Source organism: Arthrobacter sp. UCD-GKA (assembly GCF_001863355.1).
In the GTDB taxonomy this organism is placed as follows: Bacteria; Actinomycetota; Actinomycetes; order Actinomycetales; family Micrococcaceae; genus Paeniglutamicibacter.
On the sequence record NZ_MOLR01000002.1, the window covers coordinates 1 to 56,713 of the forward strand.

General features: G+C 68.6%; 50 protein-coding genes (1 of these 50 cut by a window edge). 11 read left to right on the forward strand and 39 right to left on the reverse strand.

All coding sequences use genetic code 11. The annotated features are described in order from the left end of the window. The 9 genes from BLJ79_RS03205 to BLJ79_RS03245 all read right to left on the reverse strand — a co-directional run. Window positions 1-562, reverse strand: a 562-nt coding sequence (locus BLJ79_RS03205) for a superoxide dismutase (RefSeq protein ID WP_071213583.1), incomplete at its 3' end; no start/stop codon positions are given. Window positions 563-654: 92 nt separating this feature from the next. Further along, a complete protein-coding gene (gene whiA / locus BLJ79_RS03210; protein WP_071213264.1) occupies window positions 655-1,635 on the reverse strand; it encodes a DNA-binding protein WhiA in 981 nt (326 codons plus the stop codon). A 10-nt stretch (window positions 1,636-1,645) separates the two neighbouring features. Next, window positions 1,646-2,686 carry a gluconeogenesis factor YvcK family protein gene (locus tag BLJ79_RS03215; RefSeq protein ID WP_071213265.1) on the reverse strand — a complete coding sequence of 347 codons (1,041 nt, stop codon included), beginning with the start codon at window positions 2,684-2,686 and terminating at the stop codon, window positions 1,646-1,648. 6 nt (window positions 2,687-2,692) lie between these two features. After that, the gene (rapZ, locus tag BLJ79_RS03220) at window positions 2,693-3,586 is read right to left on the reverse strand and encodes an RNase adapter RapZ (protein ID WP_071213266.1); all 894 of its coding nucleotides are present in this window, start codon (window positions 3,584-3,586) and stop codon (window positions 2,693-2,695) included. 35 nt (window positions 3,587-3,621) lie between these two features. Further along, complete coding sequence (gene uvrC, locus BLJ79_RS03225) at window positions 3,622-5,583, reverse strand: excinuclease ABC subunit UvrC (protein ID WP_071213267.1); 1,962 nt, start codon at window positions 5,581-5,583, stop codon at window positions 3,622-3,624. Window positions 5,584-5,597: 14 nt separating this feature from the next. Next, entirely contained in the window at window positions 5,598-6,269 is a 672-nt protein-coding gene (locus tag BLJ79_RS03230) for a lysophospholipid acyltransferase family protein (RefSeq protein WP_071213268.1), read from the reverse strand. Continuing rightward, the gene (locus BLJ79_RS03235) at window positions 6,270-6,989 is read right to left on the reverse strand and encodes an HAD hydrolase-like protein (protein ID WP_071213269.1); all 720 of its coding nucleotides are present in this window, start codon (window positions 6,987-6,989) and stop codon (window positions 6,270-6,272) included. Between the two features lie 80 nt (window positions 6,990-7,069). Continuing rightward, window positions 7,070-9,952: an excinuclease ABC subunit UvrA gene (gene uvrA / locus BLJ79_RS03240; RefSeq protein WP_139194695.1), complete on the reverse strand. Its 2,883-nt coding sequence runs from the start codon at window positions 9,950-9,952 to the stop codon at window positions 7,070-7,072. A gap of 62 nt (window positions 9,953-10,014) precedes the next feature. Next, complete coding sequence (locus tag BLJ79_RS03245; RefSeq protein ID WP_083410976.1) at window positions 10,015-10,398, reverse strand: GntR family transcriptional regulator; 384 nt, start codon at window positions 10,396-10,398, stop codon at window positions 10,015-10,017. Between the two features lie 86 nt (window positions 10,399-10,484). On the opposite strand from BLJ79_RS03245, the gene BLJ79_RS03250 reads away from it, so the two are divergent. After that, window positions 10,485-11,147 carry an MBL fold metallo-hydrolase gene (locus tag BLJ79_RS03250; protein WP_071213271.1) on the forward strand — a complete coding sequence of 221 codons (663 nt, stop codon included), beginning with the start codon at window positions 10,485-10,487 and terminating at the stop codon, window positions 11,145-11,147. Here the strand turns inward: BLJ79_RS03250 and BLJ79_RS03255 are convergent, their stop codons facing one another. The 3 genes from BLJ79_RS03255 to BLJ79_RS03265 all read right to left on the reverse strand — a co-directional run bounded on the left by BLJ79_RS03255 (window position 11,148) and on the right by BLJ79_RS03265 (window position 13,858). Continuing rightward, window positions 11,148-12,536: an HNH endonuclease gene (locus BLJ79_RS03255; RefSeq protein ID WP_175475375.1), complete on the reverse strand. Its 1,389-nt coding sequence runs from the start codon at window positions 12,534-12,536 to the stop codon at window positions 11,148-11,150. Window positions 12,537-12,703: 167 nt separating this feature from the next. Further along, window positions 12,704-13,012, reverse strand: a complete 309-nt coding sequence (locus tag BLJ79_RS03260) for a hypothetical protein (protein WP_071213272.1) — start codon at window positions 13,010-13,012, stop codon at window positions 12,704-12,706. A 57-nt stretch (window positions 13,013-13,069) separates the two neighbouring features. Continuing rightward, window positions 13,070-13,858: a trans-aconitate 2-methyltransferase gene (locus BLJ79_RS03265; protein WP_071213273.1), complete on the reverse strand. Its 789-nt coding sequence runs from the start codon at window positions 13,856-13,858 to the stop codon at window positions 13,070-13,072. Between the two features lie 52 nt (window positions 13,859-13,910). On the opposite strand from BLJ79_RS03265, the gene BLJ79_RS03270 reads away from it, so the two are divergent. Then, window positions 13,911-16,442: a DEAD/DEAH box helicase gene (locus BLJ79_RS03270; protein WP_071213274.1), complete on the forward strand. Its 2,532-nt coding sequence runs from the start codon at window positions 13,911-13,913 to the stop codon at window positions 16,440-16,442. A gap of 77 nt (window positions 16,443-16,519) precedes the next feature. On the opposite strand, the gene BLJ79_RS03275 is transcribed toward BLJ79_RS03270, so the two are convergent. Beyond that, window positions 16,520-17,374, reverse strand: a complete 855-nt coding sequence (locus tag BLJ79_RS03275) for a metal-dependent hydrolase (RefSeq protein WP_071213275.1) — start codon at window positions 17,372-17,374, stop codon at window positions 16,520-16,522. 115 nt (window positions 17,375-17,489) lie between these two features. Here BLJ79_RS03275 and BLJ79_RS03280 point away from each other — a divergent pair, with 115 nt between their 5' ends. The 3 genes from BLJ79_RS03280 (at window position 17,490) to BLJ79_RS03290 (ending at window position 20,659) form a co-directional block, all read left to right on the forward strand. Further along, window positions 17,490-17,969 (forward strand): GNAT family N-acetyltransferase, encoded by a 480-nt coding sequence (locus BLJ79_RS03280; RefSeq protein WP_175475376.1) that lies wholly within the window; start codon window positions 17,490-17,492, stop codon window positions 17,967-17,969. Continuing rightward, window positions 17,966-19,243, forward strand: coding sequence for an alpha/beta fold hydrolase (locus tag BLJ79_RS03285; protein WP_071213276.1), 1,278 nt, complete (start codon window positions 17,966-17,968; stop codon window positions 19,241-19,243). Before BLJ79_RS03280 ends, BLJ79_RS03285 begins: the two co-directional genes overlap by 4 nt. Window positions 19,244-19,429: 186 nt before the next feature. Next, the gene (locus BLJ79_RS03290) at window positions 19,430-20,659 is read left to right on the forward strand and encodes a cobalamin-independent methionine synthase II family protein (protein ID WP_071213277.1); all 1,230 of its coding nucleotides are present in this window, start codon (window positions 19,430-19,432) and stop codon (window positions 20,657-20,659) included. Between the two features lie 131 nt (window positions 20,660-20,790). Here the strand turns inward: BLJ79_RS03290 and BLJ79_RS03295 are convergent, their stop codons facing one another. The 19 genes from BLJ79_RS03295 to BLJ79_RS03385 all read right to left on the reverse strand — a co-directional run bounded on the left by BLJ79_RS03295 (window position 20,791) and on the right by BLJ79_RS03385 (window position 42,954). Continuing rightward, window positions 20,791-21,111 carry a DMT family transporter gene (locus BLJ79_RS03295; protein ID WP_071213278.1) on the reverse strand — a complete coding sequence of 107 codons (321 nt, stop codon included), beginning with the start codon at window positions 21,109-21,111 and terminating at the stop codon, window positions 20,791-20,793. Further along, window positions 21,108-21,470 (reverse strand): DMT family transporter, encoded by a 363-nt coding sequence (locus BLJ79_RS03300; protein WP_071213279.1) that lies wholly within the window; start codon window positions 21,468-21,470, stop codon window positions 21,108-21,110. The genes BLJ79_RS03295 and BLJ79_RS03300 overlap by 4 nt, the downstream gene beginning before the upstream one ends. After that, window positions 21,467-22,777, reverse strand: coding sequence for an MFS transporter (locus tag BLJ79_RS03305; protein WP_071213280.1), 1,311 nt, complete (start codon window positions 22,775-22,777; stop codon window positions 21,467-21,469). The genes BLJ79_RS03300 and BLJ79_RS03305 overlap by 4 nt, the downstream gene beginning before the upstream one ends. 104 nt (window positions 22,778-22,881) lie before the next feature. Continuing rightward, window positions 22,882-23,895, reverse strand: a complete 1,014-nt coding sequence (locus BLJ79_RS03310; RefSeq protein ID WP_071213587.1) for a TerC family protein — start codon at window positions 23,893-23,895, stop codon at window positions 22,882-22,884. Window positions 23,896-24,104: 209 nt separating this feature from the next. Further along, window positions 24,105-24,344 carry a helix-turn-helix domain-containing protein gene (locus tag BLJ79_RS03315; protein WP_071213281.1) on the reverse strand — a complete coding sequence of 80 codons (240 nt, stop codon included), beginning with the start codon at window positions 24,342-24,344 and terminating at the stop codon, window positions 24,105-24,107. Further along, on the reverse strand, window positions 24,341-25,036 hold the full coding sequence (locus tag BLJ79_RS03320; protein WP_071213282.1) for a DUF2975 domain-containing protein: 696 nt from the start codon (window positions 25,034-25,036) through the stop codon (window positions 24,341-24,343). The genes BLJ79_RS03315 and BLJ79_RS03320 overlap by 4 nt, the downstream gene beginning before the upstream one ends. Before the next feature lie 85 nt (window positions 25,037-25,121). After that, complete coding sequence (uvrB, locus tag BLJ79_RS03325) at window positions 25,122-27,224, reverse strand: excinuclease ABC subunit UvrB (RefSeq protein ID WP_071213283.1); 2,103 nt, start codon at window positions 27,222-27,224, stop codon at window positions 25,122-25,124. An 85-nt stretch (window positions 27,225-27,309) separates the two neighbouring features. After that, window positions 27,310-28,326 carry a COX15/CtaA family protein gene (locus BLJ79_RS03330; RefSeq protein ID WP_083411012.1) on the reverse strand — a complete coding sequence of 339 codons (1,017 nt, stop codon included), beginning with the start codon at window positions 28,324-28,326 and terminating at the stop codon, window positions 27,310-27,312. 139 nt (window positions 28,327-28,465) lie between these two features. After that, window positions 28,466-28,939, reverse strand: a complete 474-nt coding sequence (locus BLJ79_RS03335; RefSeq protein WP_071213284.1) for a hypothetical protein — start codon at window positions 28,937-28,939, stop codon at window positions 28,466-28,468. Then, entirely contained in the window at window positions 28,936-29,262 is a 327-nt protein-coding gene (locus tag BLJ79_RS03340; RefSeq protein WP_071213285.1) for a hypothetical protein, read from the reverse strand. The genes BLJ79_RS03335 and BLJ79_RS03340 overlap by 4 nt, the downstream gene beginning before the upstream one ends. Continuing rightward, entirely contained in the window at window positions 29,252-29,860 is a 609-nt protein-coding gene (gene coaE, locus BLJ79_RS03345) for a dephospho-CoA kinase (RefSeq protein WP_071213286.1), read from the reverse strand. Before coaE ends, BLJ79_RS03340 begins: the two co-directional genes overlap by 11 nt. A gap of 103 nt (window positions 29,861-29,963) precedes the next feature. Further along, complete coding sequence (locus BLJ79_RS03350; RefSeq protein ID WP_286135252.1) at window positions 29,964-30,575, reverse strand: TetR/AcrR family transcriptional regulator; 612 nt, start codon at window positions 30,573-30,575, stop codon at window positions 29,964-29,966. Beyond that, the gene (locus BLJ79_RS03355; protein ID WP_071213288.1) at window positions 30,572-32,653 is read right to left on the reverse strand and encodes a CocE/NonD family hydrolase; all 2,082 of its coding nucleotides are present in this window, start codon (window positions 32,651-32,653) and stop codon (window positions 30,572-30,574) included. Before BLJ79_RS03355 ends, BLJ79_RS03350 begins: the two co-directional genes overlap by 4 nt. Next, on the reverse strand, window positions 32,650-34,467 hold the full coding sequence (locus BLJ79_RS03360) for a dipeptide ABC transporter ATP-binding protein (protein WP_071213289.1): 1,818 nt from the start codon (window positions 34,465-34,467) through the stop codon (window positions 32,650-32,652). Before BLJ79_RS03360 ends, BLJ79_RS03355 begins: the two co-directional genes overlap by 4 nt. After that, complete coding sequence (locus BLJ79_RS03365) at window positions 34,464-35,300, reverse strand: ABC transporter permease (RefSeq protein ID WP_071213290.1); 837 nt, start codon at window positions 35,298-35,300, stop codon at window positions 34,464-34,466. Before BLJ79_RS03365 ends, BLJ79_RS03360 begins: the two co-directional genes overlap by 4 nt. Then, entirely contained in the window at window positions 35,297-36,322 is a 1,026-nt protein-coding gene (locus tag BLJ79_RS03370) for an ABC transporter permease (protein ID WP_083410978.1), read from the reverse strand. The genes BLJ79_RS03365 and BLJ79_RS03370 overlap by 4 nt, the downstream gene beginning before the upstream one ends. Continuing rightward, window positions 36,322-37,896 carry an ABC transporter substrate-binding protein gene (locus tag BLJ79_RS03375; protein WP_071213291.1) on the reverse strand — a complete coding sequence of 525 codons (1,575 nt, stop codon included), beginning with the start codon at window positions 37,894-37,896 and terminating at the stop codon, window positions 36,322-36,324. Before BLJ79_RS03375 ends, BLJ79_RS03370 begins: the two co-directional genes overlap by 1 nt. Before the next feature lie 535 nt (window positions 37,897-38,431). Beyond that, window positions 38,432-39,844, reverse strand: coding sequence for an FAD-binding oxidoreductase (locus BLJ79_RS03380; protein ID WP_071213292.1), 1,413 nt, complete (start codon window positions 39,842-39,844; stop codon window positions 38,432-38,434). A 74-nt stretch (window positions 39,845-39,918) separates the two neighbouring features. Continuing rightward, on the reverse strand, window positions 39,919-42,954 hold the full coding sequence (locus BLJ79_RS03385) for an ATP-binding protein (RefSeq protein ID WP_071213293.1): 3,036 nt from the start codon (window positions 42,952-42,954) through the stop codon (window positions 39,919-39,921). A 114-nt stretch (window positions 42,955-43,068) separates the two neighbouring features. Between BLJ79_RS03385 and BLJ79_RS03390 the strand changes: the two genes are divergently transcribed. Then, complete coding sequence (locus BLJ79_RS03390; RefSeq protein WP_071213294.1) at window positions 43,069-43,743, forward strand: YigZ family protein; 675 nt, start codon at window positions 43,069-43,071, stop codon at window positions 43,741-43,743. After that, the gene (locus tag BLJ79_RS03395) at window positions 43,725-44,879 is read left to right on the forward strand and encodes a class I SAM-dependent methyltransferase (protein ID WP_071213295.1); all 1,155 of its coding nucleotides are present in this window, start codon (window positions 43,725-43,727) and stop codon (window positions 44,877-44,879) included. Before BLJ79_RS03390 ends, BLJ79_RS03395 begins: the two co-directional genes overlap by 19 nt. 13 nt (window positions 44,880-44,892) lie before the next feature. Here BLJ79_RS03395 and BLJ79_RS03400 read toward each other — a convergent pair whose 3' ends face one another. After that, the gene (locus BLJ79_RS03400; RefSeq protein WP_071213296.1) at window positions 44,893-45,684 is read right to left on the reverse strand and encodes a PIG-L deacetylase family protein; all 792 of its coding nucleotides are present in this window, start codon (window positions 45,682-45,684) and stop codon (window positions 44,893-44,895) included. Window positions 45,685-45,978: 294 nt separating this feature from the next. On the opposite strand from BLJ79_RS03400, the gene BLJ79_RS03405 reads away from it, so the two are divergent. The 4 genes from BLJ79_RS03405 (at window position 45,979) to BLJ79_RS03420 (ending at window position 49,270) form a co-directional block, all read left to right on the forward strand. Continuing rightward, the gene (locus BLJ79_RS03405) at window positions 45,979-46,935 is read left to right on the forward strand and encodes a patatin-like phospholipase family protein (RefSeq protein WP_071213297.1); all 957 of its coding nucleotides are present in this window, start codon (window positions 45,979-45,981) and stop codon (window positions 46,933-46,935) included. Between the two features lie 81 nt (window positions 46,936-47,016). Further along, complete coding sequence (locus BLJ79_RS03410; protein ID WP_071213298.1) at window positions 47,017-47,586, forward strand: isochorismatase family protein; 570 nt, start codon at window positions 47,017-47,019, stop codon at window positions 47,584-47,586. A 153-nt stretch (window positions 47,587-47,739) separates the two neighbouring features. Next, entirely contained in the window at window positions 47,740-49,011 is a 1,272-nt protein-coding gene (locus BLJ79_RS03415) for a S8 family serine peptidase (protein WP_071213299.1), read from the forward strand. Next, the gene (locus BLJ79_RS03420; protein WP_071213300.1) at window positions 49,004-49,270 is read left to right on the forward strand and encodes a hypothetical protein; all 267 of its coding nucleotides are present in this window, start codon (window positions 49,004-49,006) and stop codon (window positions 49,268-49,270) included. The genes BLJ79_RS03415 and BLJ79_RS03420 overlap by 8 nt, the downstream gene beginning before the upstream one ends. Here BLJ79_RS03420 and BLJ79_RS03425 read toward each other — a convergent pair. The 6 genes from BLJ79_RS03425 to polA form a co-directional block, all read right to left on the reverse strand. Further along, on the reverse strand, window positions 49,256-50,578 hold the full coding sequence (locus BLJ79_RS03425; protein WP_071213301.1) for a hypothetical protein: 1,323 nt from the start codon (window positions 50,576-50,578) through the stop codon (window positions 49,256-49,258). The genes BLJ79_RS03420 and BLJ79_RS03425 overlap by 15 nt on opposite strands. A 128-nt stretch (window positions 50,579-50,706) precedes the next feature. Then, window positions 50,707-52,173, reverse strand: coding sequence for a 30S ribosomal protein S1 (gene rpsA, locus BLJ79_RS03430; RefSeq protein ID WP_071213302.1), 1,467 nt, complete (start codon window positions 52,171-52,173; stop codon window positions 50,707-50,709). A gap of 162 nt (window positions 52,174-52,335) precedes the next feature. After that, a complete protein-coding gene (locus BLJ79_RS03435) occupies window positions 52,336-53,280 on the reverse strand; it encodes a polysaccharide deacetylase family protein (RefSeq protein WP_071213303.1) in 945 nt (314 codons plus the stop codon). A 4-nt stretch (window positions 53,281-53,284) separates the two neighbouring features. After that, entirely contained in the window at window positions 53,285-54,580 is a 1,296-nt protein-coding gene (locus BLJ79_RS03440) for a GNAT family N-acetyltransferase (RefSeq protein ID WP_071213304.1), read from the reverse strand. A 59-nt stretch (window positions 54,581-54,639) separates the two neighbouring features. Then, window positions 54,640-55,938: a GNAT family N-acetyltransferase gene (locus BLJ79_RS03445; RefSeq protein ID WP_071213305.1), complete on the reverse strand. Its 1,299-nt coding sequence runs from the start codon at window positions 55,936-55,938 to the stop codon at window positions 54,640-54,642. Beyond that, window positions 55,938-56,713, reverse strand: the final stretch of a protein-coding gene (gene polA, locus BLJ79_RS03450; RefSeq protein WP_071213306.1) for a DNA polymerase I. It continues 1,855 nt past the right edge of the window; 776 of the gene's 2,631 nt are visible here — the last part of the coding sequence; its start codon lies beyond the right edge, outside the window — the gene reads right to left on this strand; it ends in the stop codon at window positions 55,938-55,940. The genes BLJ79_RS03445 and polA overlap by 1 nt, the downstream gene beginning before the upstream one ends.

Here is a 56,713-nt window from a genome sequence, read left to right on the forward strand (position 1 = left end):
CCCAGTTCACGATGTTCCAGAACGCCTTCACGTAGTCGGCCTTCACATTCACGTAATCCAGGTAGAACGCGTGCTCCCACATGTCCAGCATCAACAACGGGGTCGTCGCCACCGGCACGTTGCCCTGCTGGTCGTACAGCTGCTCGATGACCAGCTGGCCACCGAGCCCCTCAAAGCCCAGCAACGCCCAACCCGAGCCCTGCAGGCTCATCGCCGCCGCCGTGAAATGCGCACGGAACGCGTCGAACGAGCCAAAGGCGTCGTCGATCGCCGCGGCCAGCTCCCCCTCGGGCTTGTCCCCGCCCTCCGGGGACAGGTTGTTCCAGAAGATCGAGTGGTTGGTGTGCCCGCCCAGGTGGAACGCCAGGTCCTTGGACAACTTCGGCACATTCCCGAACTCGCCCTTCTCCCGCGCCTCGGCCAACTGCTCCAGGGCCGTGTTCGCCCCGGCCACATAGGCCGCGTGGTGCTTCGAGTGGTGCAGCTCCATGATCCGCGCCGAGATGTTCGGCTCCAGGGCCGCGTAGTCGTACTGCAGCTCGGGCAAGGTATAAATAGCCAAAATGACTCCTCATTCTCATCGGCACCCATCGAGAAGTGGATGCGTTCTTCTTCGTTACTGCATCTCCGCGCAACCGCGGAAAATCCTTGGGCTCAGTGTTCGAGCATATCCAGTGGAACGCTGGCCTCGGTGCCGGGTATTCCCAGTTCGGAGGCCCTTTTGTCGGCCATGGCCAGCAAGCGGCGGATCCGCCCGGCGATCGCGTCCTTGGTCATGGGCGGCTCGGCCATGCGTCCGAGCTCGTCCAGCGACGCCTGCTTGTGCGCCACGCGCAGCGCGCCGGCGTACTTGAGGTGCTCGGGGACCTCGTCGCCCAGGATCTCCAGGGCGCGTTCCACCCTGGCGCCGGCGGCGACGGCGGCCTGGGCCGAACGGCGCAGGTTCGCGTCGTCGAAGTTGGCCAGCCGGTTGGCGGTGGCACGCACTTCCTTGCGCATGCGTCGCTCTTCCCAGACCATCAAGGCGTCGTGGGCGCCCATGCGGGTGAGCAGCTGGGCGATCGCCTCCCCGTCGCGGATGACCACGCGGTCCACGCCGCGGACCTCGCGGGCCTTGGCGACCAGTCCCAGGCGCCTGGCGGCGCCGACCAGTGCCAGTGCGGATTCGGGGCCAGGGCAGGTGATTTCCAGTGCCGAGGAACGCCCGGGCTCGGTCAGCGAACCGTGCGAGAGGAAGGCGCCGCGCCACACGGCCTCGGCGTCGGCGGTGGAGCCGTTGACGATGACCGAGGGCAGCCCGCGCACCGGACGGCCGCGCCCGTCGAGCAGGCCAGTCTGGCGGGCCAGCGCCTCGCCGTCGCGGACCACGCGGACCACGTAGCGGTTGCCGCGGCGCAGCCCTCCCCCGGAAACCACGATGATTTCGGAGGTGTGGCCGTAGACCTCGGCGATGGCGGCACGAAGCCGCCGGGCGGTGGAGGCGAGGTCGACCTCGGCCTCGATGACGATGCGTCCGGAGATGATGTGCAGGCCGCCGCAGAATCGCAGCATGGTGGATACTTCTGCCTTGCGCTCGGAGGATCTCCGAATCTCAAGCCGGGACAGCTCGTCCTTGACGGAAGCCGTCAGTGCCATGGATTGTTTCCTAACTGCTGGGCTCGTCTGTGCTGAACGTGGTGAACACGTCGTGGTATGCGGCGGCAAGTCTCAAGGGGTCGTGGACTGCGCGTCCGGCACCAACCCCTACTTTACCGAAAAAGGTGCGGGCGCCTAGCCGGGCGGCGGCGTGGGTGAACGCCTCGTGGTCCGAAATCGTCGCCGGGTCGGCCAATACGGCGTCCAGGCGCAGGTCCGGGGCGTACTTGGCGATGACTTCCAGGTGCGCGGCGGCGTCCATCCCGCCGGTCTCGGCGGTGTCGGTGGAAAGGTTCATGGTCAGCAGCCGGCGCGCCGCGGTCTGCTGCAGGCCTTCGCGCATTTCCGGCAGCAGCAGGTGCGGCAGCACCGAGGTGTACCAGGAGCCCGGGCCGAGCACGACCCAGTCGGCCAGCTCGATGGCGTCCAGCGCCTCGGTGCAGGCCGCGGCGTCGGCCGGTTCCAGGCGCACGTTGGAGACCAGGGCGCTCTCGCCGGCCTCGGCGAGCTTCGCCTGGCCGGAGAGCCGGCGCTGCACCAGGCCGCTGCCGGCGTCTTCCTGCAGCACGTCCCCGGTGATGGTCAGCGGGGTGGTGCTCATGGGCAGCACCTGGCCGCGGGCCCCGAGCAGGGCCCCGGCCCAGCGCAGCCCCGCCACGGGGTCCTTGAGCAGTTCCCACAGGGCGACGATCAGCAGGTTGCCCACGGCGTGCTGGTCCAGCGCGGCGCTCGATCCGGGCTTCGAGGTGAAGCGGTGCTGCATGACATCGCGCCAGGTCCGGCCCCAGTCGGTGTCGTCGCACAGGGCGGCCAGCGCCATGCGCAGGTCCCCGGGGGGCAGCACGTCGAGCTCCTCGCGCAGGCGCCCGGAGGAGCCGCCGTCGTCGGCCACCGTGACGATGGCGGTCAGGTCGGTGGTCAGCCGGCGCAGCGCGGACAGCGAGGCCGAAAGTCCGTGGCCGCCGCCGAGCGCGACCACGCGCACGACCTTGTTCTCCCCGGAGGAGCGGGACGGTGGCTGGATGGGGATGGGGCCGGTGAAAAACGCCATGGCGGGCTACTCGCGCCCCAGGTCCCGGTGCGTGACGTTGACCCGCACATTGGGCAGCTGGGCCAGCCGGCGCCCGATTTCCTCGGCCGTGGCCACGGAGCGGTGCTTGCCGCCGGTGCAGCCCACCGCCAGGGTGGCGTAGTGCTTGTTTTCGCGGCGGTAGCCCTCGAAGACCGGCTCCAGGGCACCGATGTAGCGTTCGATGAATTCGGCAGCGCCCGTGGCCGACAGCACGTAGTCGGAGACCGCCTTGTCCTTGCCGGTGTGCGGGCGCAGCTCGGGGACCCAGTGCGGGTTGGGGATGAAGCGGACGTCGGCGACGTAGTTGGCGTCGGTGGGGACCCCGTACTTGAAGCCGAAGCTCATCACGTTCAGCCGCAGCACGATCGGGCCGGACTCGGAGAACAGCTCGGTGATCGAGCGGGCCAAGTCGTGCACCGACATCTCGGTGGTGTCCACGACGATCTCCGCTGCTTCCTTCAGCTCCCGGAGCACCTCGCGCTCGCGGTTGATGCCGTCGACGATGCGGTCGTCCTCCTGCAGCGGATGCGGGCGCCGGCCCTGTTCGAAGCGGCGGACCAGCAGGTCGTCGGCGGCGTCCAGGAAGAGCACGCGGTAGGCGACGCCGGCGCTGGTCAGTGCGTTGAGGTTCTCGCGCAACTGCGGGAACAGCGACTTGGAGCGCACGTCCATGACCACGGCGAGCTTCGGGATGGATCCTCCGGCGTGCGCCACGATCTCGGTGAGCATGCCCAGCAGCGTCGGGGGCAGGTTCTCCACCACATACCAGCCGTGGTCTTCCAGCGCGTGGGCAGCGGTGGTGCGCCCGGCGCCCGACATGCCGGTAATCACTAGAAGTTCGGACTCGGGTGGTTTCACTGGGGCAAGCTCGGTGGTCATGTTCCTAGCCTAGTCGCCCGCGGGTCCCGATTCGGTCAGTCCAGCACTTCACCTGTGGTCATGTTCACTGCCGGCGCATCCGCACCGGATGCGGCCAGCGCGTCGAACACCGTGGCGGCCAGTGCCGGGCCGATGCCCGGGACCTCCAGCAGCTGCTCCACCGTGGCGGCGCGCATCTTCTTCATCGAGCCGAAGTGCTTGCGCAGCGCCTCGCGTTTGGCCGGGCCCAGCCCGGGGATGGTGTCCAGCAGCGAGGTGGTCATCGAGGCCGAGCGCTTCTTGCGGTGGAAGGTGATGGCGAAGCGGTGCGCCTCGTCGCGGACCCGCTGGACCAGATAGAGGGCGTGGGAGGCCCGCGGCAGGATCACCGGGAACTCGTCGTCCGGCAGCCACAGCTCCTCCAGCCGCTTGGCCAGCCCGACCACGTACACGTCGTCGATGCCCAAATCGGCCAGGGCCCGGGAGGCGGCGGCGACCTGCGGGGGTCCGCCGTCGACGATGACCAGCGAGGGCGGGTAGGCGAAGCGGCGGGCGGGCATGCGCTCGGAGGCGTCGGCGATGTCGATTTCCCCGCTGATCATCGGCACGGTGTCTTCCATGTCCGCCAGGTAGTTCTTGAAGCGGCGGGAGATCACGTCGTACATCGAGGCGGTGTCGTCGCGCGCGGCCTCCCCGGTGATCGAGAACTTGCGGTAGTCGGCCTTCTTGGGCAGCCCGTCCTCGAAGACGACCATGGAGGCGACCACGTTGGTGCCCTGGGTGTGCGAGGCGTCGTAGCATTCGATGCGCAGCAGCGGGGCCGGCAGCCCCAGGGCGTCCTGGAGTTCCTGCAGCGAGGCCGAGCGGGTGGTCAGGTCACCGGCGCGGCGGGACTTGTGCAGGCGCAGCGACTGCTCCGCGTTTTCCCGCACGGTTTCGGCCAGCGTCGCCTTGTCCCCGCGCATCGCCACGCGCAGCGAGACGGCCGAACCGCGGCGCGTCTGCAGCCAGGCGGCGACGTCGTCGGCGTTTTCCGGCAGCACCGGGACCAGCACCTCGCGCGGGATCCTGTCGTCCCCGGCGGATTCGCCGTAGACCTGGGTGAGCATGTGCTCGATGAATTGTTCCGGGGTGGAGTCCTCGACCTTTTCCACGACCCAGCCGCGCTGGCCGCGGATGCGCCCGTTGCGCACGTGGAAGACCTGCACGGCGGCTTCGAGCTCGTCCTCGTGCACCGCGAAGATGTCGGCCTCGGTGTTTTCGGCCAGCACCACGGCGTTGCGCTCGAAGACCCGGCGCAGCGCGGCGATGTCGTCGCGGTACCTGGCGGCCTGCTCGTATTCGAGCGCGGCGACGGCGCCGGCCATCTTGGCCTCGAGCTCCTTGATGAAGCGGGTGCCCTCCCCGCCCATGAACTGGCACAAGTCGGCGGCGAGCTGCTTGTGGTCCTCGGGGCTGATGCGGCCCACGCAGGGGGCGGCGCACTTGTCGATGTAGCCCAGCAGGCAGGGCCGCCCGGAGGACTGGGCCCGGTTGAACACCCCGGCGGAGCAGCTGCGCACCGGGAAGACGCGCAGCAGCGTGTCCAGGGTTTCGCGGATGGCCTTGGCCGGGTAGAACGGGCCGAAGTACTTGGTGTCCTTGCGCTTGTCCCCGCGCATCACCAGCGCGCGCGGGTACTTCTCCCCCATGGTCACGGCCAGGTACGGGTAGGACTTGTCGTCGCGGAAGACGATGTTGAAGCGCGGGTTGTATTCCTTGATCCAGGTGTATTCCAGCTGCAGCGCCTCGAGCTCCGAGCCCACGACCGTCCACTCGACCGAGACGGCGGTGTGCACCATGGCGTGCGTCTTGGGGGTCAGCCCCGCGGGGTTGGCGAAGTAGGAGTTCAGCCGTTGGCGCAGCACCTTGGCCTTGCCGACGTAGATGACCCGGCCGACCTCGTCGCGGAAGCGGTAGACCCCGGGACGCGTAGGAATGTCCCCGGTGGCGGGGCGGTAGCTCTGGGGGTCTGCCACTTCTGCTGCTCCGGTTACTGGTCGCTGATGGGGGTCTGGTTGTAGGCGTCCACGCGCTCCTGGCCGGTGAGCTCCGCGATGGCATCGACGATCGCGTCGGTGGCAGCGCGGCGCTGCGGCAGCGGGTGCTTGCGGCCCAGGTGCTCGAATTGCAGCGGCTTGCCGAAGGCGAGGGTGAAGTGGTGCGGCTTGATGGTGTTCTTCCCGGCCGGCTGCAGGTTCTCGGTGCCGACCAGCCCGACCGGGACCACCGGGGCGCCGGTGGACAGCGCGAGCCAGCCCACGCCGGTGCGCCCGCGGTAGAGCTTGCCGTCGCGCGATCGGGTGCCCTCGGGGTAGATACCGATGCCGCCGCCGGTCTCCAGGATGTCGACCAGGGATTCCAGGGCCGCGACGGAGGCAGCCTGTTCCCCGCGCTGGACCGGGATCGAGCCCACGGATTCGAAGAAGGTCTTCATGGCCTTGCCCCTGAGGCCAGGGGTGGTGAAGTACTCGGCCTTGGCGAAGAACGCGACATCCCGCGGGGTCAGCGCCTGGATGATGATGGAATCCAGGAAGGAAAGGTGGTTGGAGGCTATGATGACCGGGCCGGTGCGGGGCACGTTTTCCAGTCCGGTGACGGTGGGGCGGCACAGCCCGGAAAGCAGCCCGCGGATCGAGGAGCGGGTCATGGTGTACAGGCTCATCTAGGCGCCGGCTCCCGTCGGGTTGGCGGCCAACAGGGATTCGCGCAGCGTTTCCTCGGCGGCGTTGCCCAGCAGCAGCCCGGCAAGCTCGGCCAGGTCCGCGGCGTGCGCCCCGGCACCGGCGGCCTCGAGCTCGCCGGCTTCGGCGAAGCCCCAGCCGGCGCCGATGGAGGCCATGTCGTTCTCGTGGGCGGCCTCGATGTCGTAGCGCCGGTCCCCCACCATCACGCACTGGGCGGGGTCCAGGTCGTGCTCGGCGATCGCCGCGGCCAGGATGTGGGTCTTGGAGGAGGAGGTGCCGTCGCCCTCGTCGTCGTTGCCGAAAACCCCGTCCAGCAGGGGCGTGATGCCCTGGACCTCGAGCAGGGCCCGGGCAATGTGGGTGGGCTTGGCGGTGGCGACCAGCACCGTGGTGCCGGAGGCACGCAGCGCGGCCAGGAGTTCGGGGACGCCGGGGTACGGACGTGATGCCGCCATGCCGGATTCGGCATATTGTGCACGGTAGGTGGCGATCAGCGAACCGATGGTCGAGGGGTCGACACCGTCGATGGTGGCCAGACCGATGGTCAGCGGGGGCCCGATGAGGGACAGGAGTTTTTCTTCACCCGGATCGGGGATCTGCGCCTGCGTCAACGCAAAGCGGATGCCCGAGGTGATAGCCCCGGCCGGATCCACAAGGGTTCCATCGAGGTCAAGCAGCACGGCGGAGGGAGCAATCATCACTGTCGTATTCTCGCATGAACTGGGCGCTTGTGCCGTACGCGCATGCCCGAAACGGCATACACGCACGGCGTTCGCAGCTAGCCCAGCAGCGGCGCGAGGAACCTTCCGGTGTAGCTGGCCTCGACCTTGGCGACCTGTTCGGGCGTGCCGACGGCAATGATCTCGCCGCCGCCGGAACCGCCCTCGGGGCCCAGGTCGATGACCCAGTCCGCGGACTTGATCACGTCGAGGTTGTGTTCGATGGTGATCACGGTGTTGCCCTTGTCCACCAGCCCCTGCAGGACCAGCAGGAGCTTGCGGATGTCCTCGAAATGCAGGCCGGTCGTGGGCTCGTCGAGCACATAGATGGAGCGTCCGTTGGAGCGTTTCTGCAGTTCCGCGGCGAGCTTCACGCGCTGTGCCTCGCCGCCCGAGAGCGTGGTGGAGGCCTGCCCGAGCCGGACGTAGCCCAACCCGACCTCCACCAGGGTGCGCAGGTGGCGGGCGATCGGGGTGAACGCGGCAAAGAACTCCGCACCCTCCTCGATGGGCATGTTCAGCACGTCTGCGATGGATTTGCCCTTGTAGTGGACCTCCAGGGTCTCGCGGTTGTAGCGCGCACCATGGCAAACCTCACACGGGACGTAGACGTCCGGAAGGAAGTTCATCTCGATCTTCAGCGTGCCGTCCCCCGAGCAGGATTCGCAGCGTCCGCCCTTGACGTTGAACGAGAAGCGGCCCGGCAGGTAGCCGCGGACCTTGGCCTCGTTGGTCTCGGCGAAGAGCTTGCGGATGTGGTCGAAGACCCCGGTGTAGGTTGCCGGATTGGAGCGCGGGGTGCGGCCGATGGGCGACTGGTCGACGTGGATGACCTTGTCCAGGTGTTCGAGGCCCTCGACGCGGGTGTGGCGTCCGGGGACCTGCTTGGCTCCGTTGAGCCGGTTGGCGAGCACCTTGTAGAGCACGTCGTTGACCAGCGTGGACTTTCCGGAGCCCGAGACGCCGGTGATGGCCGTGAGCACGCCGAGCGGGAAGCGGGCGGTGACGTCCACGAGGTTGTTTTCGCGGGCACCGATGACCTTGACTTCGCGCTTCTTGTCGATCTTGCGGCGCTTGGCCGGAATCTCGATCTTCCTGCGCCCGGAGAGGTAGTCGCCGGTGATGGAGCGGGTGTTGGCCTTCAGGCCCTCCAGGGACCCGGAGTGCACGACCTCGCCGCCGTGCTCCCCGGCGCCGGGTCCGATGTCGACGATCCAGTCGGCCTCGGCGATGGTGTCCTCGTCGTGTTCGACGACGATGAGCGTGTTACCCAGGGACCGCAGCCGGGTCAGGGTTTCGATGAGCCGGCGGTTGTCGCGCTGGTGCAGCCCGATGGAGGGCTCGTCGAGCACGTAGAGCACCCCGACCAGTCCGGAGCCGATCTGCGTGGCCAGACGGATGCGCTGGGCCTCGCCGCCCGAAAGCGTGCCGGCGGCACGTTCCAGGTTCAGGTACTCCAGTCCGACGTCCAGCAGGAAGCGCAGGCGGGCCTGGATTTCCTTCAGGACCTGGTTCGCGATCTGGGCCTCGCGTCCGGTGAGGACGAGGTTTTCGAGGAACTCCGAGCATTCGCGCATCGGCATGGCCGAGACCTCGGCAATGGATTTGTCGTTGATCAGCACGGACAGCGAGGCGGAGTTCAGGCGTGCGCCGTTGCATTCCGGGCACGGGATCTGCCGCATGTATTCCTCGTACCGGTCTCGGGCGTTGTCCGATTCGGTTTCCAGGTGCTTGCGGTGGATGTACTGGACGACGCCCTCGAAGCCGGTGGAGTACTTGCGCTCTCGGCCGAAGCGGTTCTTGTACTGCACCACGACCTTGTGGTCCTTGCCGTGCAGGATGGCCTGGCGGGCGACGGCGGGCAGCTTGTTCCAGGGGGTTTCCAGCGTGAAGTCCAGCTCCGCGCCCAGTCCCCCGAGCAGGCGGTTCCAGTATTCGGTGGTGGCCGTGCCCAGCGACCACGGCGCGATGGCACCCTGGCCCAGGGGCATTTCCACGTCGGGAATGATCAGGTCCTCGTCGACCTCCAGGCGTGTGCCGATGCCGCTGCAGGCGGGGCAGGCGCCGAAGGGGTTGTTGAAGGAGAACGAGCGCGGTTCGATTTCATCGATGGCCAGCGGGTGCTCGTTGGGGCAGGCAAGGTTCTCGGAGAAGGCACGCACCCGGCCCTCGTCTTCCGGGTCGAGGTCGACGAAGTCGATCAGGACCCGGCCCTCGGCGAGGTTCAGTGCGGTTTCGATGGAGTCGGTCAGGCGCTGGCTCACGGTGTCGTTGATGGCCAGGCGGTCGACCACGACCTCGATGGTGTGCTTGAACTGCTTGCCGAGCTTTGGCGGGTCGGAAAGCTGGATCGTTTCCCCGTCGACCCGGGCGCGGGAATAGCCCTTGGAGCCGAGCTCCTTGAAGAGGTCCACGAATTCGCCCTTGCGGCCGCGCACGACGGGTGCAAGGACCTGGAAGCGGGTCTTGGGTTCGAGCTCGAGCAGCTGGTCCACGATCTGCTGCGGGGTTTGCTTGGTGACGGCTTCGCCGCACACCGGGCAGTAGGGGCGGCCCACGCGTGCCCAGAGCAGTCGCATGTAGTCGTAGATCTCGGTGATGGTCCCCACGGTGGACCGGGGGTTCTTCGAGGTCGACTTCTGGTCGATCGACACCGCGGGAGAGAGCCCCTCGATGAAGTCGACGTCCGGCTTGTCCACCTGCCCCAGGAACTGGCGGGCATAGGCCGAGAGGGATTCGACGTAGCGTCGCTGCCCTTCGGCGAAGATGGTGTCGAAAGCCAGGGACGACTTTCCGGAGCCGGAAAGGCCGGTGAACACGATCATGGCGTCACGGGGCAAATCCAGGTCGACGTTGCGTAGGTTGTGTTCGCGCGCGCCCTTCACCACCAGGCGGGTCAGGTCGTGCGGACGGAGGGTTTCAGGGGAGCGGGAAGTAGCCACCAGATCATGCTAATCGAAAACTGGTTCGAATGGAGCGAACTTGTGAGCAACAAGACGCAGGTCTATCCAACTTGCGAAGTGAACGCCGCCCGGACGTAGCCGATGGCTGCTTTCTCCGAGATCCCCCAGCGTGTCGCAACGGCCGCAAGCTCGGAGGCGGCGTCGGCAACGGCGACCGCGCCTTCATCTTCCGCCGCTTGGACGATGGTGCCGTGGCGGCCCCGGGTCACGACGACACCGGTGGCCTCCAATTCCTTGTAGACCTTCGCCGCCGTGTTGACCGCGAGACCGAGTTGTTCGGCGAGCGCCCGGACCGAGGGCAGTTTCGTTCCGGCCTTGAGTCGTCCCTTCGAGATCGCGACGAGTATCTGCTGCCTGACTTGCTGGTAGGGAGCGGTTTTGTCCGTGCTGTCGAGAGCGATGAATGCCAGCGGATTGCTGTCCACGTGTGCCGTCCTTTGTTGGTGCCGGGGGGCGGTGCTTGCGCTTCAGCCTATCGCGCCGGATTCGGCGTTCCACATAGGATGTTGCAATGAGTGAAACCTTCCTTGACCTCACTGACGTGACCATCCGATCCGTGAGCGTTTCCGAAATGTCCAACAACATCTACCTCGTGACGTCCAAGGGCGATGGCTCCCAGTTGCTGATCGATGCGGCCGACGATGTGGCGGCCATCGAGGGATTGGTTGACTCCGCTGCTTCGGATGCCAACGTCCCTACGCAGCTTGCGGGCATTGCCACGACCCACCAGCATTGGGACCACATCCGGGCGCTGGCAGAGTATGCCGGCAAGACCGGGGTGAAGACCTACGCGGGTGCCGAGGACGTGGACGGCATTGCTGCCGGCGCCAACGTCGTCATTGATGTTCCGCTGAAGCATGGCGACACGATATCGGTTGGCCAAGTGGTCCTGGAGTGCGTGCACCTTCGTGGGCACACCCCGGGCTCGATTGCCTATGTGTTGCGGGACAGCGGTGGAACCACGGTGATCTTCAGCGGGGATTCCTTGTTCCCCGGTGGAGTGGGAAACACGGGGAACGATCCGCAGCGTTTTACCTCGTTGCTTGACGACGTGGAGACGCGGCTCTTTGGAGCGTACCCGGATGAGGCTTTGGTTCTCACGGGTCACGGGTCATCAACGACATTGGGCGCGGAGCGGCCGAGCCTGGACGAATGGCGCAACAGGGGCTGGTAGTCAGGGTTCCTTTGGGGACCCCGGAGGTGATTCCGGGGTCCCCGGCAGGGGCGGCGCCATGGCTCGATACATCTGTCCACCGGGGGTGGTGATCAGGATGCTATGCCGCTGTCCCCGGATGAGGTGTTCTTCCCAGCCTTCGGTCTCTTTCACCTGGTTGCAGCAGACGCAGCGTCCGTCCAGGTTAATTTCGGTGGTTGTCCCGCCCCTGCGCACCTGGTAGACGTGGTCGATGTGGCGAATCGGGGCATCGCAATACGGTGTTCGGCAGAATTGGTCGCGTATCTCGATGAGATCCCTGAGTTTGGGCGGCACACTGCGGGATTCGGAGTCCATGGCCAAGAGTTCGCCCGTCGTGGGCGCCGTATACACGCGGCGCATCCAGACGTCGACCTCGCTTTCTTCTTCCGAAGAAGTTCGGTCACCGGCAATGAGCCACCGGGCATGGGCTGCAGAGATGGTTCCGTAGCCATACAAGTGCGCAGGTTCACTGTCTCCCGCCAGCAGCGTGCGGTCGGTCATGTTCAGGTGAACCAGCAGCGAGGGCCGCAGCCCGTTTGCGTGCCCGGTGATTCCCGAGACCAGCGCGTCGGCCATGGTCTGGTCGTCGGTGCGGCGATCCTCGCTGGAGCGGAGTTTGGAAGCCGCGGCCCGCAGCGCCTGCTTCACCGCAACTCCCTGCGCCGCGGTGAGAAGTGCGTTCAGTCGCATCATCCCATCGGGTGTCGGGGTCAGCGTCACGCGGCGCTTGACCATGGCATCTGCCTGTTTGTTCGCTTCGACCCGGCCGTCGTAGGCAAGGGCTTCCTTGTCGATGCGCGATGCCAGTTGCTTGGTGCCCACGCCTTCGAGGGCGCCTCGCTCGCCCGCCATGTTCCGGTCGATTTGTCGGCGAACGTCGGCATGCATGTCACTGGTCTTGCTCACCATAAGCATGGCGCGCTCTTCGGTGAGCTCACCGCGCTCCAGTGCGTTGAAGGTGTAGGGCATTTGCTCGATCATGGCCCGCGAGTAGTTCACGAAGCGGGGCCCCAGGTGTTGGGCCTCCTTGCGCGCCAGGGCGACTTCAGCGCCGGTGCCACGCGCCGGGTTCTGCTGGTATAGGCCTTCTTCACGGTGCCTGGCAATGATGTCCTGCTCCAGGGCGTATGCTTCCTTGGCCTGGGCCGCACAGAGGGCGGCTTTCGCGCGCTCCATCGCTGAGATTCGAGCGCCCCGCACCTGCTCACCCACGGTCTGCGGCAAGTGGGTCACGGCCTCGGCCATGCCGTTGATGAAATCGACGTAGCCGTCGCCGGGCCCTTCCGCTGCAGAGCGCTGCTTGGGAGGCCTGCGCAGATCCGAGGGGATGTGGCGATGGCCAAGGAGGATTTCCCCGGCTTCCTCCACGGTGAGGGATCTCGGGTTCGAATCGTATTCCTGGGAATCTTCGAACATACTTACTATTTTACGCCCGGATCGCAGGTTTGTGAAGGTTCCGGCGAGCGCAATCCATCATAAAAAGCCTAGTCAAAGTGCGGTAAGAAAATACTTTCGAAAAATCGTGCTCGTAGTGGCTAATGGAACTTGATGCCCTGGGATTCGCAGGCCTTCTTGAACGCGTCCTTGTCTGTGATTTCGGGGGCCCCGGCGGCATCGGTGTCGACCGCGGTGCGGATTTGTTCGGTGGAAGCCTTGGAACCGTGCTCGGCCGCCTTCTTCATGTTGGTTGCGCCGAGGTTTCCCGTATCCGCGTATCCGCTGCCGAAGTGGATGCAGGCGGTGTTCCCCTGCTGGTCGTTCAGGCGAAAGTCTTCGGCTGACGGCCCGGAGCAGGCGGCGAGCATCAAGGTGGCAGCGGCAAGAACCGGCAAAAGCTTCTTCATGTTCCCAAGCCTAGGAGAGCGGCATCCCACCTGGGAATCTGGTTGCCTTGGGGAAGGTTAGCGCTTGCGACCCACCATGAAGATACGCCGGAACGGGAACAAGGTCAGGGAGCCCCCGCGGGCGTCCGCGAAGGAGGGGTACGCCTGGGATACCAAACGGGCATACTCGGCCTCGAACGCGGCCGCATCTGTTTCCGAAAGCCTGGCAAGCACCGGACGCAGCGCCGTCCCGCGCACCCATTCCAGGACCGGGTCCGGCCCGCTGAGGATCTGCCCGTACGTCGTTTCCCAGACATCGGATTCGAATCCGGCCGCCAGCAGGATCTTCAGGTAGTCGGCGGGCTCCCCCACCGCGTCGTCCTGCCGCAGGACCCCGGCCAGCTGCGGGGCCCAACGCTCCGAGTTGGCCAGCTCCCGCATCAAAGTATGGGAAGGGGAGCCGAAGTTGCCCGGCACCTGGGCCGCAAACCAGGCCCCGGGGGCCAATGCCCCCAGCCACTTGGCGATGAGCTGCCGATGTTCGGGGATCCATTGCAGCATCGCGTTGGAGACCAGCACGTCGGTGTCGGGGGCCGGCATCCAGGTGCTCGCATCCGTCATGGCGAAGGACAGGTTGGCCGCGTGTTGCTTGGCCCGCGCCTGCTCGATCATTTCCTCCGAGGAGTCCAACCCGGTCACCCGGGCATCGGGCCAGCGCTCGGCCAGCGAATGGGTCAGGGGTCCCGGACCGCACCCCATATCCACCACGAGCTGCGGCGTCGCGGCGGTGATACGGGCCGTCAGATCGTAAAACGGACGGTCGCGATGGTCTGCAAACTGCACGTACTTGTTCGGGTCCCATTTCATAACCACAGCGTAAGCGGAAAGCCCCTCGTAAACCGATAGTCTTGGACACATCATGAAACTTACCGAGTTGCTGCCCAACACTCCCCCACGCGGTGCCACCGCCGAATCCACCTACGAAGCCTTCGTGAAGTGGGTGGAGGACCGCGGCATCGGGCTTTACCCGGCACAGGACGAGGCCGTCATGGAATTCGTGGCCGGCAACAACGTCATTCTCGCCACCCCCACGGGGTCGGGCAAGTCGCTGGTGGCGGTCGCCGCGCACTTCCACGCGCTGGCCCGCGGGGAGCGCAGCTACTACACCGCCCCGATCAAGGCACTCGTCTCGGAAAAGTTCTTCGACCTGTGCAAGATCTTTGGCGCGGAGAACGTCGGAATGGTCACCGGCGATTCCTCGGTCAACCAGGATGCCCCCATCATCTGCTGCACCGCCGAGATCCTTGCCAACATCGCCCTGCGCGAAGGCAAGAAAGCGGACCTCGGCCCGGTGGTCATGGACGAGTTCCACTTCTACTCCGACCCGCAGCGCGGCTGGGCCTGGCAGGTCCCGCTGCTCGAGCTCCCGCAGGCGCAATTCCTGATCATGAGCGCCACCCTGGGCGATGTCAGCCGCTTCGAGGACGAACTGACGCTGCGCACCGGACGCGACACCACCACCGTGGCGCACGCCGAACGGCCCATCCCGCTGCACTACTACTACTCGCAGGACCCGGTGCAGGAAGCCATCGAGGAACTGCTCTCCACCAAGCAGGTGCCGATCTACGTGGTGCACTTCAGCCAGCTCGAAGCCATCGACCGGGCCAGCGGGCTGATGAGCATCAACGTGTGCACCCGCGAGGAAAAGGACCGGATCTCCGAGTTGATCGCCGGATTCAGGTTCGCCCCGGGCTTCGGCAAGACGCTGAACCGCCTGGTCCGCCACGGCATCGGCGTCCACCATGCAGGCATGCTGCCCAAGTACCGCCGGCTGGTGGAGCAGCTGGCCCAGGCCGGACTGCTCAAGGTCATCTGCGGCACCGACACCCTGGGCGTGGGCATCAACGTCCCCATCCGCACCGTGCTGATCACCGCGCTGTCCAAGTACGACGGGGTGCGCACCCGCATCCTGAACTCCCGCGAATTCCACCAGATCGCCGGACGCGCGGGCCGCGCGGGCTTCGACACCGCCGGAACCGTCGTGGTCCAGGCGCCCGAGCACTCCATCGAGAACAAGAAGGCCATGGAGAAGGCGGTCGCGAAGTTCGGCGACGATTCCAAGAAGATCCGCCAGGTCGTCAAGAAGAAGCCGCCGCAGGGCTTCGTGACCTGGGGAGAAAAGACCTATGAGCGGATCATCGCCTCCACCCCCGAGACGCTGAACTCCTCGTTCGCGGTGACCCACTCGATCCTGCTGAACCTGCTGGCGCGCGAGGGCGATTCCTTCGCCGCGGCACGCCGGCTGCTCACCGAGAACCACGAGCCGCCGGTGCGGCAGCGTGCCCTGCAGCGCAAGGCGCTGGGCATCCTTCGCGAGCTGCTGGCCACCGGGGTCGTCGAACGCCTCGAGCACCCCGACAGGCACGGGAACATGCTGGCCCTGACGGTGCACCTGCAGGAGAACTTCGCGCTGAACCAGCCGCTGTCCCCGTTCGCGCTGGCGGCCCTGGAACTCTTCGACGCCGAGTCCCCCGGCTACGCGCTGGACGTGGTCTCGGTCATCGAGGCCACGCTGGAAAAGCCGCGCCAGGTGCTTTCGGCCCAGGAGAAGAAGGCCCGCGGCGAGGCGATTGCCGCGATGAAGGCCGAGGGCATGGAGTACAACGACCGCATGGCCGCGCTCGAGGAGGTCACCTACCCGCAGCCGCTGGCCCAGATCCTCACCAATGCCTTCGAGCAGTACCGCGCCGGCGCCCCGTGGCTCGGCGACTTCGAGGTCGCCCCGAAGTCGGTGGTCCGCGACATGTACGAGCGCGCCATGAGCTTCAGCGAATACGTGCAGTTCTACTCGCTGTCCCGCTCCGAGGGCGTGTTGCTGCGCTACCTCACCGACGCCTTCAAGGCGCTGCGCCAGACCGTGCCGCAGGACGCGCTGCGCGAGGACCTTGAGGACCTCATCGAGTGGCTAGGGGAACTGATCCGCCAGATCGACTCCTCGCTGCTGGACGAATGGGAGGAATTGGCCAACGGGGTGCTGCACGAGCCCGACGCCGAGATCATCCCGCCGGCCCCCGAGCGCCTGACCTCCAACGAACGGGCCTTCCGCGTGATGGTGCGCAACGAGATGTTCCGCCGTGTGAAGCTCTTCGCCGACGAGCAGGACTCCGCCCTGGGCGAGCTGGACGGGCATTCGGGCTTCGGCGCCGATGCGTGGGCCGATGCCATGGACGCGTACTTCGAGGAACACGAGGACATCGACGACGGCCCCGGCGGCCGCGGGCCCAACCTGTTGCTGATCACCACCTCGAAGGACAGCTGGACGGTGCGCCAGGTCTTCGCCGACCCGGCCAGCCACCACGACTGGGGCATCGATGCCACCGTCAACCTGGCGGACTCCGACGAGGCCGGGTACCCGGTCATCACGGTGACCAATGTGGGCCGCAAGGACTAGCTGCACCAAACACAGGCGCCCGCCGGGAAGGATTTCCCGGCGGGCGCCTGTGTTGTGGCCGGACCTCCCGGAGTTGCCTAGAACCCCAAGAGCTTGGTCAGCGGCTGGACCTGGTTGTGGGCCAGCAGCACGATCGGCACCACGAGCCCGGCCAACGCGTAGAGGGACACCGGGATGCACAGCAGCCATTCGCGCACCGAGCCTGCCCGGCCCAGCACGGGGATGGCAATCCGGCCTCCGGGCTTCCACACGTCCCTGAGCAGCGGCATGCGGCGGATGAAGCGCGGGGACTTGATCTTGATCGGCCAGATCAGGTTGCAGCCGCCGACCGTGAGCATGTCCCCGGCAATGTGCACCGCGCAGCCCACGGCCACCGCCAGGACCAGCCAGTTCTGCTCGTCGGGCGAGAACACCGCCACGAAGATGCCGGCCGGAACCGAGACCAACCACGGCAGCTTCGCCATGGTGTCGGGAATGAACTTCAGCGCCTTCAGCGCAAAGGACACCAGCAGCACCGCCAACAGCCCGGCGCCCGGGTAGATGATCCCGAAGCGGGAATTCTCCATGGTCCACAGCCCCAGCACCCAGGCCAGGACGGTGAACGCCGCGATGCCCAGCAGCGAGTGCGTGCCGTTGCGGTGCCCTCCGGAAACCTCTCCGATGCCGGCGCAGATCGCGTTGGACACCGGCGGCAGCGAGTGCGCGATGGTGGCCCGGCGGTGGTCCGCATCGGGCAGCAGCGCCGCCCCCGCGCAGACCATGGCGCCCGCAACCCCGGCGATCGGGGATTGCTCCAGCATCCCGAATCCCAGCGGGATCGCATCGGGCAGCCAGGTCAGCTTCTCGGAGAGACTCCCGGTGGGGAGCTTGAAATTCGTGGTCAACGCGATCCAGGCTGCTGCGCCGGTGGCCGCGTGGTGGCCGCCCATCATATTGCTTGGTGCCGTCCTTGCTTTGGTTCTTGCTTCTCGATCGCCCCCAACCTTAAGTGCTGCCACCCACGCGTTGGATTCACGGCACGCATGGCCCGCCGGTAGGCTTGGTCACATGCCCCTGATTCGCCCCGTGGCGCCCGCCGACGCCCCCGCCATCCTTGAACTCATCCATGAATTGGCTCTCTTCGAGCGCGAGCCCGACGCCGTGAAAAACACCGAAGCGGACCTCGCCGCCCACCTCTTCGGGCCGGACCCGCAGGTGTACGCGCACGTGGTGGACCAGGACGGCACGGTGCTGGGCTTCGCCCTGTGGTTCCTGACGTATTCCACCTGGGAGGGAACCCACGGGATCCACCTCGAGGACCTCTACGTGCGCGAGTCGGCGCGGGGCGCCGGACACGGCAAGGCACTTCTGGCCGAATTGGCACGCATTGCCGTGGCCCGCGGCTACCGGCGCGTGGAATGGAGCGTGCTGGACTGGAACGCCCCGGCCATCGGCTTCTACGACTCGCTCGGCGCCGGTTCCATGGACGGCTGGACCGTGCGGCGCCTCGAAGGCGCAGCCCTGGCGGAACTGGGGGCAGGGGCATGAGCAACACCCACACCTTCCGCGGGATGAACACCACCGAGCACTACTTCCAGGTCCCGCTGGACCACGCCCGCCCGGCGGGCGAAAAGATCACCGTCTTTGCCCGCGAGATCTCCTCCACCGGGCACGCCGATCCCGCCTCGCTGCCCTGGCTGCTGTTCCTGCAGGGCGGACCGGGCGGGAAGTCCCCGCGTCCGGCCTCCCTGTCCGGCTGGCTCGCGGAGGCGGCCAAGACCTTCCGCATCCTGCTGCTTGACCAGCGCGGCACCGGCCTGAGCACCCCGGCCAACCGCCAGTCCCTGCCGATGCGCGGGGACGCGGCGGCCCAGGCCGCATACCTCACGCACTTCCGCGCCGATTCGATCGTGCGCGACGCCGAAGCCATCCGCAAGGACCTCGGGATCGAGAAGTGGAGCACCTTCGGGCAAAGCTACGGCGGCTTCTGCACGCTGACCTACCTGTCCCTGGCCCCGGCGGCACTGGAACGCTGCATCGTCACCGGCGGCCTGGCCTCGCTCACCGCGGACGCGGACACCGTGTACCGGGCGACCTACCGGCGGATGGCCGAGCGCAACGCGGAATACTTCGACTGGTACCCGCAAGACCGCAAGGTCCTGCGGGAGATCGTCGCGCACCTGGCCCACACCGAGGAGCACCTGCCCAACGGCCGGGCGCTCACCGTGCCGCTGGTGCAGATGCTCGGCCAGTTCCTGGGCGGCAACGCCCGGGTGCACTCGCTGCACCACGTCTTCGAGGCCGCCTTCATCGACACCCCTGGCGGCAGGCGGCTATCGGACACCTTCCTGGCCGCGGTCGCCGAGCAGGCCGACCGCACCACCAACCCGCTTTACGCGCTGCTGCACGAGTCGATCTACGCGCAGGGAGCGGCCACCAACTGGTCCGCGCAGCGCGTGCTGGCCGAGTTCCCGGCATTCTCCCCCGATGCCGAATTCCCGCTGCTGACCGGGGAAATGGTGTTCCGCTGGTACTTCGAGGACGACGCGGTGCTGCGCCCGCTGGAGGAAACCGCCCGGATCCTGGCCGAGCACGAGGACTGGGAACCGCTCTACGACCCCGCGGCGCTGGGCGTCAACACCGTGCCGGTCGCCGCGGCCGTCTACGCCCACGACGTGTACGTGGATCGGGACCTGTCGCTTCAAACCGCCGCGGCGGTCGGCAACGTGCGGGTGTGGGAAACCGAGGAGTTCCACCATGACGGGATCGGCGACGAGGGCGCGATGATCTTCGCGAAGCTGTTGGAGCTGGGCAAGGACTAGGCCGCGTCACACTGCCGGTCGCAATCACGACGGGAAACACTTCCGTGATAGGTGTTGAAGTGCAACCATCCGGAGCGGCCGAGAGACCTGGATCGATGACGCCGCAGCAACCCGCCCCGCCGACGGGACCCCGTCGGGCCGGCAACGGTGCTACTGCCAGGACCGATGGAAAGTAGGCACTTGCCCATGTCCTTTAACACCAGCCACATCCGCACCACCCACGCCGGCTCGTTGCCGCGCACCGACGCGCTGTTGGCCGCCAACGAGGCGAGGGAACGCGATGGAATCACCCCCGAGTTCCTCGAATTGCTCGAAACCTCTGTCACGGGCATCGTGGCCAGGCAGCGCGAGCTGGGCATCGACATCCCCAACGACGGCGAATTCGGGCACACCATGTCCTCCGCCGTCGACTTCGGCGCCTGGTGGAACTACTCCTTCGCCCGCCTCGGCGGGCTGCAGGAAACCACCGTCGACCGCTGGGCCGAGACCACGGTCAACCGTTCGTCCCCCGGCAACGTGGTGCTCACCTCCTTCCCGGACCGCCGCGACCGCCGGGCCTTCGCCGAGGCGTACGCCGATCCGGCCTCCGGCATCCTGGCGCACCGCAAGGCCACCACGCAGCCGAAGGTCGTCGCGCCACTGACCTACACCGGGCACGACCTGGTGGCATCGGACATCAAGAACCTGAAGACCGCCATGGCGGCCACGGACACCGAGGAGGGCTTCCTCGCGGCGCTCTCCCCCGCCTCCTGCGCGCGGCTGGCCAACGACTTCTACACCAGCGACGAGGAATACATCTTCGCTGCCGCGGATGCCATGCGCGAGGAGTACAAGGCGATCCTCGATGCCGGGCTCATCTTGCAGATCGACGACCCGTCGCTGGCCGAATCCTGGGACCAAATCAACCCGGAGCCGAGCCTCGAGGACTACCTGAAGTTCCTGGAGCTGCGCGTGGAGGCCACCAACCACGCGCTGCGCGGTCTGCCGGCCGAGCGGATCCGGCTGCACGTGTGCTGGGGTTCCTGGCACGGCCCGCACACCACCGACATCCCGTTCGCCGACATCCTGGACCCGGTGCTGCGCATCAATGCCAACATGATCTCCTTCGAGGCCGGGAACGTGCGCCACGAGCACGAATGGCGCATCTGGGAGGACCGTGCACTGCCCGAGGGAAAGATCCTGGTCCCCGGCGTCGTCTCGCATGCCACCAACGTGGTCGAGCACCCGGAGCTGGTCGCCGACCGCATCGAGCGCTTTGCGAACCTGGTCGGACGCGAGAACGTGATCGCGTCCACCGACTGCGGGCTGGGCGGGCGCGTGCACCCGCAGATCGCCATGGCCAAGCTCGAAGCCCTGGGCGCCGGCGCGGCGCTGGCCACCAAGCGCCTGTGGAAGGGCGCCGAGATCATCGCCTGATCCCCGACAACCGATGGGAGCCGCCGCACGCACCGGGGTGCGGCGGCTTTTTGTCCGTGGGCGTGTCTGCCGCGGCCGGTGGCCGACTCGCTGCTGTACACCCCCAACAGCCTGCTGGATCCGGGGCTGGTCTAGGCCGGGGAGCCGAGCTCCACCAGCAGCACCCCGCCGACGATCAGTACGATCCCGGCCGTCATCAGCAGCGTCAGCGGTTCCTTGAAGATCCATTTGCTCAGCACCGCGGTGATCGCCACCCCCGCTGCAGCCCAGATCCCGTACGCCACCCCGATGCCCATCCCGGAGCGCAGTGCGAGGGAGAGCATGGTGAAGGCCAGCAGGTAGCCGGCGGCCACCGGGACGTACCAGGCCCTGGAGCCGGTGAGCGTTGCCCGCAGCGACATCGTCGCGCCGACCTCGGCGATGATCGCGGTTCCCAGGAAAAGCCACATCATGATGTACGTTCCCGCGTCTTCAGGGCCCGTTGGCGAAGGGCGTGCTGGGACCCGAATTCCACCAGGACGACCCCGGCAATGATGATTCCCAGGCCAAGGACCATCAGCGGGGTGAGCGCCTCGGCAAAAAGCAGCATCGCCAGGATGGCGGTCAACGCCACCCCGAGGGCGCCCCAGATGCCGTAGGCGACCCCGAGTCCCAGGCCCGCGCGCATGGCCAGCGCCAGGCAGGTGAAGGCGCCGGCGTAGCCCAGCACCACGACCGCGTACCACCACGGCTCCCCCAGCGCGGCCTTCAGCGCGAGGGTGGCGGCGACCTCGGTGGCAATGGCCAGCGAGAGCAGGAACCACTTGTTCACTTGAGTTCGCGCACGCAGAAGAACGCGACGACCAGGATGAAGCCCAGGCACAGGTAGCCCAGGCCGGCGAAGCCCAGCGTGGCCAGCAGCACCCCGGACCCGGCGGCGCCCAGCGCCCCGGCCGCACCCATGAGGGTGTCGGAGACGCCCTGGACCAGCACACGGCGGGGACGGTCCACCCGCTCGGCCAGGAACGCGGAGCCGGAGACCGTCGACATCGACCAGCCCAGGCCCAGCAGCACCAGCGCAACCGTGACCGCGGCCCGGGAATCGGCGCCGAGTCCGGCGACCAGCACGGCCGCCACCAGCACCGTCATGCCAGCCAGCATCATCCGCGGCTGGCCGATCCTGTCCGCCCACGCCCCGATGAACGGGGAGAGCGCATACATCCCGGCGATGTGCAGGGAGATGACGAAGCCGATGACGATCAGGATGTCGGCGCTGCCCCCGTGCATTTCGTGCCCGGGGGTGGCGGCCAGGTCCTTGAGGTGCACTGGGGTCATCGACATGACCCCGACCATCACCAGGTGTGCGACCACGATCGTGGCAATGCCCAGGGTCGCGCCCGGAGAGGCGCGCACCGCCGACAGCCCGGTGGCCAGCGACCCGCGGCGCCGGCCCGTCGCGACGGGGTGCGGGGGCACGCCGTCTTCCCTTTCCCAGGCCCGGGCGAGATCGATGGGGTCCGGGCGCAACCCGATGTTCAGCACCAGGATGGCCAGCAGCATGCCGGCCAGGGAGAAGAGGAACGGCCCGCTCATCGGCGGCAGGCCGAATTGCCCGCCCAGCGCCGACCCCGGTCCGATGAGGTTCGGGCCGGCGACCGCGCCGATGGTGATGGCCCAGACCACCAGTCCCAGGTCGCGCCCGCGGGTGGCGTCGGCGGCCAGGTCGGTGGCGGCGAAGCGGGCCTGCAGGTTCGCCGCCGATCCCACGCCCAGCAGCGCGGCCCCGAGCAGCAGCACGGGGAAGGAACCAAGCACCGGGGCCAACATCATCCCGACGGCGCCAAGCGCGGCCAGGAAGTAGCCCAGGGACAGCGCCCTGCGGCGCCCGCGCTTCACGGCCAGCGCCGCCAGCGGCAGCGCGCTGAGGGCGCCGGCCACGGAGATCGCGGTGGTTGCCGCCCCGGCGAAGGCGTTGGACCCGGTCAATTCCACGGCCATGAGCGATCCGATGGCCAGCCCGGCGCCGTTGCCCACGCCACTGAGCAGCTGGGACACCGAGAGCGTGGCCACGGTGCGGCGTTGGGCGCGCACCCGCTCGGGCGCGGGATGGATGGAGGTCGGGGCCGGGGTTGTGTTCACCCGCCCAGCCTAGCAACGCCGCTGCCTTTAACGAGGCTCGGGGCCCGTTCTTCCGAAACAGCGGAAGACGGACCCCGAGCGGGTGCGGCGTGGGAGCTGCGAGGTTATTCGCTGTCCTTGTTGGCCGACTGTTCGGCCTTGTGCTCGGCGGCGGCGCGGCGTCCGGCCGGGGAGAGCAGCGAGGCGACGGTCGCGATGACGATGGTGCCCAGGATGACCACCAGCGAGACGGTGATGGAGAAGTCCGGGACCCAGAGGATCGGCTGGCCGCCGTTGATGAACGGCAGTTCGTTCACGTGCATGGCGTGGAAGACCAGCTTGACGCCGATGAAGGCCAGGATGATCGACAGTGCGTGCTTGAGGTAGACCAGGCGGTCCATCAGGCCGCCGAGCAGGAAGTACAGCTGGCGCAGGCCCATCAGCGCGAACAGGTTCGCGGTGAAGACGATGAACGGGGACTGGGTCAAACCGAAGATCGCCGGGATCGAGTCGACGGCGAAGAGCAGGTCGGTCATGCCGATGGTGATGAAGACCATGACCATCGGGGTGAACATCTTCTTGCCGTCGATGGTGGTGCGCAGCTTGTTGCCGTCAAATTCCTTGGAGATCGGCAGGTTCTTGGTCAGCTTATAGACGATGCCGCTGTTGGCGCCGTCGGACTCGTCCTCGCCGTTGTCGGTGGCCTGCTTCCAGGCGGTCCACAGCAGGAAGGCACCGAAGATGTAGAAGACCCACGAGTAGTTTTCGATGACTGCGGCACCGAGGATGATGAAGATGCCGCGCAGGATCAGGGCAATGATGATGCCGAACATCAACACTTCCTGCTGGTATTTCCGCGGCACCGAGAAGCGGGCCATGATGATGATGAACACGAACAGGTTGTCGATGCTCAGCGAGTATTCGGTGACCCAACCGGCAATGAATTGCTGGCCGATGTCCGGGCCCGCCTGCCACCAGACGACGGCACCGAAGATCAGGGCGAGGGTGACGTAGAAACCGACCCAGAGGCCGGATTCCTTCATCGAGGGTTCGTGTGGTTTCTTGACCACGTAAAGCAGGTCAAGAAGAAGAATGATGCACAATGCCGAGAGCGAGATAATCTCAAACTGCAGCGACAAGCCGTGGTTTCCCAATGTGGGGCCTTTCAAAACGGGGTACGTGGAATTACCGCAAGTCTCTCCGCCGTCCGCTCAGATCGGGACGACCGCTGTGCCCGGCGAGGCATCGATGCCTCGCGTGTTGACGACCACAGCACAAGTGGGATACTCCCCTACGCTTGGAACAGTCTAGCGCATCCATGTTTCAGGCTCGTGAATGACCTGCGGTTTCACCAGTCCCCGTCGAAGGCCAGCAGGTCCCCGGGTTGGCAGCCAAGTTCCCGGCAGATCGCCGAAAGCGTGCTGAAGCGCACGGCCCTCGCCCGGCCGTTCTTGAGCACCGAAAGGTTCGCCACGGTGACATCGACGCGCCGGGCCAGCTCGGCCAGGCTCATGCCGCGGGCCTCGAGCACCTCGTCCAGCCGGATCCGGATGCCGTGCGGTTCGTCGTCCCGAGCGGGGGCACTCATATGACCCGTTCCAGGTCCGCGTGCATCGCCGCGCCGCGGCGGAACAGCTCGGCGAAGACGTAGATGCCGGCGCCCGCCAGCAGCGGGAGAACGTTGATTTCGAAGCGGTTGTCCACGAACGGGGCAATGGCTGCGTCGTTCAAGACGAGCCATTGGCCCCAGGCGACCAGCAGGGAGCTGGCGGTTCCGCCGGCGCCGACGAGCCAGGCGATCGACCGCAGCCGATTTGCGTTGGCCGAGGTGAAGGGGCCCTCGTCGCGGCGAAGGGTGCGCACCATCCGCACCAGAAGAAGCAGGATTCCAAGGGCCAGGAGCACCGCCAGCAGCTGGCCGCCCAGCAGGCCGACACGCTGCGTGAAGTCCGGGGCGAACACGCTGACCCGGGCCTCGAAGGGGCCGGAGAATTCGCCGCGCCCGGTGGGCACGGGTTCGGCTCCGTACGCATACAGCTCGGGTGTCGTGTGCACTTCGACGCCGTTCACCAGCGGCGCGCGGACGCTTGGCACCTCGCCCGGGAAGTAGGGCCCGAAGAGGCGCTCGCTCACGCCCCACGCCCAGCCCGGAAGCATGCCCCCGAAACCTGCGGAACCCAGGAGCGTGCGCAGCAACCCAAGAACGGCGGTGCACGCGAGCCCGATGTACAGGAGGATTTCCAGCGCCAGCGCGCCCGGTCTTGCCCCGCGGTGCTTCATGACGACCCCTATCGATAAACGGTACTATCGATAAACAATACGGTCCGGCCGCTGGCGGGGCAAGGGGGCGGGCACGCAAACCCGGTTACGCGTGGCCGGCGTTCTTCATCTGCCGAAGTTCCTTCTTCAGCTCCGAGACCTCGTCGCGCAGCCGGGCGGCAACCTCGAAGTGCAGCTCGGCGGCCGCGGCGTGCATCTGCTCGGTCATCTGCTCGATCATCTCCACCAGGTTCTCCGCCGGGGCGGCGGCCAGGCCGTCGGCCCGCACCGTCTCGTGGGCCTTCCTGGTGCCGGCGCTCGAGCGCTTGGCGTTCTTGGCCAGGCGCTGGTTGTTCAGCAGTTCCTGGGTGTCGGCGTCCTCGCGGGCCAGCGAATCGGTGATGTCGGCGATCTTCTTGCGCAGCGGCTGCGGGTCCACCCCGTGGTCCTTGTTGTACTTCTGCTGCACCTCGCGGCGGCGGTTGGTCTCCTCGATGGCCTGGGCCATGGCGTCGGTGATCTTGTCCGCGTACATGTGCACCTGGCCGTCGACGTTTCGGGCGGCGCGGCCGATGGTCTGGATCAGCGAGGTTGCCGAGCGCAGGAAGCCCTGCTTGTCCGCGTCCAGGATCGCCACGAGCGAGACCTCGGGCAGGTCCAGGCCCTCGCGGAGCAGGTTGATGCCCACCAGCACGTCGAACAGGCCCATGCGCAGCTCGCGCAGCAGCTCGACGCGGCGCAGCGTGTCCACGTCGGAGTGCAGGTACTGGACCCGCACCCCGTGCTCGGTGAAGTAGTCGGTGAGGTCCTCGGCCATTCGCTTGGTCAGCGTGGTGACCAGGATGCGCTCGTTGCGTTCGACGCGGGCACGGATCTCGTCGAGCAGGTCGTCGATCTGCCCCTTGGTCGGCTTGACGATGATCTCCGGGTCGATCAGCCCGGTGGGGCGGATGATCTGCTGGACCACGCCGTCGGCCTTGCCGAGCTCGTACTTGCCCGGGGTCGCCGAGAGGTAGACGGTCTGTCCGATGCGCTCGAGGAACTCGTCCCACTTCAGCGGTCGGTTGTCCATCGCCGAAGGCAGGCGGAAGCCGTGCTCCACCAGGGTGCGCTTGCGCGACATGTCGCCCTCGTACATCGCGCCGATCTGCGGGACGGTGACATGGGATTCGTCGATGACCAGCAGGAAGTCGTCCGGGAAGTAGTCGATGAGGCAGTGCGGGGCGGTGCCGGCGGCACGGTCGTCGATGTGCCTGGAATAGTTCTCGATGCCGTTGCAGAACCCCATCTGCTCCATCATCTCCAGGTCGTAGGTGGTGCGCATGCGCAGCCGCTGGGCCTCCACCAGCTTGTTCTGCGATTCCAGGGTGGACAGGCGCTGCTGCAGCTCGTCCTCGATGTCCTTCACGGCCCGGCTCATCCGGTCGGCGCCGGCGACGTAGTGGCTGGCGGGGAAGACGTACATCTCGTTTTCCTCGCGGATCACCTCGCCGGTGACCGGGTGCAGCGTGTGGATCGATTCGACCTCGTCGCCGAAGAACTCGATGCGCAGCGCCTGCTCCTCGTACATCGGGATGATCTCCACGGTGTCCCCGCGCACCCGGAAGGTGCCGCGGTGGAAGTCCATGTCGTTGCGCGCGTATTGCATGGAGACGAACTTGCGCAACAGGTCGTCGCGGTTCAGTTCCATGCCCTTTTTCAGGGTGACCATGCCCGCGACGTATTCCTCGGGGGTGCCCAGGCCGTAGATGCAGGAGACCGTGGCGACCACGATGACGTCGCGGCGGGTCAGCAGCGCGTTGGTGGCGGAGTGGCGCAGCCGTTCGACCTCCTCGTTGATGGAGGAGTCCTTCTCGATGAAGGTGTCGGTCTGCGGGACGTAGGCCTCGGGCTGGTAGTAGTCGTAGTACGAAACGAAGTACTCGACCGCGTTGTTGGGCAAAAGCTCGCGGAACTCGTTGGCCAGCTGCGCGGCCAGCGTCTTGTTCTGCACCATCACCAGGGTGGGGCGCTGCACCTGTTCGATGAGCCAGGCGGTGGTGGCGGACTTGCCGGTGCCGGTGGCGCCGAGCAGCACCACGTCCTTTTCGCCGGCGTTGATCCGTTCGGTAAGCTCCTTGATGGCCGTGGGCTGGTCGCCGGCGGGCGTGAACTCGCTGATGACCTCGAAGGGGGCAACGACGCGGTTGATTTGCTGCGCAAGACTCATGTTCCTAGGCTACGCCCTGGCACCGATGGTTTGGATGCCCGCTCGCCCGAGGCTGAAAGCCGTCGCGGTGGCTCCGGGCAACCTCCTATGCGGTGTTGGATCCGGCGCGCAGGCCGTGTGCCGCCCGCTCGCCGCCGTGTGCGGCAAGGGACACCCGCACCGCACCGACCCAGACGAGTGCCGAACCCACCAGGTGCAGCACCACCATCGCCTCGGGAAGATGGGTGAAGGCCTGGACCACGCCGATCACGCCCTGGGCCAGGAACACCGCGATGAACATCCCGGCCTTGGCCGCCACGGCCGTTTCCCCCGGGCGTTGCGCGGTCCGCCGCAGCGCCACGGCCAGGCCGATCGCAACCAGCGCCGCGACACCGTGGATCACCGTGACCGCCAGCCAGGAAAAAGGCATGCGTGGCACGTCGGCGGAATCACCGGCGTGGGGCCCGGTCCCGGTCACCACGGTGCCGACGACGATGAGGACGGCCGTCGCGGCCAGCAGGGCGTTGCCGAGGTTGATCGACCTGCGCGACGCGGCGGGGACAGGGGGAAGTTCTAGCTCCCGGGCCTTGTGCCAGGTCACTGCGGCCGCCGTCAGGAGCAGGGTCGCGGCCAGGAAGTGCCCCGCGACCACAAAGGGGTTCAGCTTGACCCACACCGTGATGCCGCCGATGACGGCGTTGAGGACGACCAGCCAGAACTGCATCCACGCCCAACGGGTCACTGCCGGTGCCGGGTCCCGTTGCAGGCGCGCCGCGATGATGACCCACCCGACAACGGCGCACAGCGCCCCGGTGAGCAGCCGGTTGCCGAATTCCACGATCCCGTGCCAGCCCATTTCCGCGGTGGGGCCAAGCGAGCCGTCGATGCAGGTCGGCCAGTCGGGACAGCCGAGCCCGGAGCCGGTCACCCGAACGACACCGCCGCCGACGATGATCAGGATGGCTGCAATAACGGAGGCCAGGGAGGCCGAGCGCAGCGCCGGCCGGCCCAGGCATACCCGTGCGGCCAGCCATCCAAACGGGGTCCTCGCGGGAGCACCGCCCCGGATGGAGCGGTCCCGGCCCGTCGTGCGGCTCGAAGGTTGAGGGGTGTCTGGCGGCATGAAAGTCATCGGTCCTTCGGTTTCGCGTGTTCTCCCGGAAGCACACGGGGCCAGGTGTCCGCCCGTTCTTCCGTGCTTTCCAAGATAGTCCACCGTGTGGCAACCCGGACACCGTGGATCCGGTCCGGGGCCTTCGCCTTTAGGTCCCGGGCGCGGCCGCTGCCGCGACGGTGCGCAGCTTCCCGATGCGATCGAGGGCCGTCTGCGCCGCGTGGGGCGCGAAGCCGAAGTACGCCTCGGCGCCGTCCAGGATGCCGTCGACCAGCTCGGAAGCGTCAACGATGTGGCGGACCTTCCCGGCGGTGAATTTGGTGAGGTTTCCGCTGCGCTCCAGCAGGATCTGCGCCTCGATAGACGGGTAGGGCACCTCGGCCCTGCCGTCGGCGAGGAAACCTTCCACGGCATCCAGCAGCGCATTCCAGATTCCGGGCAGGTCGTCGACCAGGTCCACCGGAATGAGCTGCAGCGAGTGGTAGCGCAGCTGGACCGCTCCCAGGGTGCCCTCCAGCGTTGCGGCGAGCCCGGGATCCCGCTGGATGCTCACCAGGTGGGCCGTGGTGCCGTCGGCAGGTTCGTGCCGGAGGAAGGATTCGGCAACCAGCGCGGTGTTCACTTGCGGGCCTGCCTCTGCAGGATGTTGCCCAGCGCGCCGCGCATCAGCCGGATCACGCCAAGCACCGTGGCCGCGGCGGCGGACAGCAGGCCGGCGAGCGCGAGCCAGGCCGGGAGCAGCACCTGCGCGTCGTAGCCGGAGGAACGGGCGATGTACTGGTCGCGCCCGCCGAAACCGAGCCAGAGGACCACGGCGACGGCGAGGGTCGCGGCGGCCAGCACCCACAGGATGCGGATGATGCGCATCTCGGTGCGGGCCTTGGCCGCCTCGGTCTCCAAGCGTGCGGCGAACTCGGCCTTCGCCGCCTCGTCCTCAGTGGGCATGGTTGGTGAATGGGGCAATGTGGGTCTCCCAGATCTCGTTGACGCGTTGGTGCAGCTGTTCCAGTGTGCCCGAATTGTTGATCACGGCATCGGCGACCGCGGCACGCTGCTCGTCGGTGGCCTGCGCGGCGATCCGCGCCAGGGCGTCGGCCTCGGCCATCCCCCGGTCCTCCACCATGCGGCGCAGGCGTTCGGCCAGCGGTGCGGCCACCACCAGGACCTTGTCGAAGTCCTTGGTCTGGCCGGTTTCCACCAGCAGCGGGATGTCCTGGACGATCACCGCGCCCGCGGGTGCGGCAGCGCGCAGGCGGGCGGCCTCGGCGCGCACCAGCGGGTGGACGATGGAGTTCAGTTTTTCGCGGGCCGCCGCGTCGGCGAAGACCAGCGCGCCGAGCGCGGGGCGGTCCAGGGAACCGTCGGCGGCCAGGATGCCGGGGCCGAAGGCGGCAACGACCGCCTCCAGCCCCGGGGTCCCGGGTGCCACGACGGCCCGGGCGATCGCGTCGGCGTCGATGAGCACCGCGCCGCGGTCCACCAGCATCCTGGCGACAGCGGACTTCCCGGCGGCGATTCCGCCTGTCAGGCCAACATTGAACATGCACCTAGCCTACGACAGACCGGCACGGCAGCGGTCCTCGACGTGGGGTGATGGCGGGCTGCCTTCCTGAGGGTCCGGAAGACAGCGGCCTCGGGAGCGACCGTCAGGCTTCGAACGCAGCTCCCAGCTCGGCCCGCAGGAATTGCCGCACCCACTCCCTGGCCAGGTCATGGTCGAGCCCCGGGGCACCGAGGCTGAGTTGCGTGGAAATCCCGTCCACATAGGCAGAGGTTTTCACGGCGACCGAGCGTGGATCGGCGTCCGCGCGGAAGGTTCCATCGCCGATGCCGCGTCGGATGGTTCGTTCGCACCCGGACCGCCACAAATGCAACCGGCCGTATTCCTCTGCCGGAGGGTCCGGGAAACGGGCGGACTCGCTCCAGTAATCCGACCAGAAGCGCCAGTGCCGCAGGCTTTCCTCCGACCCGTCGAACAGCGGATCGACCAGCAACAGCAGGGCACGCGCCGCGTCGTTTTCGGTGTCCGCGGCCGCCACCAAGGGGGTGTAGAACCAATCCATTTCGAGCACCGCCGCTTCGGCAAAGATCTCGTGGATGCCCGCGAAATGGTAGGTCACCGTTCCCACCGAGGTCTGCGCCTCCCGGGCAATCTCCCGAAGCCCGGTACGGCGCAAGCCGTCGCGCAGGATCGCCTGCCTGGCCGCCTCGGCAATCAGGGCACGGCGCTGCGCCGGCGCCAGCCGACGCTGGCTCACGTGGAGGTCCTCGGAATGGTTTCCGTCCATTCCCGCTCCGCAACCAGCTCCTCTTCCGCATCGCCCACGGTCGCCCACGCGGTGACGGTGTTGGTCAGCAGGAAGTTGCTCGCGTCGGCCCCCAGCACCGAATGGGTTTCCAGCCTGGCTGACCAGCCTTCGTTGGCAAGGCCGATCGACCACGCCGACCGAGCCTGCCCGCTGAGCGGGTCGCCGTCGCGGATCGTGTAGGTCTCGCGGCTGTATTCGGTGAAGACCAGCCCGTCGGGGTAGCGGCGCGAACCCCCGTAGCCCGGGTCCACGTCCAGCACCCACGTCCCGGATTCCACGTCGTGGCTCACGCTCCGCTGGGAATCGGCGACGAACGCCGGATCGGCCTGCCCGGCATCGTTCTCCAGGTAGTCCACCGGAAGCCGTGGGGACTGCTCCGGCTCGCCGAAGCCGACCCCCTCGATAAGACCGGAGGTGGTGGCCAGGGCGGCCGCGTCGGCTCCCAGAACCGGAAGCTCGAGCGTGCTGGCTGCCAGCTCGATTTCGAGCGACGGGTCCCCCGGTGGCGGCCAGATCCACGGCCAGTAGTTGGTGGAAAGCGCGAGCCGGATCGTATGCCCCGGGGCAAAGACGTAGCCGATGCCGACCATCTCGAATTCGACGTCGACGTACTCCCCAATTGGCATCGGCACCGCTTGGTGCCGGCCCTCGCGCTTGTTCAGGTTCAGCACCCCGCGGGTCACCAGTGTCGAGGAGCCGTCGGGGGCGACATCGCACAACCGGGCGATGATGTTGGCTTCGGACTGGTCGGCGCGCAGCCGCAGGCGCACCCGCGCGTTGCCCAGGATGCCCACCGGACCGGGCGCCGGAGGCAAATCGATGCACACGCTGCGGCCGTCCTCGGCACGCTGGTCCGGCGGGAGATCGGTGGCGTTGCCGAACGGGAAGTACCGCCCGGCATCGGCCCCCGTGTGCTGCGGGCTGCGCACGAGCGCCACCCCGTCGTGGACCGGGGTGCCGCAGCTGCCCTCGGACAGGGCGTGCCGTTGCCCGCGGATCTCCTGCGCCGGCCAGTTGGACAGTCCCAGCCAGTGGCCCTTGCGCCGCTCGTAGTAGGTGGCCGGCGGGTCGCCCTCGGGCAGGAAGGCCAGTAGTTTCGGGCCGCGATCCGCGCCGTTGTCTATTCCCTTGAGCCAGTGGTCCCACCAGGCGAGCGTTTCGCGCAGGAAGTTGATGCCCGGGCCCGGCGCGTACCCGCGGTCCGGATACTGGTGCGACCAGGGGCCGATGATGCCGCGGACCGGGGAGCCAAGGTTCTGGACCAGGCGCAGCACCGCATCGCGGTAGGGGTCGTGCCAGCCGCCGACGGCGAGCACGGCGGCCTTGATGGAGGAATAGTCCTCGCAGACGCTGCCCTGCCGCCAGTATTCGTCGCGTTCCTGGTGCTCCAGCCATTGTCCGGTCATCGGGCGGGTGTTCTCCAGCCGCTGGCGCCACTGCCCGACCCATGCTTCCCCGACCACCTCGGGCCGCGGAGGGCGGGCGTTGAAGGCGAACATCGTTCCGCCCCACGAGGCCATGTCGATGCCCAGCAGTGCCCCGCCCATGTAGTGCACGTCGTTGTCGTACCGGTCGTCGGTGGAGCAGACGGTGACGATGGCCTTGAGCGGCTCCGGGGCGTGTCCGGCCAGTTGCAGCGAGTTGAAACCGCCCCAGGAGATGCCGAACATCCCCAGCGAGCCGGTGCACCAGGGCTGAGCGGCGATCCAGGCGATGACCTCGAGGCCGTCGGCCTGTTCCTGCTCGGAGTATTCGTCGATGAACAGCCCGTCGGAGCTTCCGGTGCCGCGGATGTCCACGCGCACCGAGGCGTAGCCGTGCCCCGCGTAGTAGGGGTGGCGTTCGTTGTCGCGCGGCGCCGTCCAGTCGTCCAGCCTGTAGGGCAGGTACTCCAGCAGTCCCGGGACCGGGCGGCGGCCCGAATCGCGCGGGCGCCAGATCCTGGCGTGCAGCCGTGCGCCGTCGGCCAGCGGTATCCAGGCGTCCTCGACGAGGATTTCCTGCGGCAGCGGGTCGATGTACTTCATCTGTTCCCGGTTCCTTTCCATGTGCGGATCAGGTGTCCGGGGCTGGGCTCGAGCCAGCCTCCGGGGTTGTCGTCGATCCAGTCCTGTTCCTCGGCCGGCGACTGCGGCAGCTCCAGGTCCCCGGGTTCGAGGACCGCGTCCAGCAGCGAGGCGGTGTACGGGTGGTTGGGTCCGGAGAAGACGTCCGCCACGTTCCCGATCTCGAGAACCCGTCCGTTCTTCATGACCATCACCCGGTCCGCCACATCGGCGACGACGGCGAGGTCGTGGCTGATGAACAGCGTGCTCAAGCCATGGGATTTCTGCAACCCCGAGAGCAGCTCGAGGATGTCTGCCTGCACCGAGACATCGAGCGCGGTGGTGATCTCGTCGGCGATGATCAGTTCCGGTGCGGCGGCCAGCGCCCGGGCGATGCCCACGCGTTGGCGCTGCCCGCCGGAAAGCTGGGCCGGGAGCCGCTTGCCGAAGCTGGCCGGCAGCCCGACCTCGGTGAGCAGTTCCTCCACCCGGCCTCGCTCTTCGGCACGCGCAACCGTGCCGAACAGGCGCAGCGGGCGGCGGATGGCCGCAGCGACGCTCCGGCGCGGGTTCAAGGACGTATCGGCGTTCTGGAAGATCAGCTGCACCAGTTGGCGCAGCTCGCGGCTGCGCCGGGCCACCGGTCGTGCCAGGTCCCCGCCGGTCCCGGTCCCGGTGTCGCCGTGCACGCGCATGGTCCCGGAGGTCGCCGCCGTCAGCCCGGCCAGCGACCAGGCCAGCGTCGATTTCCCGCTTCCCGATTCCCCCACGATCGCCAGCGTTTCCCCGCGCCGGATCTCCAGGTTGACCGAGTCCACCGCAGGCGGTCCGGACGCATGGTACGAAATGCTCACGTTTTCGCAACTGAGCAGGACGTCGCTGCCCTGGTTTCCGGTGCCGGAGGGCGGCTCCGGATCTTGGTTGGTCCCGGTCCCGGCCACCGGGGCAATCGCTTCGGCTCGGGAGCGTGCGCCCAGCGTCGGAACGTCGCGCAGCAGTTGTCGGGTGTATTCGTGCTCCGGGGCGGCGAAAAGCTTGGCCGTGCGCCGGCTTTCCAGGATCCGTCCGTGGCGCATCACGGCGACCTGGTCGGCCATGCCCGAGACCACGCCCAGGTCATGGCTGACGATCAGCGTGGCGGTCTGCAGTTCCCGGCTCAGGTCCTTGATCAGGCGCAGCACAGCCGCCTGGGTCACCACGTCCAGGGCGGTGGTCGGCTCGTCGAGCACCAGCACCGAGGGCCGCGCCGCGATTGCCATCGCGATGCCGACGCGTTGCTGCTGGCCCCCGGAGAGCTCGTGCGGGTAGCGCCGGGCCAGGTCCTTGACGTTCGGCAGCCGCACCTGGTCCAGTGCCCGCAGCACGTCGGTGCGATCCGCGCGCAGCCCGTGGCTGGTCAGCGCCTCGTGGATCTGCGTGCCCACCCTCATTGAAGGGGTCAGCGACTGGCCGGCGTTCTGCGCGACCAGGGCCACGGTTCCGCCGCGCAGGGCGCGCAGCCGGGCCGGGTCGAGCCCGAAGACATCCTGTCCAGCGACCAGCACCCGGCCGCCGATGATGCTGGATCCCGCCCGCAGCTGCGCCAGCAGGGTCCTCGCGACGGTCGACTTCCCGCTGCCCGATTCACCGACCAGCCCGAAGGTCTGCCCGGCGGCAATCGCGAAGGACACCTCCGTGGCCACCGGAACCAGGGCCCGGCCGGCCCGGTAGGAGATGGACAGCTGGTCAACACGGACCGCGTCCCCGGTGGCTGCCACCGGTTCCACGTCTCCGGCCAAGCCGGTCTCGATACTCATTTCACTCCCGTCATTGCGCGGTCGATGCCAAGGCGCTTGCCCAGTCCGTCGGAGGTCAGGTGGAGGCCGATGACAAAACTGGCCAGCGCGGCCACGGGCCCCAGGGTGGCCCACGGGACCACCGTCAATGCCGTCCGGTTCTCCGCGACCATCAATCCCCAGTCGGGGGCCGGCGGGTTGGCTCCGAAGCCCAGGAAGGACAGCGTGGAAATCAGCAGCACCACCCAGCTGGCCCGCATGGCGTACTCGACCAGCACCACGTCGGACACGTTGGGCAGGATCTCCCGCACCACGATCGGACCGGCACGCTCGCCGCGTGCCCTGGCCGCCGTGACGTAATCCAGTGATTTCACGGACCGCGCGGCCCCGCGCACCACCCGGATGACCGCCGGTGTGTAGACCACCACGACGGCCAGCACGATCACCCACATCCCGCTGCCCAGCACCGAGACCACCACCAGCAGCGCCAGGATGGTGGGCACGGAGAGGATGGCATCGACCACGCGCATCACGACGTCGTCGAACCAGCCGCCGAGGTACGCGACCAGGCAGCCAAGCAGGGCGCCGGCGGCCACGGCGATCGTGGTTGCCAGGAACGTCACCTGAAGGGCGTAGCGCCCGCCGTTGAGGGTGCGGGAGAGGATGTCGCGGCCATACATGTCGGTTCCCAGCCAGTGTGCCCCGCTGGGTCCCTGCAGGGCAGCGGCGGAATCGCTGGCCACCGGGTCGTAGGGCGAGATCCATGGTGCCAGCAGGGCCAGCAGCACGTTGCCGAGGATCAGCACGATCCCGATGGTGAATGCGGGACCGGCCCCGCGCAGGGTCGCCTTCATGGTTGGCTCCGTTCGACGGTGGAAATGGCCGGGGAGGCCTTCGGCCCCGACCCCGCCCCAGCACGCCGGCGCGCCCGTGGGCGCAACCGCTGCCGGGGATCCAGGGCCATGGCCGTCAGGTCCGCAAGCAGGTTGCAGGCCACGTAGATGGCGGCCGAGACGACCGCGATGGCTTCGATGACCGGCAGGTCCCGGTTGAACACCGCCTCCAGCATCAGGTTCCCCATGCCGGGATAGTTGAAGATGTTCTCCACCACCACCACGCCGCCGAGCATCCAGGCGATGTTGATGGCCACGACGTTCAGCGTCGGCAGCAACGCGGTGGGCAGCGCGTGGCGCATGACCACCCGCGCGCGCCGCAGCCCCTTGAGCTCGGCCGTCGTGATGAACTCGGAGGTCATCACGTCGATCGTGGAGGTGCGGGTCATCCTGATGATGTAGGCGGCCATGGCCAGGGAAAGCACGATCACCGGGAGCCAGATGCTGGGCAGCAGTTGGGCCAGGGTCGCCTGCGGGCCGTCGAGCACGACGGCGGGAAACAGCGGGATGCCCACGGCGAAGGCCAGCACCAGCAGGGCGGCGACCATGAATTCGGGGATGCTCATGGCCAGCAGCGAGATCAGCGAGATGGAATGGTCGGCCCACTTCCCGCGGCGCAGCCCGGCGACGACACCGAGCACGATGGACAGTGTCACCGAAATGATGACCGTCGGGACGGCGATGAGCAAGGTGTTGCGGAAATGCAGCAGCAGGTTCGGCCCCACGGGTTCACCGGAGACCAGCGAGCTGCCGAAGTCCCCCTGCAGCGCCCCGAACAGCCACTGGACGTAGCGCAGGAAGACCGGGGTGTCCAGGCCCAGTTCGCTGCGCATCTGGGCGACGGCCTCGGGCGTGGCATCCCGGCCCAGTATCTGCTGGACGACGTCCCCCGGCAGTGCCTGGATAGCGAGAAAGACCAGCAACGAGGCCAGCACTATGGTCAGGACGGCGCTACCCAGGCGGCGCAGGATCAATAACGGCATCAGCTCAGTCCGATCTTCAGGTAGTCGAATTCGAAGCCGAATTCCGAGTAGTTCACGACCCTGCGAGAGAGACCGACCAGCCGGTCGCCGAACATGGGTGTCATGTCGGCGCCGTCCTCGATGATCAGTCGTTGGGCGTCCCGGTAGATCCCCCGCCTCCGTTCGTCGTTCATCTCGCGGCGCGCGTCCACGAGCAGCTGGTCGAACGCCGCGTTCGACCAGGCCGACTCGTTGTAGGAGGAACCGGAGCGGAAGACCTGGTTCAGCAGCTGGTCCACGGGCCTTCCGGTGAACCAGTAGCTGACGGAGAGCGGCTTCTTCATCCAGATCTCGGTGTAGTACGAATCCGAGGACGCACTGGTGACCGTGAGATTGATGCCGGCCCGCTTCACCGCTTCGGCGTAGGCCACGGCCAACGGGGTGAAGACCGAGTCGTAGGAGGAAGTGTAGATCGGCATCCGCAGATCCTCGACCCCGGCTTTTTTCAGCAGGGCCTTGGCTTGTTCCGGGTCGTAGGGCCGGGTGTGTTCCAGCGCGTCGGCATACCCGGGAGGAACGGGATTGTCCCAGCCTGGGCTGCCGTTTCCCTGGAGTGCGGTAGCGACAATGTCCTTCGGGTTGTAGGCCAGCTTCATGGCCTGCCGGACCCGCGGGTCGGAGAACTCCTTGGAGGTGGCCAACATCGGAATGGTGTACCACTGGGCGTCCTTGGCCCGTGCCACGGTGGCCACGGGAGAGGATGACACGACCCGTGCCGTGGCGAAGTCCAGGTTGGTTTGGCTGATCAAGTCGATCTGTCCCGCCAGCAGTGCGTTGACCCGTGCACTGGTGTCTTGGACGGAGTAGAAGTCGATGCCGTCCAACGCCGGCGGACCGGCGAAGTGATCGGCGAATGCCTCCACGCTCCCGCGCCCGGCCGGGGTGTAGCTGGTGAGCCTGAACGGCCCGGTGCCGATGCCGGTGTGGCCGATGGCGGCTGCCGAGCCTTCGGGGATGATGTAGCACTGGTAGGCCGTGAGCAGCGACGGGAACTCGGCATTCGGGGAGGTGAGGGCAAAGACGACGGTATGGCTGTCGCGGGCAGTAACCCCTGCGGGCTCAAGGATCGGGGTCAGCACCCCGGCCTGCGGGGATCCGGTCTGGGGATCCAGGATGTGCCCAAGGGTATAGACCACATCGCTGGCGGTCAGGACGCGGCCGTCGTGGAAGAGGACCCCGCGACGCAACTTGAACGTCCAGGTCTTCCCGTCGGGGGTCGAAGACCATTCGGAGGCGAGGTCCGGGACCGTGGTGCCCTGTTGGTCGAGCTTCACCAGACGGTTGTAGATGGCGCCCAGGTATTCGTAGGCGGACAGCGAGCTGGCCGGATCCAATGTTTCGGCGGCGGAGGCCGCGGGCCGAGCGATGCGCATGCGTCGGCCGCGGGCTGCGTTTCCCGTCGCGGCGGCCAGTGGGATGTCGGCCACGCCGTTGGACGAGCCGCAGCCGGACAGGCCTGCGATCAGGGCCCCCGCGCCGAGGGTCATGCCTGCAACGAGGACGGACCGGCGACCCATAGATGATGAAATCGGCATTTCGCTCCTTCATTCTTATCGTTCCGTTGAACGATAGGGGGCATCCGACCGGCCACCTAACGTGTTACGGACCACTTTGCTGCCCGAGACACCGTCCGGTGGGCTCCGCAGCCCGGAGCCCGGGCAGCCTCGGCCGGCTCCCGTAAAGGCCAAGCCGGCGGCCAACCATCGGAAACCGTCGATGCCGTTCCTGCCCCGGGATCATGCGGTCAAGAGTCGGTGTGGCGGCAGGCCGCCCCGCACCGGCCGACACCTCCCGGTCACGATTCTGAGGCCGCTGTCGGCGTCCGGACGATCGTCAATGCATACCGTGGCCAGGTTCAGCGAAATGCGACGTCCGGACGGGTGGGCGTCGGCGGGCAGCAGAGCGGAGCCGGCAGGACATGCGAAGGCGCCGACCGGGGCCAGTTGCTCCCTGGTCGGCGCCTTCACCTCGCCGCCTCCACGCCCGGCGGCGCGCGCAGTCCCTCGTTGGACTTCCCGGGCTTCCGCGTCAGCATCGCCCCACGGGAAACCGGGCCAGAGGCCGGCCTGCTCAGCCGGCGGGCACGATGTTCTGGTTGTGGTGGAAGAGGTTGCCCGGGTCGTAGTGCGCCTTGATGCGGGCCAGCCGCTCGTAGTTGCCCAGGTAGGAGGCGCGGATCCGGTCGGTTCCCTCCTCCATCATGAAGTTCACGTAGGCCCCGCCGGCCGTGGTGGGGTGCAGCGCGTCGTGGTAGGCCTTGGTCCACTCGGTGATGAGTTCCGCGTTGGCCGGGTCCGGGTCGACTCCCACGATGACCCCGGCCCAGCCGCCGGACCGGTAGGCGAAGGCCGTGGCATCGGCCGGGACGCGCGCGGCGGCCCCGTCGATCGGGTACAGGTGCATGGTGGAGTACCCCGTGGGCAGCGCCGCCCCGTACTTGGCGTGGACCTGGATCGCGGCGTCGGAGATCTCCGTGACGAAGTCCGCGCGCCAGTACCATTGCATCCCGGCCGGGAACAGCGGGTCGAAGGCCGACTGCAGCGCGGAAAACGGCATGGCCTGCAGGCCCACCAGCAACGGGGAGCCGAACCCGCGCACCGGTGCCAGCACCGCGTCGGCCACCTCGTGCGCCCCGGTGTAGCACCAGATGATGGCGCAGGCCTTCCGTCCCCAGAGTTCCTCGGGGAAGGGAGGGGCCGGAGGGATGGTCAGCAGCCCGATCCAGCCGGAGAGTTCCTCGGGCAGGGCGGGCAGCAGTTCGCGGTACCAGCGCATCACCGCCGGGGCGTCGGCCAGGTCGTAGAACACCGGACCGCCGATGACGGTGCCGTGCTCGCCGATCTCGTGCATGCGGAAGGTGAAGGAAGTGACGACGCCGAAGTTGCCCCCGCCGCCGCGCAGCGCCCAGAACAAATCCGGGTGCCGGTGCTCGTCGGCCGTGACCAGGGTGCCGTCGGCCAGCACCACGTCGGCGGCCAGCAGGTTGTCCACGGTCAGGCCGAAGCGCCGGGTCAGGTAGCCGATGCCGCCGCCCAGGGCCAACCCGCCCACGCCGGTGGAGGCGATGAAGCCGCTGGGGACGGCCTGGCCGAAGGCCACGGTGGCGTGGTCGACATCCGCCCACAGCGCCCCGCCGTCGACCCGCACGGTGTGCGACGCCGGGTCCACCGTCGTGGAGCGCATCGCGCCCAGGTCGATGACCAGCGCGTCGTCGGCGACGGCCAGCCCGGAGGCCTGGTGCCCGCCGCCGCGCACCGCGAGCCCGAGGGAGTTTTCACGGGCGAAGTCCACGGCCGCGACGATGTCCGCGGTGTCGGCGACCCGGGCGATGGCGGCCGGGCGGCGGTCGACCATGCCGTTGTAGACGGCGCGTGCCTCGTCGTAGGCGGCGTCCTGCGGCAGGGTCAGGGTTCCGCGCAGGGAGGTGCGCAGCGGGGCAAAGAGCTCCGCGGCGGTTTCGGTGGTTTGGCTCCGGGCTTCCATGGTTGGCTCCTGTTGGTGTAGGGGGTGGGTGGTGCGATACACGCTAGGCGCGGCCCTGTTCGCCGGGCGTTCGCCTACGCGGCTCCGGGCCCCAGCCGGGCCAGCAAGGCGTTGCTGCCCTGCGCGCGGGCCACCTCGCGCGCTTCATCGAGCAGGGCGGCGGCGGAGTCCCCCGCATCGAGCAGCGCACGCATGCGCAGCACCTCGGGCAGCCACCAGCGGTCCCGGTGCAGGGCGGCGGTGGCCCGGGCCGCATCGAGCACCGCGCACGCATCGGACCGCCGCCCGCCCTCGGCGAGGGTCACGGCCAGCAGCCACAGCCAGTAGGGCATCCGCGCCAGCGCATCTTGGGCGTGCAACGCCCCGATCCCGGCGCGGATCCTTGCGGCGCCCGGCTCCCCGCCGGCCAGCCAGCCGGCCAGGATTTCGCCCCACTGCCCGTAGTAGGCGATGTCGTAGCGGTGGCACAGCGCGATCAGCTCCGCCACATTCTCGGCCACCGCGGCCCGGTCCCCGCGCCATTGCCCGAGCACCGCCGCATAGGCCAGGGCCACGGCACGGGTGTAGATGTGCCCGCCGGACTGCGCCCCGGCGAGCGCCTGCGCGCACAGCCGCCCGGCGGCGTCGTCGTCCCCGGCCAGCCAGTGCGCGTGTGCCCCCCAGGCGCGGGCATGGATGTGCAGCCGCGTGCCCAGGATGTAGGAGTAGCCCGGCGGAGAGTCGTCGGTGCAGTGCGCAAAGTGCTCGATGGCCTCGGCGATCCGCCCCGAGCCCTGCGCCGCTCCGGCCACGGCGAAGTGCGCCTGCCCCAGCAGGGCCGGGTCGTCCCCGGCCAGGTCCAGGGCCCGGCGGGCGATGGCGTAGGAATCCTCGATGCGTCCCTGGACGTAGCGTCCGGCAAAGAGCCCGACGAGGCTGGCCGAGTGCACCGAAGGCCGGCCCAGCCGTTCGGCCAGCGCGCCGACGCGCTCGAGGTTCCCCAGCAACGCCGCCGAGGAGTAGCCCAGCAGCGCGGTCTGCGGCGGGGACATGGCCCGGCGCACCGACAGCTCGGCCTCGTCGCGCTCCGTTCCGGCGGGCAGCCGGCCGATGATCCCCAGTGCCTGGTCGTAACTTTTCAGCGCGGCGGAGTTCGCGAACACCCGCACGGCGTCGGCGCCGGCCCGCAGGTGGAAGGGCAGGGCCCGCTCCGGGTTGGATCCCAGTTCGTAGTGCTCGGCCAGCGTGGCGGCGACGGCATCGAGCCTTCCCGCGTTCAGCAGTTCCAGGGACTTCGCCAGCCTGCGGTGCAGCAGCCAGCGGCCGGCCGGGGTGGTGTTCTCCCGCACTGCGGTGCGCAGCAGGTGGTGGCCGAAGTCGTAGCCGGCGCCGGTGGGCAGCAGGATGCCTTCGCGCCAGAGCTCGTCCAGGGCAGCGGCCAGGCGGACGGTGTCCAGGTCCCCGGCCTCGGCCAGCAGCTCCAGGCTGATGCCCCGCCCGAAGGCGGCGGCAAGCTCGGCCACCGACCGGGCCGCCGGGCCCAGGCGGGAGAGTCGCCGACCCAGCAGCGTGCCGAATCCGTCGCCCGGCGCCGCGCGTGCCGCCTCGAGGATGTACAGCGGGAAGCCGGAGGTGGCGGCGGCCAGCAGCCGGGCCTCGTCGGTGCCCAGCGGGCGGCCGCGGATCTGGCCTGCCAGCTCGGCGCCCGCCGCCTGGTCCAGGGGTGCGACACGCAGCCGGTGCAGCAGCCCCGCGCTGCGGGCGCCTTCCAGCAGGGCGCCGACGGCCGGTGGCTGGGTGTCGGCGCCCTCCCGCAGGGTGGCCACCAGCAGCAGCTGCCGGGCCGCGGGGTAATCGAGCAGGAAGGCGATCCAGGCCGCGGTGTCGGGGTCGCACCACTGCAGGTCATCGAGCACCAGCAGGGTGGGCCGGCCGGGGGCCGCGACGGCGCCGGCCAGGGATTCGAAGAACCGGTAACGCTGCCAGGCATCGACCATGGCGCGGCCCGGGCCCGGTGGCACGTCGGTCCCCGCGGACGGGGTGGGATCGGGCAGCTCGGGCAGCAGCCGGGCCGCCTCGTGACGGATCGATTCCGGAAGCGCGGCAAGCAGCGGGGCGATGTCGCGGCCGCGCAGCCATCCGGCGACCGGGGCCAGCGGGATGCGCCCGGAGGCGTCGACGCAGCGCGCGAAGGCAACCGCAGCCCCGCCGGTGCGCGCCAGTTGGCCCAGCGCCTTGGCCAGGTGCGTCTTGCCGACCCCCGGCGGGCCGGAGAGCACCAGCAGGGCCGGCCGTCCGGCCCGGGCCTGTTCCCAGCAGCTTTCCAGCACCTCCTGCTCGCGGTCCCGTCCCACCGTCAGGTTGCCGGCCGCCGCCGGCCGGGCGGCGGGTCCCGGTGCCCCGGGGTGCGGGGCGGGCAGCCCCAGCAACCGGCGGGTCTCGGCCGCCGGTGCCACGCCGAGTTCGTTCTCGAGCACGTCGGCACAGCGGTGGTAGGCGTGCAGCGCGGCGGGCCGGTCCCCGAGGGCCAGGTGGGCGCGGATCAGGCCCCGGTAGCCGAGCTCCTCCAGCGGTGCGATGGTGACGCGCCGTCCGGCCACCTGAAGGGCCCGCTGCCCCCGGCCCAGCGCGGTGAGGGCCGCGGCGGCCTCGTCGCACAGGGCGGTGCATTCACGCAGCAGCTTCTCCCGCGCCTCGGGCACCCAGTCGGAATAGTTCCCCGGCATCAGGTCCCCCCGGTACTCCCGCAGCGCCGCCTGGGCGTGGGCCACAAACCGGGCAGGGTCCCTGCCCGCCGCCTGCAGCGCCGCGGCCCGCTCGGCGGAGAAGACCTGCACATCCACGCGCAACCCCGCACACTCCAGCGCGCCGATGGCACCGTCGGACATCCCCAGCGCATCGACGCCGTCCAGCAGCCGGCGCAGGTTGTGCAGTTCGCGGCGCAGGTTGGTCATCGCCTGCGGTTGCGGGGTCTCGGGCCAGAAGGTGCCGGCCAGCACGGACCGCGGCACCCGGATCCCCGGATGCACCACGAGGTAGGCCAGCAGCTCGACGGCGCGCGAACCCCCGGCCGCCAGGTCCGTGTCCCGGCTGGTCAGTCGTTGTTCCCCAAGCAAGTTCAGTTGCAGCACCGCTTGCGCCCCGTTTCGGCCATTGGCCCACGTACAAGATTCTCCCACCGGGCCCCGGCAGCGACAATGCCCCGGCGGGCATCCACGGGCGCTAAACACTAGACTGGATCGGTAATGGACAACGATTCTGTGGCGACGGCCTATACGACGGTGGACGGGGACTTCGTCCACGAGCTGGAGATCAAGCGCTCGCGCTTCATCACCTACCTGCGCCGGGTCGAATCCGAGGCCGCCGCCCGCGCCCTGGTGGCCGAGCTGCGCAAGAAGCACTTCGACGCCCGGCACCACTGCAGCGCGTTCATCCTGGGACCCGACCGCACCGCGATGCGCAGCAACGACGACGGGGAGCCCTCGGGCACCGCCGGCATCCCGATGCTCGACGCGCTGGCCAAGCGGGAAACCGACGCCGGGAAGACCGATTTGTCGGACATTTCCGCGGTGGTGGTGCGCTACTTCGGCGGCATCCTGCTGGGCGCCGGCGGGCTGGTGCGCGCGTACTCCGAATCGGTGTCCAGCGCCCTGGATGCGGCCCCGCTGCTGCGCCGCGAACGCCTGCGGATCCTGGGCCTCGAGGCCGACTACGCCGCCGCCGGCCGGCTGGAAAACGACCTGCGTTCCGCCGGGGTGCAGGTGCTGGGCACCGACTACGGGCCGAGCGCCGCCACGCTGCGGGTCGCGCTGAACGACGAAGCGACGCTGCTGGCCGCGTTCGACGACCGGCTGGCCACGCTGACCGCCGGCGCCTCGCGCGCACAAGACCTTGGAACCGAATGGGTGGATGTCCGTTGAACCTGGATTTTGGGCTGTTGCGCCGCTGGCCCGACGTGGAGGCCGCGAACCTGCACGCGGTCGATGCCGCCGACCGGCTGCTGCTGGATCTGGCCTCCGAGGCCGGATGGCCCGCGGAGCCGGGCCGGGTGGTGGTCCTGGGCGACCACTACGGCGCCCTGGTCCTCGGGGCCCTGGATGCCGGGGTGCGCGGCATCCGCGTGCACCAGGACGCGCTCTCCGGGGCCCGTGCCATCGATGCAAACGCCGCGGCCCTGCTGCCGGGGCTTGCCGGCGACTACCGGCAGCTGCCCCTGGGCGCCGCGCTGCTGGAGGGCGCCTCGCTGGTGCTGGTCGCGCTGCCGCGGTCGCTGGACGCGCTGGAGGAGATGCTCGCCGCGCTTGCCGAACACGCCCGCCCCGAGGTCACCGTCATGGCGGCCGGGCGCATCAAGCACATGAACCTCTCGATGAACGAGCTGCTCGGCCGGTACTTCGCCACCGTCTCCGCCTCGCTGGGACGGCAGAAGTCCCGGGTGCTCACCGCCACCGGCCTGCTTCCCGCCGCGCAGCGCCCCGAGGCACGCTTCCCGTTGCGGCAATCATTCGCCGTGGGACTTGAGGCACCGCTGGAACTGCGCGCCTACGCGCAGACCTTCGGAGGCGCCAAGCTGGATCCAGGCACCCGCTTCCTTCTCGAGCACCTCAAGATTCCGCCGGGAACCGGGCGCGCGGTGGACCTGGGCTGCGGCAACGGCACCATCGCAACGTACCTCGCGGTGCAGCACCGGCGGCTTTCGGTCCACGCCTGCGACCAGTCGGCCTCCGCCGTCGCTTCCACGGAAGCCACCGCCGCGGCCAACGGGGTCGCGGACCGCGTCACCGCGGTGCAGGACGACGCGCTCGGGACCCTGCCCGATGCCACCGAGCAGCTGGTGGTGCTCAACCCGCCCTTCCACATGGGCAACACCGTGCATGCGGGGATCGCGCTGAAGCTGATGGCCGATGCCGGCCGGGTGCTGGCACCGGGCGGGGAACTGTGGTGCGTCTGGAATTCGCACCTGGGCTACCGCGGCCAGCTCGAAAAGCTCGTGGGCCCCACCCGCCAGGTGGCGCGGAACCCGAAGTTCACCGTGACGGTGTCGACGAAGGCGTAGGCCCCGGTTCGCCTCAAAGCCCCTCGAACAGGTCGGCGAGCACGGGCTGCCCGGCGGCACGCGGCGGCCACGCCATGACAGCGGGCTCGCGGGACACCATCCGTTCCCAGCGGCGCACGCTGGCGCCCGGTTCGATCAGCACCTCGCGCTGGCTGCGGTGCTCCAGCAGCCCGGCGACGATCCGCGAGCACACCGCGGAGGTGTCGACCTCGATGTCGATGGCCTCGTCCGGGACCGGTCGCAGGTGGTATTCGCGCCCGGGGTCCCAGGCCTCGGCGCCGGCGCGCCGCCGGGCGGTGTTCCAGCGTTCGAAGACCGAGGCGCGGATCGCCCCGTGGACCAGGCGGCGCAGCCCGGGTCCCGGCACGCACCTGGCGCGGTGGAACGCCTCGTCGGCGGCACGCCCGATGGCGATGTGGTCGCGGTGCCCGGTGATCCCGTCCGGACCGAAGGTCGCCACGACCTGCGGCCGCTCGGCTTCCAGGATCGACTGCAGCCGGGCCACCAGCTCCTCGAAGTCGGCCTCCGCGACGTGCCCGTCGGCGTACCCCAGCCATTCGTGCCGCACCGGGACGGTGCCGTGGGCCTTCCAGGCGTTGGAGCTTTCCACCCGGCGCCAGGCGCCCAGGGTCTCCGGGGTCGCCGGCACGCCGCGGGAGATCTGCCCGGCGGCGCCGTCCGTGGCCAGCACCAGGACAAACCTGAACCCGGGGTCGTGCTCGTGCAGGGCGATGGAACCGGCGCAACCGTAGGCATCGTCGTCCGGGTGGGCGACGATGACCGCGATGGAATGCGCCTCGTTCATGGCGCATATCCTAGTCTTGGCCACGGCTTCCGCCTATGCATGCACCGGCCCCAAGGACAAGGAAAATCCCCGGCCTGGCGCGGGGTCTTCCCGACCCCGGGGCCGACGGGCTTCCACCGTTGTGCACCGGCTTTTCGGCGTGGTATTTTTGCGGTGATCGTGAACCATCGGCAGGAGGTGAGTCCCCCATGAACGCAGTATCCACAGTGGGTGCTCCCCTGCAGTCCACGATCGCGCGACCTCACTAGTCGCCACCGGGAGCGCCCCGCAGGCACATCGCGAAAGGCGACTCCCATGAATTCACATCCCTTTAACACCAGGCATTTCACCTTGCCCGCGCTCGACACCGCCCGGACCGCACGAACCGCGAACGAACGGGCGCTGGTCCTGGGCGGCGGCGGATCGGCCGGCAACGCCTGGCTGATCGGCGCCATCGCAGGCCTCCTCGCGGCCGGGTTGGATGTGACCGATGCCGATGTTCTCATCGGCACCTCGGCCGGTGCCACGGCCGCGGCCCAGATCTCCGGCGCAAGCCCCGCCCGGCTGCTGGCCGACATCCTGGCCGCCGAACCCCCGCAACGAACCGCAGGCGGAGGAACCGGCAGTGGACGCGCTCCCACGGAATCGGCGGCCGGGCACCTGCGCAGGACGGGCGAACTCATCGCCGCTGCCGCCGACCCGGCCGACATGCGCCGCAGGATGGGCGCGGCCGCGCTGGAGCTGGAGGCGGCGTCGGAGGCTTCCGGGCAGGCGCGGTGGAGCGACACGGTCGCGGCCCGGCTGCCCGTCCGGCACTGGCCGGAGCGAACGATGCTTCTCACGGCGGTCGATGCCCGCACCGGGGAACCGGTCGTGTTCGACAGGCACAGCGGGGTCGACCTGGTGGACGCCGTGGCCGCCAGCTGTGCCGCCGCCACCGCCTACGGCATCGGCGAAGACTGGTTCATCGACGGCGGCTACCGGCGATCGAGCGAGAATGCCGACCTGGCGGCCGGTTGCGGGCGGGTGCTGGTCTTCTCCCCGCTCGGCGGGCGGACCCGGCACCCGGCGCAATGGGGCATGGGACTGGCTGTGCAGGTCGACGAGCTGCGCGCCGGCGGCAGCGGGGTCGAAACCATCCTGCCGGATGATGGTTCGCTCGATGCCTTCGGCAACAACATGATGGACCCCTCGACGCGTCCGGCCGCCGCCCGGGCCGGTTGCGAGCAGGGCAGGGCGCTGGCCGGGCGGCTCGCCGGATTCTGGCACTGACGCCCGCCCCGGCGGCTCGCCGGTCCCGGCTCCGCGCGCCATATCCCGGCCCGGGCCCCGAAGCGGTGCAATACTGCTGGCATGGACGAACATCGCGAAGGCTCAAAGACCGCACTTGTCATCATCAACATGCAGCAAGGCGTGATGGATTACTGCGTGCATCCCAAGAAGGTCGTCTCCCGCATCCAGGACCTGGTCTCCCGGGCCAGGGACACCGGCACGCCGATCTACTGGGTGCAGGACGAACGCGAATTCGAGCGCCATTCAACGCCGTGGCGCCTGGCCGCCGGACTGGAACCGCAGGACGACGAGCACCGCATCTTCAAGTCCTACCGGGACGCCTTCACCGGCACCGGGCTGCACGCCTCGCTGATCGCCCAAGACGTGGGACGCCTCGTGATCTGCGGTGCCCAATCCGACTACTGCCTGCGCACCGCGGCCGGCCGGGCGGCAGCCATGGGCTACGACGTCACGGTGGTGCGCGATGCCCACACCACCGGAGCGGAGACCTTCGAGGGCCAGTCCCTGACCGGCGACCAGATCATCGCGCACACCAACGCGTACTTCGCCGGACTCGACTACCCCAACCAGGACTTCTCGCTGCTGCGCACCGACGAGGTCGCTTTCCGTCCCGTGGCCACGCACGACTGATGGCCGGGCTCCTGCCGGTGGGTTCCGGGGTCCCCGGCACTACCGGGGACCCGGGAACGACGGTAGGGTTCTGGGTACTCGACTGCCAGCAGATGCTGCTCCCGGGGCCATGGCTTCCGGATCGCGGCGCGCCCACCTGACGAAGGAGCCACGATGTTCGACCCCGACAAGCCGCTTTCAACCGCCGCCGTTCCGGTTCCCGGACGCTTCGTGGTGGTCTTTGACCGCCCCGGGCCGGGGGCCTCCGCCCGCTTCGGCGCCAGGGCCCTGCAGGACGAGGTGCCCGGCATGCTCGAGGCCCAGGGCTTCGACCTCGAGGGCTACTTCCCGCGGCTCGGCGTGGCGGTGGTGGACGCGGAATCCGGGCAGCTGGGCGAGTTGCGGGCCCGCTGCAGCTCCGAGGGCCTGCCCATGCACATCGTCCCGGAAATGCGGTACCGGATCCTGCCGGCGGCCACCGGCCCCGAGGCTTCCGCGGCCCCGGCCTTCGCCGACACCCCCTCGTCGACCTGGGGGCTGGCGGCGGTGCTCGCCGCCGAGTCCGTGTACACCGGGGCCGGGGTCAGGGTGGCGGTGCTGGACACCGGCTTCGACGCCGGGCACCCGGACTTCGCCGGACGCGACGTCACCACCGAGTCCTTCATCGACGGCGAGGATTCCCACGACGGGCACGGGCACGGGACCCACTGCATTGGCACCTCCTGCGGTCCGCGCGCCCTGGACGGGGCCCGCGGCTACGGGGTGGCGCCCGGCGCCTCCATCTATGCGGGCAAGGTCCTGGGCAACGACGGGTCCGGAACGGACTCCGGCATCCTGGCCGGGATCGACTGGGCGCTGCAACACGACTGCCACATCGTCTCCATGTCCCTGGGCGCCGACGTGCGCCAGGTGCACCCGCCCTATGTGGCCGCGGGCCGGCGCGCGCTGGAACGCGGCACGCTGATCATCGCGGCGGCCGGGAACAACGCGCGGCGCTCGGCCGGGGAGCCGGGATTCGTCGGGGCTCCGGCCAACAGCCCGTACATCATGGCCGTCGGTGCCCTGGATTCCCAACTGGCCGTCGCCGATTTCTCCGCGCGCACGCTGCCGGGACGCGGCGGCCAGGTCGACATTGCCGGCCCCGGGGTGGGGATCTACTCCTCGTGGCCGATGCCCCAGCGCTACAACACCATCAGCGGCACCTCGATGGCGACCCCGCATGCCGCGGGCGTCGCCGCGCTGCTGTGCGAGGCCACCGGTTTCCGCGGCCGCGAACTGTGGGCGGAGCTGGCCCAGGAAGCCCAACGGCTGGAGCGGCCCTCCGTCGATGTCGCAGCGGGCCTGGTGCAGTCCCCTCCCCCGGCCGCTCCCGAATCGCCGGCCCCGGCAGTGCAGGAACCTGCACCGGAGGACGAATCACCGGAAAGCTACTACGGCCATGGATGATTCCGGCCGGGCACCGCTGCCGCCAAGCACCACCTTCATCGTGACCGTCCAGGACGCCTACCTGGAACGGGTCCAGGAGGTTGCCCACGACCTGGAGGAAGCGGGCCTGGCCATCGACCGGGTGCTGGGCAGCCTCGGCCAGGTGGTGGGGCACGCCGAGGATTCGGGGCGGGCCCGGCTGGCCGGGGTGCGCGGCGTGGCGTCGATCGAGCCCGAACGCCGTTTCGGGATCGCACCCCCGGAATCAGGGCTTCAGTAGCTGCGGGGCGGCTTCAGGGAAATAACCCGGCATGTTCCCGCGGCTGCGCAGCGCGCACCCGTTCAAGCCGATGGCGCGCAGGTCGATGACGTCGATGAGCTCGTCCTCGCCCAACCAATCCATGGCATCTGCCAGTCTCGGGCCCGCCGGCTCGCGGTCCTTCGCCGCGCGGCGCCGCAACCGTTCGGCCACCAGCAACCCGGAATGCCGTGCCCCGGTGTCCTGGTACAGCGATGCACCACGCATGGATCCCACATGGAACAGCAGCCTGCCTGTTGCCCGGTGCTCGGTGTGGGGATCCAACGCCTCCGACACCTCGTCGTAGGTCCACTGCTTGTCGGCCAGCAGCAGGAAGTCCCCGGCGGCCAGGGAGTTCAGGTGCCCGGCACCGTGGGCCGGGCACTCCTCATCGACCCAGATCGAGGCACGCGGCCCGGCCTCCGTTTCGGGCTCCAGGCCCTCGGCGCACGTGCAGCCCCGCGTGCGCCGGGCTTCGCCCAGCGGCATCGGGGGAAGCTGGGTTTCGAGCGCTTCGAACACCTCGTGCGGGTCGGCATCCCCCACGTCGATGACCAGCCAGCCGTGGCGCGGGGTCACGAGGAACTGCCCCAGCAACACGAGCAGGGCCTGCAGGGCCACCACCGCACCCAGGACCGCAAGTGCCAGCGGCCAGCTTTCCAACGGGTCGTCGTTCTCCGTGAGGATCGGCGCCTCCAGGAGCCGGGCATGGGGTCCGGCCAGCAGGAGCGCCCCGGCCAGGCATCCAAGAACTCCGAGCCCCAGGGCCGTGAACCAGCCCTCGGCCAGCTCGGCCTGCGACACCCACGCCTTGGGTGCATCGCGCGGGCACAGGAAGCGCACCTGCCGCACCCGGGCCCACGCGTCCGTGCCCGCAATCCCAAGCAGCAGCACGGCGGCGACCGTCCAGATCCAGGCCGGCTGCCCGAGCACGTGGCTGCCCGCCGCGATGCCGGAGACCACCAGCAGGCCGATGCCCGGCAGCCTGCGGAGAAGGACGAATCCGGCAAAGACCAGCGCCTTGAGGCAGGCCAGCAATCCGTCGCGTGCCCAGTGGACCCATTCGGGGACCGGGGACTCGACGGCGCGCATGTACTCGGCAAAGCTCGCCGGTTTCGCCTCCGGCCCGTTGGCCAGGTGGAGCAGCAACGACGCGGCCAATACCAGCCACGCGGCCCAGAACAAGAGGTTGGTGCCCGGCCGCCGCGGCAGGGTCCCTCCCGCGGGAGTGCAGAGCGCGACCAGCGGAAGCTGGCCGGGCACGGAAGGCAACGAAACCAAGATATTCATTGTCAAAGAGGAGTTAAGGATCATTTCCACCATACCCGGGAACGCCGAAGGCCCCTTCCACCCGTGGTGGAAGGGGCCTTCGGTCAAGCTACCTCGCGTGGATCAATGATCCGTTGGCGCAGGAAAGCTTAGGCGCCGGTGAGCTTCTCGCGCAGTGCTGCGAGGGCCTCGTCGGATGCCAGGGTGCCTGCCTCGGGAGCCGGGGCTTCCGAGGAGTAGGACGAAGAAGCGGACTCGGCCGGAGCCGATTCTGCGGCTGCGTCGTCGAGCAGGTGCTGGGCAACCTGCTTCTTGTGGGCTTCCCAGCGGGTCTGGGCGTCAGCGTACTGCTGCTCCCAAGCTGCGCGCTGGGTCTCGAAGCCTTCGAGCCACTCGTTGGACTCCGGGTCGAAGCCCTCCGGGTACTTGTAGTTGCCCTCTTCGTCGTACTCTGCGGCCATGCCGTAGAGTGCCGGATCGAATTCGGTGCCTTCCGGATCGACGCCCTCGTTGGCCTGCTTGAGGGACAGCGAGATGCGGCGACGCTCGAGGTCGATGTCGATGACCTTGACGAACAGCTCGTCCCCGACGGAGACGACCTGCTCTGCCAGCTCCACGTGGCGCACGGCCAGCTCGGAGATGTGCACGAGGCCTTCGATTCCGTCTTCGACGCGCACGAATGCACCGAACGGAACAAGCTTGGTGACCTTACCCGGAACAACCTGCCCAAGGGCGTGGGTGCGGGCGAAGGTCTGCCACGGATCTTCCTGGGTGGCCTTGAGCGAGAGCGAAACACGCTCGCGGTCCAGGTCGACCTCGAGAACCTCGACGGTGACTTCCTGGCCAACCTCGACAACCTCGGACGGGTGGTCGATGTGCTTCCAGGACAGCTCGGAAACGTGGACGAGGCCGTCTACGCCGCCAAGGTCCACGAATGCACCGAAGTTGACGATGGAGGAAACGACGCCCGGACGAACCTGGCCCTTTTCCAGCTTGTTGAGGAACGTGGAGCGAACCTCGGACTGGGTCTGCTCGAGCCATGCACGGCGGGACAGCACAACGTTGTTGCGGTTCTTGTCCAGCTCGATGATCTTGGCTTCGATTTCCTGGCCGATGTACGGAGCCAGATCGCGCACACGGCGCATTTCGACAAGCGATGCCGGCAGGAAGCCGCGCAGGCCGATGTCGAGGATAAGGCCGCCCTTGACCACCTCGATGACGGTGCCGGTAACGACGCCGTCTTCTTCCTTGATCTTTTCGATGTCGCCCCAGGCACGCTCGTACTGAGCACGCTTCTTGGACAGGATCAAACGACCTTCCTTGTCCTCCTTGGTGAGGACGAGGGCCTCGACGTTGTCGCCGACGGCGACAACGTCGCCCGGGTCAACATCGTGCTTGATGGAAAGTTCGCGGGAAGGGATGACACCTTCGGTCTTGTAACCGATGTCGAGCAGAACTTCGTCGCGGTCAACCTTGACGACGATGCCTTCGACGAGGTCGCCATCGTTGAAGTACTTGATGGTGGCGTCGACGGCAGCGAGGAAGTCTTCAGCAGAGCCAATGTCGTTGATTGCAACGACCGGGGCACTGGTCTTCTCGTTGGAGGTGATGGTCATGTAGTAGGGACTCCGATGTGGATAGTCTGTATGAGTCGGGCAGCCGGAAGCCCCGGCATATTCCGAATTTAGCTTGGGTGCGGGCACGGCAATAGCCGCAACACGCTCGCCTAGTCTATTCCCCTGCACCCTGCCGGGTCAAAACGGCAAACCTGCAAGTTGTCAAGCCGACGGGGCACCGGTTCGGGCCCCGAAGGCCTCGGACAGCGTGAGCAGGGCCAGTTTCCGGGCTGCCAGTGATTCGAGCAGCCCGGGCAGCGCCTCGGCCATGCCGCGGGCGGTTTCCGAGGCCGGGCGGTTGAAGTGCCCGATCCCCACGTCCCCCGCACGCAGCGCCCTGGTTTGCGCCGCCACGCTCGCGGCCCGGAACGTCGCGCCGGCGTCGAGGTTGACGGTGAAATTCATCGGGACCAGGCCCAGCTCGCGGCACAGCGCGGCACCGAGCTCGTCCTGGTACGCGGTCCCGGAACGGAAGAACTTCGCCTGGATCCCGAAGGTGTCGGCCAGGTAGCGCTGGTTGTCCATGATCTCGTCGTAGGCGGCCGCAATGCTGGCGGTGCCCGGGATGCCGTAGGCCGCCTGCCCCCGGCTGGCCAGCGGCGCGTGGGTGGTGCCGTGGTTGGCGATCTCGAAGAGCGGGTCGGCGGCCAGCTCCCGGACCAACCCCTCGTTGGCCGCCGCCCACCGCTGGTTGATGAACAGCGTGGCCGGCGCCCGGTGCTTGCGCAGCACCTTGACCAGCGCCACGTCGTAGCCTTCGCCGTTCGGTCCCCCGCAGGCGTCGAAGGTCAGCGCGGCTCCGCGCGCCGAGGCCGGCAGGCCCAGCTCGATGCCCTTGATCTCCAGCCCGAACGCGCCGGAGGGCCTCGACGCGTAGGCGGAGAGAACCGCGCTGCGGCTGGGCACCGCTCTGGCCGGGGCGGCTGCCGCGGCAGGCGGCGACGGTGCCGGTGCCGTGGGCAACGGCGCCGTGGCGGCGGTTGGCGGGGGGCCCGTCGGGGACAGTGGATCCGCGGCGCAGGAGGCCAGCAGGGTGGCACCGGTCCCGAGCAGGGCAGCGAGCAGCGTGCGGCGCCCCGTCGGGGAGCCGGGAAATGGTGTGGGCATTGAGCTAGAAATCCGCCTGGCAGTAGGGAATGGTTTCGGTGGCGAACAGGGCGTTGAGCGTGCCCAGCGCTTCGGGCGAGTGGACCTTCAGCACCCCGGAGGCGGCCAGGTGCGTGGCGCTGAAGCCGCCCAGGTAGAGCGAGGCCAGGTCGCGGACATCCAGGCTGGCCTCGGGCACGGCCCCTTCCGGTGCCCGGCGGACCCCGGCGGCGGAGTCCTGGACCACCAGGTCCCAGATGCCGTCGGCGAACCCCAGGGCGTCGTGCACGCGCAGCCGGATGTGCCCGTCGCGCCCGTAGCTGCGCGCGGACAGCGCGGTCTCCAGGTCAAGGATGCGCAGCCAGAGGTGGTCCCCCAGGGAGGTGGCCTTGTAGGCGCGCGCGTTTTCCAGGGCGGTGGGCAACACGTCGTCGACCGGTCCGCGCCCGGTGATCTTTTCCACCAGGTCGTGGGCGCCGAGGTACGCGACCAGTTCGCGGCGGGCGGCACCGGTGGCGGTGCACATCTGGCCGATTTCCATGGTGGGCGGGGCGGTCTTCCACCCGGAGAACAGGTAGCTCATGAACCCGTCGGGCCTGCCCTGGGCATCCAGGTGCAGGGCGGCGCGCAGGTTCTTCACCGGCTTGAGCGAGTCGTAGTCCTCCCACAGCCCGGCTGCCTGGCCCACGTCGAATTGCGTGGCACTGATCGAGCCGAGCGTGTGGGCGTGGGCGGCGGCAAAGATGCCCGGGGCGTAGTTCTTCAGTTCCCCGGGGGCAATGGCCACCACGGTGCCCTCGTGCTCCACGCGCAGGTCCGCCCCGCGGTGGGTCTTGAGCGCGAAGCGTGCCCGCTGGGTGGCCCGGCCGAACCCGAAGCGCCCGTAGATGGTCGCCTCCGAGGCGGTCAATGCGGCGAACACCATCCCGGCCTCGCGGGCGCCGGCCAGGTCCTCGGTGATCAGCCGGCGCAGCAGGCCGCGGCGGCGGTGGGTGGGGCTCACGGTGACCGAGGTGATCTGGTGCACCGGCATCAGGTTCCCTCCCCCGATGTTCAGCGTCCCGGGGAACGAGGCATAGGTGGCCACCGGGGCCTCGGCGTGCAGCGAGGGCTGCACCGCCGACTCGTCGTAGACGGCGGTGAAGGTGGTGTTGTCGTTGGCCTCGAGCCCGGCGAGGATCTTTAGTTCCTCGGGCTCCAGCGCGGCCTCGTGGAAGCCGCGGCTGATGGCCGTGAGGAATTCCACGGTGGCCACGGAAGGGACACCGTCGATGAGCTCGGGTTCGAACCGTTCAATGCGAATCGTGGTGTCTTCACTCATGGTCGTGGGGTGCTCTCTGGATGGGGATCGGGTGGGTGGGTGCCGCTGCCGGTATGGGCCTAGAACCCGTTGATGGCGTGCGGCACGCCGGGGATGTCCAGCGACGCGGCCAGCTCGCCCGTCCGGGCGGGCGAGGCCGGTTCCAGCAATCCGGCGGCGACGAGCTCGGCGGTGCCGACGGAGCCCAGCAGCAGCGGTGCCAGGGCAACGACGCCGCACGTGGCATCCGCCGGGGACGCCTCGGCCAGCGTCGAGACGCTGGCCCGTCCCTCGCGTATGTCAAAGCCGTAGCGTCCGGCGGCCAGGCCCATCGGGTCGGTGACCGCAAGCGTGAAGGAACCGGTGCCGCGGTATTCCCTGGCCTCGAAGGCCGCGGGCACATCCAGCACCCGCACCCACAGCCCGTGCCCGCGTTCGCTGAAGCGCACGCGGGCCGGGTCTTCCAAGGCCCAGGGCAGCGGGTCGTTCGCCGCGGCAAAGGGGCAGGAAACCGATTCGATGAGGTCGAAGCTGGCCAGGAAGCGGAAGATCTCGCGCCGGGCCACCTCGGTGGCTGCGACCAGGTCGCGGACCTTGAGCGTGATCGGCTTGGGGTCCCAGCCGCCGAAGACGTAAGTCACGTACCCCTGGATGTCCCCGGTCCCGTCCAGGTACACCGCGGCGCGCAGCTGGGGTTCCGGTTCCGGGCCCTCCTCGCCCCAGGCGCCGGTGGCGTGGCGCAGGTAGGCCTCCTGGCGTCCCACCGAACCGCGGCGGGCGGCGTGGAAACGCTCGAAGACCGCCGGGGCGATCGGTGCCAGCTTCTCCGGTGCAAGCTGCACCATGGACCCGGTCGCCGCCGCGTGGAAGCGCACGTCCCCGCGCACATCCAGGTGCAGCACCTGGGTCTCGGTCACCCGGCCGAAGCCGAAGCGCCCGTAGATGGTCGCCTCGGAGGCGGTCAGCGCGGCCACCGGGTACCCGGCGTCCTTGGCGCGGGCCAGGTCCGCGGACATCAGCTCGCGCAGGATGCCGCGGCGCCGGTGGGTGGGCCGCACCGTGACCGCGGTGACCAGGTGCGCCGGGACCACCGCGGCCCCGAGGTTCAGCGTCTTGGCGAACGTGCCGTAGGTGGCCACCGGCACCAGCGGGTCAACCAGGTCCCGGGGGCGCGAATCGTCCCAGACCGCGGTGAGCACCCGCTCGTCGACCTGGTGGGATTGCAGCATCTGCTCGAGCTGCTCGGCGGTGGCGGGCTTGTAGTGGTAGAACCCCTCCCACACCGCGTTCACCCAGGCGGCATAGCCCGGGGACGCGACGCCGGTGTCGGCGCCGCGTTCCACCGCGACGTTTCCGAGGCGCAGGTGCCCGCCAAGCATCAGTGCCCGGCGTCCTGCCAGGAGGTGCCGATGCCCACGTGCACATCGAGCGGGACCAACAAATCCGCGGCCGCGCCCATCTTCTCGCGCACCAGTGCCTCGACGGCCCCAAGCTCGCCAGCGGCGACCTCGAGGACCAATTCGTCATGGACCTGCAGCAGCATCCGCGACTTCAGGCCGGCCTCCGTCAGGCCTTCCTCGACCCCGAGCATCGCGCGCTTGATGATGTCGGCGGCCGAACCCTGGATCGGGGCGTTCAGCGCGGCCCGCTCGGCGATGTCGCGCAGCTGGCGGTTGTCGCTGGCCAGCTCCGGAAGGTAGCGGCGCCGTCCGAAGATGGTCTCGGTGTAGCCGTCCACGCGGGCCTTGGTGACGACGTCGCGCAGGTAGTCGCGGACCGCGCCGAAGCGGGAGAAGTAGTCCTTCATCAGCGTGCGGGCCTCGTCGACGGAGATCCGCAGCTGCTTGGACAGGCCGAAGGAGCTCAGCCCGTAGGCCAGGCCGTAGCTCATGGCCTTGACCTTGGAGCGCATCTCGTTGGTGACATCCTCGGGCTCGACGTTGAACACGTGCGAGCCGACAAAGCGGTGCAGGTCCTCGCCGTCCTTGTAGGCCTGGATCAATCCCTCGTCCTCGGAGAGGTGCGCCATGACGCGCATCTCGATCTGCGAGTAGTCCGCGGTCAGCAGCGTCTCGTAGCCCTCGCCGACGACGAAGACCTCGCGGATGCGCCGGCCTGCCTCGGAGCGCACCGGGATGTTCTGCAGGTTCGGGT

Excerpts from the sequence above, each read along its gene's own strand:
- whiA (WP_071213264.1), bottom strand. The coding sequence starts at position 1,635 with ATGGCACTGACGGCTTCCGTCAAGGACGAGCTGTCCCGGCTTGAGATT.
- BLJ79_RS03215 (WP_071213265.1), bottom strand. The coding sequence starts at position 2,686 with ATGGCGTTTTTCACCGGCCCCATCCCCATCCAGCCACCGTCCCGCTCC.
- rapZ (WP_071213266.1), bottom strand. The coding sequence starts at position 3,586 with ATGACCACCGAGCTTGCCCCAGTGAAACCACCCGAGTCCGAACTTCTA.
- BLJ79_RS03230 (WP_071213268.1), bottom strand. The coding sequence starts at position 6,269 with ATGAGCCTGTACACCATGACCCGCTCCTCGATCCGCGGGCTGCTTTCC.
- BLJ79_RS03235 (WP_071213269.1), bottom strand. The coding sequence starts at position 6,989 with ATGATTGCTCCCTCCGCCGTGCTGCTTGACCTCGATGGAACCCTTGTG.
- BLJ79_RS03250 (WP_071213271.1), top strand. The coding sequence starts at position 10,485 with ATGAGTGAAACCTTCCTTGACCTCACTGACGTGACCATCCGATCCGTG.
- BLJ79_RS03260 (WP_071213272.1), bottom strand. The coding sequence starts at position 13,012 with ATGAAGAAGCTTTTGCCGGTTCTTGCCGCTGCCACCTTGATGCTCGCC.
- BLJ79_RS03265 (WP_071213273.1), bottom strand. The coding sequence starts at position 13,858 with ATGAAATGGGACCCGAACAAGTACGTGCAGTTTGCAGACCATCGCGAC.
- BLJ79_RS03270 (WP_071213274.1), top strand. The coding sequence starts at position 13,911 with ATGAAACTTACCGAGTTGCTGCCCAACACTCCCCCACGCGGTGCCACC.
- BLJ79_RS03275 (WP_071213275.1), bottom strand. The coding sequence starts at position 17,374 with ATGATGGGCGGCCACCACGCGGCCACCGGCGCAGCAGCCTGGATCGCG.
- BLJ79_RS03280 (WP_175475376.1), top strand. The coding sequence starts at position 17,490 with ATGCCCCTGATTCGCCCCGTGGCGCCCGCCGACGCCCCCGCCATCCTT.
- BLJ79_RS03285 (WP_071213276.1), top strand. The coding sequence starts at position 17,966 with ATGAGCAACACCCACACCTTCCGCGGGATGAACACCACCGAGCACTAC.
- BLJ79_RS03290 (WP_071213277.1), top strand. The coding sequence starts at position 19,430 with ATGTCCTTTAACACCAGCCACATCCGCACCACCCACGCCGGCTCGTTG.
- BLJ79_RS03295 (WP_071213278.1), bottom strand. The coding sequence starts at position 21,111 with ATGATGTGGCTTTTCCTGGGAACCGCGATCATCGCCGAGGTCGGCGCG.
- BLJ79_RS03315 (WP_071213281.1), bottom strand. The coding sequence starts at position 24,344 with ATGAGTGCCCCCGCTCGGGACGACGAACCGCACGGCATCCGGATCCGG.
- BLJ79_RS03320 (WP_071213282.1), bottom strand. The coding sequence starts at position 25,036 with ATGAAGCACCGCGGGGCAAGACCGGGCGCGCTGGCGCTGGAAATCCTC.
- uvrB (WP_071213283.1), bottom strand. The coding sequence starts at position 27,224 with ATGAGTCTTGCGCAGCAAATCAACCGCGTCGTTGCCCCCTTCGAGGTC.
- BLJ79_RS03330 (WP_083411012.1), bottom strand. The coding sequence starts at position 28,326 with ATGCCGCCAGACACCCCTCAACCTTCGAGCCGCACGACGGGCCGGGAC.
- BLJ79_RS03340 (WP_071213285.1), bottom strand. The coding sequence starts at position 29,262 with ATGCCCACTGAGGACGAGGCGGCGAAGGCCGAGTTCGCCGCACGCTTG.
- coaE (WP_071213286.1), bottom strand. The coding sequence starts at position 29,860 with ATGTTCAATGTTGGCCTGACAGGCGGAATCGCCGCCGGGAAGTCCGCT.
- BLJ79_RS03355 (WP_071213288.1), bottom strand. The coding sequence starts at position 32,653 with ATGAAGTACATCGACCCGCTGCCGCAGGAAATCCTCGTCGAGGACGCC.
- BLJ79_RS03360 (WP_071213289.1), bottom strand. The coding sequence starts at position 34,467 with ATGAGTATCGAGACCGGCTTGGCCGGAGACGTGGAACCGGTGGCAGCC.
- BLJ79_RS03365 (WP_071213290.1), bottom strand. The coding sequence starts at position 35,300 with ATGAAGGCGACCCTGCGCGGGGCCGGTCCCGCATTCACCATCGGGATC.
- BLJ79_RS03370 (WP_083410978.1), bottom strand. The coding sequence starts at position 36,322 with ATGCCGTTATTGATCCTGCGCCGCCTGGGTAGCGCCGTCCTGACCATA.
- BLJ79_RS03375 (WP_071213291.1), bottom strand. The coding sequence starts at position 37,896 with ATGCCGATTTCATCATCTATGGGTCGCCGGTCCGTCCTCGTTGCAGGC.
- BLJ79_RS03380 (WP_071213292.1), bottom strand. The coding sequence starts at position 39,844 with ATGGAAGCCCGGAGCCAAACCACCGAAACCGCCGCGGAGCTCTTTGCC.
- BLJ79_RS03390 (WP_071213294.1), top strand. The coding sequence starts at position 43,069 with ATGGACAACGATTCTGTGGCGACGGCCTATACGACGGTGGACGGGGAC.
- BLJ79_RS03395 (WP_071213295.1), top strand. The coding sequence starts at position 43,725 with ATGGGTGGATGTCCGTTGAACCTGGATTTTGGGCTGTTGCGCCGCTGG.
- BLJ79_RS03400 (WP_071213296.1), bottom strand. The coding sequence starts at position 45,684 with ATGAACGAGGCGCATTCCATCGCGGTCATCGTCGCCCACCCGGACGAC.
- BLJ79_RS03405 (WP_071213297.1), top strand. The coding sequence starts at position 45,979 with ATGAATTCACATCCCTTTAACACCAGGCATTTCACCTTGCCCGCGCTC.
- BLJ79_RS03410 (WP_071213298.1), top strand. The coding sequence starts at position 47,017 with ATGGACGAACATCGCGAAGGCTCAAAGACCGCACTTGTCATCATCAAC.
- BLJ79_RS03415 (WP_071213299.1), top strand. The coding sequence starts at position 47,740 with ATGTTCGACCCCGACAAGCCGCTTTCAACCGCCGCCGTTCCGGTTCCC.
- BLJ79_RS03420 (WP_071213300.1), top strand. The coding sequence starts at position 49,004 with ATGGATGATTCCGGCCGGGCACCGCTGCCGCCAAGCACCACCTTCATC.
- BLJ79_RS03425 (WP_071213301.1), bottom strand. The coding sequence starts at position 50,578 with ATGAATATCTTGGTTTCGTTGCCTTCCGTGCCCGGCCAGCTTCCGCTG.
- rpsA (WP_071213302.1), bottom strand. The coding sequence starts at position 52,173 with ATGACCATCACCTCCAACGAGAAGACCAGTGCCCCGGTCGTTGCAATC.
- BLJ79_RS03435 (WP_071213303.1), bottom strand. The coding sequence starts at position 53,280 with ATGCCCACACCATTTCCCGGCTCCCCGACGGGGCGCCGCACGCTGCTC.
- BLJ79_RS03440 (WP_071213304.1), bottom strand. The coding sequence starts at position 54,580 with ATGAGTGAAGACACCACGATTCGCATTGAACGGTTCGAACCCGAGCTC.
- BLJ79_RS03445 (WP_071213305.1), bottom strand. The coding sequence starts at position 55,938 with ATGCTTGGCGGGCACCTGCGCCTCGGAAACGTCGCGGTGGAACGCGGC.